A 57,671-nucleotide genomic window follows, 5' to 3' on the forward strand; every position below is an offset into this window, starting at 1 on the left:
GCCGGATATGGCCGCGCCGTCGCCAGAATCCTGGATTACCACGCTCTACCGGAAATCCTGGGGGTGATAGCAGGTAGCAGTATTGTCTGGGTTGCACCACGGGTTGTTCAGCGTACCGGCCTTGTCCACAAACAGATTAATTACTTACTAAAAATGAATTAGTTTTCATTAAAACCGTTTGCGTTGAATAAAACAGGCATTTTTTGCTTGATCAACAAACGAAGCTGAGTATAATCGCGGACAATTTGCCGGGAGGAAGTATGGTCCAGTGTGTACGACATTCTGTCTTACCGCGTCTGAAAGCAGACGCAGGCCTGCCGTTTTTCTTTCCGTTGCTAACCTATTCCCAGCCCCTCAAATGAGGGGCTTTTTTTTTGCCCAGGCGTCAGGAGATAAACATGGCTAACCCGCTATATCAAAAACACATCATTTCCATAAACGACCTCAGTCGAGACGACCTTAATCTGGTGCTGGCGACAGCGGCGAAATTAAAAGCGAACCCGCAGCCGGAACTGCTCAAACATAAAGTGATCGCCAGTTGCTTCTTTGAAGCGTCGACCCGGACCCGCCTGTCGTTTGAAACCTCCATGCACCGCCTGGGTGCCAGCGTGGTTGGCTTTTCCGACAGCGCCAACACCTCGCTGGGAAAAAAAGGCGAAACGCTGGCAGATACCATTTCCGTCATCAGCACCTACGTTGACGCTATCGTGATGCGCCACCCACAGGAAGGTGCAGCGCGGCTGGCGACCGAATTCTCGGGTAACGTGCCGGTACTGAACGCCGGCGACGGTTCTAACCAGCACCCGACCCAGACGCTGCTGGATCTGTTTACCATTCAGGAAACGCAGGGGCGTCTGGATAACCTGCATGTGGCGATGGTCGGCGACCTGAAATATGGCCGTACCGTTCATTCGCTGACGCAGGCGCTGGCGAAATTTAACGGCAACCGTTTCTACTTTATCGCCCCGGACGCGCTGGCGATGCCGCAGTACATTCTCGATATGCTTGACGAAAAAGGCATTGCCTGGAGCCTGCACGCGTCTATCGAAGAGGTGATGGCGGAGGTGGATATTCTTTATATGACCCGCGTACAGAAAGAGCGCCTGGATCCGTCGGAATACGCCAACGTGAAGGCCCAGTTTGTCCTGCGCGCCAGCGACCTGGCCGGGGCCCGGGAAAACATGAAAGTGCTCCATCCGCTGCCGCGCATTGATGAAATTGACACTGATGTCGATAAAACGCCTCATGCCTGGTATTTTCAGCAGGCTGGCAACGGCATTTTCGCCCGCCAGGCGTTACTGGCACTGGTTCTGACACGCGATTTGGCACTGTAAGGGGAGAAAACAAAATGACACACGACAATAAACTACAGGTTGAAGCCATCAAATGCGGCACCGTAATCGACCACATTCCCGCGCAGATCGGTTTTAAATTGCTGACCCTGTTTAAACTGACCGAAACTGACCAGCGCATCACCATCGGCCTTAACCTGCCTTCTGGCGAAATGGGCCGCAAGGATCTGATCAAAATCGAGAATACGTTCCTGACGGCCGAACAGGTGAACCAGCTTTCGCTGTACGCGCCGCAGGCCACGGTCAACCGTATCGACAATTACGAAGTGGTGGGTAAATCGCGCCCCAGCCTGCCGGATCGCATCGACAGCGTACTGGTTTGCCCGAACAGTAACTGCATTAGCCATGCAGAGCCGGTTTCTTCCAGTTTTGCAGTGAAAAAGCGCGTAGATGACATTGCGCTCAAATGCAAATACTGTGAAAAAGAGTTTTCTCATTATGTGGTGCTGGCCAATTAATAGGGGTTGGTTATAAATTCCTGGCTACCTATAATACCTGGGAAAATTCTTTTACCGCTGTACTTCAGGAGAAATCATGAGCAAAACTATCGCGACGGAAAATGCACCCGCAGCTATCGGTCCATATGTTCAGGGCGTAGATCTGGGCAGCATGATCATCACTTCCGGCCAGATCCCGGTTGACCCAAAAACCGGTAGCGTTCCGGAAGATGTGTCTGCACAGGCGCGTCAGTCGCTGGAAAACGTAAAGGCTATCGTCGAAGCAGCAGGCCTGAAAGTAGGCGATATCGTGAAAACGACCGTATTTGTGAAAGATCTGAACGATTTCGCAACCGTCAACGCCACCTACGAAGCGTTCTTCACCGAGCACAACGCGACTTTCCCGGCGCGCTCCTGTGTCGAAGTCGCACGTCTGCCGAAAGATGTGAAGATTGAGATTGAAGCGATCGCCATTCGTCGCTAATTTATCAGTGCGTTAAAGTGAAAAGCCAGTCGAGCTAAAAGACTGGCTTTTTTATTATCTGAATAAGTTTTTTTTATCACGCATAGTGCATTTTAATAACAATATCTCCATAACATAATCATATTAATTTAAATCAGCAAAATATGCATTTGCTCTCGGCAAAATATGCACAGGTTGAAATATCTTTAGTGATGAGCGTCACAAATCCTACAGTATAATAATGCAAAATATTACTCACTCAACGCAAGACGAGTATTTAAATAATTTCCCAAACAATCCACAATCGAGTAATCTTGTATGAAAAGTAACAATTTAAATATCAATAATATTTCCACCCCTGTCGTTTTTTACGTTGAACCTAATGGTACAGGTGAATCTTTTTCAACCACGCAAAATATCGAAAACCTGTCAGGAACAGGATTCGAAAATAAATTTTCTTCGGTCCTCCTACCGCCTCAGACAAAAGTTATCATGTATAGCGAAGCTAATTTCTCCGGTAAAACATTAACTATCGGGAATGGCTCATCCTCATCATTACTTATTGATTTTAGCGAAACAATAGGGGCATTCCCTAGTAATATCCATACTGATTTCTCTTGGGGTGGGATTAACATGAATGACCAGTGTTATTCATTTGAGCTTTTTGAAAATATTAATGAACTCTGCGGATGCTCATTTTATGAGTTCAAACTTCAATATGATGGTTATGGAAACGAACCTGTTGTCCTTTATGATCATCAGTTCGGTGATACCTATCTGACCTATTTCTACGCCGATGATCCTAATTTTGGTCCTGAACACAATGACAGAACATCCTCACTTCTGGTTTTAGGAAATGAATATGCTTATCTTTATGAGGATAACTATTACGCTGGCGGTGTTAAAGCATTTGAAGGCACTGGTATAATTGATATTGCCAGGATTTATAATATTGATGGTGATGTATCCTGGCTTGATAATAGAGCCAGCGCTATTAAAGTAGGCACCAAATAATTACCCAGCAATATCTTTAAAATAGAAAGGCGCGGAACAGTCCTGGTATAATGCTCCAGGGCTGTTTCCGTCCTGTCGCCAGTTTTATAAGTGAAACAGGCATATTAATCCTTACATAACTCGAGTTAATTCAAATATTACTGCCAGCAGTAACGACGGCTATAAAAAACTGTCATTAACTGTGTTATCGTCATGTATCCCACCAGCAACGAGAAGTAGCTCAGCGGCAACACCTGCAGTCACAAATAGCTAGCCAGGGGCGAGAACGACTGTGCAATTCTCACCACCATTACCATGACGGATAATATTTTTAAGCATAGGCAGTCCTTCCGCACCAACAAAGCGGGCGCAGAAAAATTATTCAGGCGCGGCAAAGCCGCACCTGACGGGTCACATAATTTAAACAGGGACGTTAATGCGCCACGGTCTTACACCACCGGTAAGACAGCGAAAGGCTTACCGGAAAGAGAGGGTTCTCCGTTTCGGGAGAGGGGTAGGATCGGGATCCATAAAACATCCGGTAAGTGAATGATTTAAGCCACAGATCATGATATTCATGGCATGGATGACAGTATAATAACTGCCGGCGATTAGGCCGCGAATAAAGCAGACTTTGCCCATTGCGGTTTCAATAAGTAAAGTTACTCTCTTAACATCATTTATGGCACACCACGGGAAAACAGGATGCAAAATCGTCTGACAATCAAAGACATCGCCCGCTTAAGCGGCGTGGGAAAATCTACCGTTTCCCGCGTACTGAACAACGAAAGCGGCGTGAGTGATCGGACTCGCGAGCGCGTTGAAGCGGTGATGAATCAGCACGGTTTTTCTCCTTCTCGTTCTGCGCGCGCCATGCGTGGACAAAGCGATAAAGTGGTCGCAATTATTGTGACCCGTCTCGACTCCCTGTCAGAGAACCTTGCCGTACAGACGATGCTGCCGGTGTTTTATGAGCAGGGCTACGATCCCATCATGATGGAAAGCCAGTTTTCCCCGGATAAAGTGGAAGAGCACCTGGGCATGTTGAAACGCCGTAATATTGACGGCGTGGTGCTGTTTGGTTTTACCGGTATTACCAATGCAATGATTACCCCGTGGCAGGCATCGCTGGTGTTGCTGGCGCGGGATGCCAATGGCTTTGCCTCTGTCTGTTATGACGATGACGGGGCAATCAAGATCCTGATGCAGCGCCTCTACGATCGGGGACACCGGCATATCAGTTTCCTCGGCATACCGCACAGCGATGTCACGACCGGGAAGCGCCGCCATGATGCTTATCTCGCCTTTTGCAAACAGCACAAGTTACATCCCGTTGCAGCCCTGCCAGGCCTGGCGATGAAGCAAGGCTATGAATATGCTCCCAGTGTGATTACACCGGAAACCAGCGCGCTGGTCTGCGCTACCGATACCCTTGCCCTCGGTGCCAGTAAGTATTTACAGGAACAGCGGATCGGCAATCTTCAACTCGCCAGTGTGGGCAACACGCCGCTGATGAAGTTCCTGCATCCCGAGATAGTCACCGTAGATCCCGGTTACGCCGAAGCCGGACGCCAGGCGGCTTCGCAGCTGATCGAGCAGATCAACGGACGTAGCGAACTACGCCAGATCGTCATTCCTTCCACGCTTTCCTGAGCTTTATCTGATCGCTTTCTGAACGATAATTTGTGATCTTCGCTGCGTTTCGGGAACGTTCCCGTTTTTAAATTTTCATTGCAGAGATACTCTGTCGCCATTCCAGTAACACCCTTTTTCACAGTCATCGCCATGAGGCTTCATGATGAGCAAAGTAAAACAAGCGGATATTGATCGGCTGATAGAGTTGGTAGGCGGGCGCGAGAATATCGCCACGGTGAGTCACTGTATTACGCGCCTGCGCTTTGTGCTGAATCAGCCAGCCAATGCCAGACCGAAAGAAATCGAAGAATTACCAATGGTTAAAGGCTGCTTCACCAACGCGGGTCAATTCCAGGTGGTGATTGGCACAGAGGTTGGTGATTATTATAACGCGCTGCTGGCGACCACCGGCCAGGCGCACGCCGATAAAGAGCAGGCGAAAAAAGCGGCTCGCCAGAACATGAAATGGCATGAGCAGCTCATCTCCCATTTCGCGGAGATCTTTTTCCCGCTCCTGCCCGCGCTGATCAGTGGAGGCTTGATCCTGGGCTTTCGCAATGTGATTGGCGACTTGCCAATGAGCAACGGCCAGACGCTGGCGCAAATGTATCCGGCATTGAAAACAATCTATGACTTCCTGTGGCTGATAGGTGAAGCCATCTTCTTCTATCTGCCGGTCGGCATCTGCTGGTCTGCGGTGAAGAAAATGGGCGGCACGCCGATCCTCGGTATCGTGCTTGGCGTCACGCTGGTCTCCCCACAATTAATGAACGCCTATCTGCTGGGGCAGCAGGTACCGGAAGTGTGGAACTTTGGTCTGTTCAGCATCGCCAAAGTGGGCTATCAGGCACAGGTGATCCCGGCGCTGCTGGCGGGTCTGGCATTGGGCTTTATTGAAACGCGCCTGAAACGCATTGTGCCGGATTACCTGTACCTCGTGGTGGTTCCGGTGTGTTCATTGATTCTCGCTGTCTTCCTCGCTCATGCGCTGATCGGACCGTTTGGCCGTATGATTGGCGACGGCGTGGCGTTTGCAGTTCGACATTTGATGACCGGGAGCTTCGCCCCTGTTGGCGCGGCGTTGTTCGGCTTCCTGTATGCGCCGCTGGTGATCACCGGCGTTCATCAGACCACACTCGCCATCGACATGCAGATGATCCAGAGCATGGGCGGGACACCGGTCTGGCCGCTGATTGCGCTTTCCAATATCGCCCAGGCGTCTGCGGTCGTGGGTATTATTATCTCCAGCCGTAAACATAACGAGCGTGAAATCTCCGTACCTGCTGCGATCTCTGCCTATCTGGGTGTCACTGAACCGGCCATGTACGGTATCAACCTGAAATACCGGTTCCCGATGCTCTGCGCGATGATTGGTTCCGGCCTTGCCGGTCTGCTTTGCGGCCTGTACGGCGTGATGGCGAACGGGATCGGCGTCGGCGGCTTACCGGGTATCCTCTCGATTCAACCGACTTACTGGCAGGTTTACGCCGTTGCAATGGTCATCGCCATTGTCATCCCGATTATTCTGACTTCGTTTGTTTATCAGCGTAAGTACCGCCAGGGCACATTACAGATTGTCTGACTTTCTTTGGGGCGCACTTGCGCCCCTCGCATAACCAGGAATTAACTATGAATCCCTTTCCCCACTGGTGGCAAAACGGCGTCATCTACCAGATCTATCCCAAGAGTTTTCAGGATACGACCGGCAGCGGCACCGGTGATTTACGCGGCATAACGCAACGCCTCGACTATTTGCAAAAGCTGGGAGTCGATGCCCTGTGGCTAACACCGTTCTATATCTCACCGCAGGTGGATAACGGCTACGATGTCGCTAATTACACCGCCATCGACCCCGCTTATGGGACGCTGGATGACTTCGACGAACTGGTCGCACAGGCAAAAGCCCGCGGTATTCGCATCATTCTTGATATGGTGTTTAACCACACCTCCACGCAGCACGCCTGGTTTCGCGAAGCGCTTGATAAAGAGAGTCCATACCGCGAATTTTACCTCTGGCGCGATGGCACGCCAGACACGCCGCCCAATAACTGGCGTTCCAAGTTTGGCGGCAATGCCTGGCAATGGCATGCGCAAAGCGAGCAGTATTATCTGCACCTTTTCGCGCCGGAACAGGCCGATCTGAACTGGGAAAATCCGGCCGTTCGCGCTGAACTGAAGAAAGTCTGTGAATTCTGGGCCGATCGTGGTGTGGACGGTCTGCGCCTGGACGTCGTCAACCTGATCTCCAAAGATCAGAACTTCCCCAACGACCTGGACGGAGACGGTCGCCGTTTCTACACCGATGGGCCGCGCGCGCATGAATTTCTGCACGAGATGAACCGGGACGTCTTCACGCCGCGCAAACTGATGACCGTCGGCGAGATGTCCTCCACCACGCTGGAACATTGCCAGCGTTACGCCGCACTGGACGGCAGCGAACTGTCGATGACGTTTAACTTTCACCATCTGAAGGTGGATTATCCTGGCGGTGAGAAATGGACGCTGGCGCAGCCTGATTTTGTCGCGCTGAAAACCCTGTTCCGCCACTGGCAGCAAGGAATGCACAATATCGCGTGGAATGCGTTGTTCTGGTGTAACCACGATCAGCCGCGCATCGTGTCACGCTTTGGTGACGAAGGGGAATATCGGGTGCCGGCAGCGAAAATGCTGGCGATGGTGCTGCACGGCATGCAGGGGACACCCTACATTTATCAGGGCGAAGAGATCGGGATGACCAATCCGCACTTCGCCCGGATTACCGATTATCGCGATGTGGAAAGCCATAATATGTTCGCGGCGTTGCGGGCTGAAGGGCGCGATGCTGATGAACTGTTGGCAATTCTCGCCAGTAAATCACGGGATAACAGTCGCACCCCCATGCAGTGGGACAGCGGTAAAAATGCCGGGTTCAGCGACGGAGAACCGTGGATAAACCTCTGCGATAACGCGGCTGACATCAACGTCGCTGCCGCGCTGGGCGATCATGATTCGGTGTTTTACACCTATCAACGTCTGATTGCGCTACGCAAATCCGAACCAGTGCTGACCTGGGGAGATTATCAGGATCTGCTGGCGGAGAGTCCGCATATCTGGTGTTATCGCCGGGAATGGCAGGGACAGACTCTGCTGGTGGTTGCCAACCTGAGCGGCGAATGCCAGGCGTGGCATCCGGAGCTGTGTCGCGGCAAGTGGCACTTGTTGATGCACAACTACAGTGAAGTCTCGCCACAGCCAACAGCAATGACGCTGCGCCCTTATGAAGCTATCTGGTGGTTGCAAAAATAGCACGTTGTACATTTTTCGCCCGGAGTCTGGATGATTTCCGGGCGAATTGATCTGCTCTATTTAGATTGCTGTTTTTGTTGAATAATTAATCAGAATTTTCTCTAAAAATTTACACACGCTAAAGTGCCCGCCATCTGTACGCTCTGGTTTTTACTTTGCGCTACATCAATAAAATCGTAAACACTTTTGATGCAAATCACTATATATAGAACTTAAAATGCAGGCCGACCCAATATGTTGTATTAATCAACTACAATTGCTACAACAACAACACCCCTGAAACGGTGTAATTGTGGATAACGTGGGTCTGGATTGCGGGAAGTCATTGGCAAGATAGACGAATAAATCAATGTTCGCTTCCCCAGCCTCTGTGGATAACCTGTTTTTACATATTATGGAGTGATCATGACACCGCATGTGATGAAACGAGATGGCTGTAAAGTGCCGTTTAAATCAGAGCGCATCAAAGAAGCCATTCTGCGTGCAGCTAAAGCAGCGGGAGTCGATGACGCAGATTACTGCGCCACCGTCGCAGAAGTCGTTAGCAGCCAGATGAATGAACGCAGTCAGGTCGATATTAATGAGATCCAGACTGCGGTTGAAAACCAGTTGATGTCGGGTCCTTATAAGCAGCTCGCGCGCGCCTATATCGAGTATCGCCATGACCGTGATATTCAGCGCGAGAAGCGTGGCCGCCTGAACCAGGAAATTCGTGGTCTGGTGGAACAAACCAACTCCGCACTGCTCAACGAAAACGCCAACAAAGACAGTAAAGTGATCCCAACCCAGCGCGATTTGCTGGCTGGTATCGTAGCGAAACACTACGCCCGCCAGCATCTGCTGCCGCGTGATGTGGTGCAGGCGCACGAGCGTGGCGATATTCACTACCACGATCTCGACTATTCCCCGTTCTTCCCGATGTTCAACTGTATGCTGATCGACCTGAAAGGCATGTTGACGCAAGGGTTTAAGATGGGTAACGCCGAGATTGAACCGCCGAAGTCGATCTCTACCGCCACCGCAGTTACCGCACAGATTATCGCGCAGGTCGCCAGCCATATTTACGGCGGCACCACTATTAACCGTATTGATGAAGTGCTGGCGCCGTTCGTTACCGCCAGCTTCAAAAAACACCGTAAAACCGCCGAAGAGTGGCAGATACCGGACGCCGATGGCTACGCGCTTTCCCGGACGGAGAAAGAGTGTTATGACGCCTTCCAGTCTCTGGAATATGAAGTCAACACGCTGCACACCGCTAATGGCCAGACACCGTTCGTCACCTTTGGTTTCGGTCTGGGAACCAGTTGGGAATCGCGCCTGATTCAGCAGTCTATTCTGCGCAACCGTATTGCCGGACTGGGCAAAAATCGCAAAACCGCCGTGTTCCCGAAACTGGTGTTTGCTATTCGCGACGGCCTGAACCATAAGTTTGGCGATCCGAATTACGACATCAAGCAACTGGCGCTGGAGTGCGCGAGCAAGCGCATGTATCCGGACATTCTGAACTACGATCAGGTCGTGAAAGTGACCGGCTCGTTCAAAACCCCGATGGGCTGCCGCAGCTTCCTCGGCGTGTGGGAAAATGAGAACGGCGAGCAGGTTCATGATGGCCGTAACAACCTCGGCGTAATCAGCCTTAACCTGCCGCGCATCGCGCTGGAAGCGGGTGGCGACGAAGCCACATTCTGGAAACTGCTGGACGATCGTCTGGTGCTGGCGCGTAAAGCACTGATGACCCGTATCGCCCGTCTGGAAGGGGTTAAAGCGCGCGTCGCGCCTATTCTGTACATGGAAGGCGCCTGCGGTGTGCGTCTGAAAGCAGATGATGATGTGTCGGAGATCTTCAAAAACGGTCGTGCGTCCATTTCTCTGGGCTATATCGGTATCCACGAAACCATCAACGCCCTGTTTGGCAATCAGCATCTTTATGACAGCGAGCAGCTTCGCGCGAAAGGCATCGCTATCGTTGAGCGTCTGCGTCAGGCCGTCGATCGGTGGAAAGAGGAAACCGGCTACGGCTTCAGTCTGTACAGCACGCCGAGTGAAAACCTGTGCGACCGCTTCTGCCGTCTGGATACCGCTGAGTTTGGCGTCGTGCCAGGCGTCACCGATAAGGGGTACTACACCAACAGCTTCCACCTCGACGTGGAGAAGAAGGTGAACCCGTACGACAAAATCGATTTCGAAGCGCCGTATCCGCCGCTGGCGAGCGGTGGCTTCATTTGCTATGGCGAATATCCGAACATTCAGCACAACCTGAAAGCGCTGGAAGATGTCTGGGACTACAGCTATCAGCACGTGCCGTATTACGGTACCAACACGCCAATCGATGAATGCTACGAGTGCGGCTTTACCGGTGAGTTCGAATGCACCAGCAAAGGCTTCACCTGTCCGAAATGCGGTAATCACGACGCGGCGCGCGTGTCCGTCACCCGCCGTGTTTGCGGCTATCTGGGCAGCCCGGATGCGCGTCCGTTTAACGCCGGGAAACAAGAAGAAGTGAAGCGTCGCGTTAAGCATTTAGGGAATGGGCAGATCGGCTAATCGTCTGTTTGCAAAAGTCGTAGGCCTGATAAGACGCAATCGCGTCACCATCAGGCACCACAATGTTGCCGGATGGCGGTGCAAGCACCTTATCCGGCCTACATTCTTTCTGGACATCCTCTATGCAATACCATCAGTATTACCCCGTCGACATCGTCAACGGCCCCGGTACACGCTGCACCCTGTTTGTCTCAGGGTGTGTGCATGAGTGCCCCGGCTGCTATAACAAAAGCACCTGGCGGCTGAATTCGGGGCAGCCGTTCACAAAAGAGATGGAAGACCGGATCATTAACGATCTCAACGACACGCGTATCCATCGTCAGGGCATTTCCCTTTCCGGTGGCGATCCACTCCATCCACAAAACGTTCCGGATATTTTGAAGCTGGTGCAACGCATTCGCGCTGAATGTGCGGGTAAAGATATCTGGGTGTGGACCGGCTATACCTTAGATGAACTCAACGCCGCGCAAATGCAGGTGGTGGATCTCATTAATGTATTAGTCGACGGTAAGTTTGTGCAGGATCTGAAAGACCCGGCGCTGATCTGGCGCGGCAGCAGCAACCAGGTTGTTCACCATTTGCGATAAGTACTATGGCGGGCTGCATCTGCTCTCCGCCCTTCAAATACGTATGACTCAAAAACGACTCACGCACTCCATCGCGACAGCTTTAAACTCAGCAAAATTCTGGCTGGCGCACAGTCGTGACATGGCGCGTTCACGCAGGAACGTCACAAAGATATCGTAGATGGCCATTGCCTCTTCATACTCGCTTTTACTGATGGCGAGTAAAAAGATCACATGTGCGGTTTCATCGCCCCAGGCGATACCCTGAGGAGCCAGTACCGTATAGACCACCGTTTTTTTCGCCAGCAGTCCGAGGGCATGCGGCAACGCGATGCTGTCGCCGAGCATGGTGCTGACAATCGCCTCACGCTCCACCACCGAGTCGAGGAATTCAGCGTCAACAAACCCTTCACTTTGCAACTGGTCGCATAGCGTTTTAAACAGCGTCTCACGTTCCATTTCCCCCTCAATGATGCGGAAATGGGCAGCATCGAAATATTTATTCAGCATCCACGGACGAGTTCTGTCCACCAGCACCAGTTTACCGATCTGCTCAAGCTGATAGTCGGTGGGAAATGGTGCAATCTGCACGACCGGTTTGTCTTTTTCACCAATCCGCGCGGTAGAAATGACGAAGTCTTCAGCAATGCTCTCCCGCTGCTCGTAATCGCGCAGGGTCAGCGTATTTACAATCTCAATCTGCGGGTATTTGCGCGCCAGAACGGCTTCAATCATCCGCACCATCGCATTTCCCGCATCACAAACCAGCAGGACTTTGGGCTGCCGCTGGTAGCCGATGTTGTAACTACGCTCAAGCCCAACGCCGATGTGCAACACCAGAAAACCGATCTCGTTTTCGCTGATGGCGTAAGGGGTATATTTGCCCCAACTGGAGACCGCCGCCAGCGTCATGTCCCATGCCATTGGATAATGCTGCTTAATGTTCTCCAGCAGCGGGTTTGGGATCATGATCTGATAGCGCACCCGGGTGATCATCGTTTTGATATGGGTAAGCAGATCGGCATGAAGCTGCTTATCATTCAGCAGGTTATAGTTGTACTGCATATTGATAAATCGCAGGATGTAATTGACCAGCGCTTCCTCGTCATCGGCATTGATTGCGCTGGGAGCGATCTCCTGTACCTGCCGCGCCGCGATATGGACTTTTAGCCAGTTCTCTTCCGACGCGGAAAGCGGATGATTGGCCAGGTGCTGGATCACTCCGGCAATTTCACGTGCCGCCAGGCACACGTTTTCTTCCACCTCTTCGTTGGCAAATTCCGACAACGGAAACCCTTCGCTGATACGGCGCACCGCAACCGCACAATAGAGGCGCAAGAATAGCTCCCCCTCGTCAGTCAGACGAATATGGAAGCGGTTGAAAATCTCTTCCAGAATCGGCTGAAGCTGCGACGGAACCCCGGCATACAGCGCTTCTTCAGTCACCAGCGGATTTGCAGGATCCTGTTGCACCAGCGTCCACAGCAGATCGGTCAGACAGGCGCGAATCGCCATTTCGCTGCCGAACAGTTTCATGCCATGTCGCGGACGCGTTTCCAGAGTCAGGTGATAGCGCTGCAACCATTCACGCACTTCCGCCATGTCGTTTTGCAACGTCGCCCGACTGACAAACCATTCATCAGCTAAATCTTCGAGTTTGAGCGAAAAGGCCGAGGTCAGAAAGCGCACCATCAGATAGTTCACGCGCTCCTGGCTGGTTCGCGGAATGCGTAGCGCGCTGGGCTGTAGTGATTGTAGTGTCTGGTAGCTTGCCGGGTCATCGATTCTGAGCTGATAACCGTTGCCCCGGCTGAGGATAAACTGCGCGCCGTGCTGAGTCAGCAAGGCGTTGAGCGCAGTGATATCGGCACGAACAGTACGCGTGGAGACCGACAACCGCTGCGCCAGTTCGTCCTGCGGCAGCGTCTCGTTTTGCAACATAGAAAACAGTTGCGCCAAACGTTGGTTGGGGAATCGCACGTTACTCTCCTCGTTTTATTAACCTACGCAGGCCCGGGTCAAAGCCAGCAACTGGCGCACATCGTCCGGACGCGTGTTCCCGCTTACCTTATCAATAATAGAACTATAAATGTGAGGAATGATTTTGCTGACGCCCGCATCGAGAGCGATGCGCAAGATCTCCGCGTAGTTTTCCAGACAGATCCCACCGGTCGGCTCCAGCCAGAAATCATGACGCGCGCAGGCTTCCGCGACCGCTTTAAATTCATCACGGCATTGCAGACCGCCCATCGGGAAGTATTTAACAGAGCTCCCGCCCATATCTTTCAACAGCGCGATGGCCGTTTCGACCGGTACAATGCCGTCCGGCGCTTTGCTGCTCAACGGTCCAGTGGAGATTTTGACTTTCCCTGGCGTACCGGTTGGCGATACCAGGCCGTTTACCACCGTGTCGCTCTGCCCAAGCAGCGCCCGACTGGTGGCGACGCCGGTAAACACCTGGTTGACGTGCTGCGGCTGTACCTGGCGAGAAATTTCACTGACCATCGCCGACTGGTTTGGATCGCCCGCACCCAGCCCCACGGAAAGCGCATTGTCGATAAGCTTTGCGTAGTCGCGCATATCCGCCACTGCGCTGTCGATGTCCGGGTAATTTTTGGAGAGTACGCCAACCAGCACATGACCTTCCGCCGCCTCGTAAATGTCACGAGCATTCTCTTTCGAACCGGCCAGCACATTCAGGCAGACGCGATCGCGGTAAAAGTTCGGAGTCAGTTTCATGCTTTTTTCTCCTGATTAATCACATCATTAATACGACGCGCCACAATGTCCAGTTGTGCGCGGTCCACGCTGCGCACATCCGCTTCAATAATTCCCTCGTTGGCTTTGTAACCACGGAAGTAAATCGCGTATTCGCCCTGTTTGAGCGCCTCGACCAGTTCACCTGTGGCAATGCCGGTCACAGCTTCATCAAATTTAATTTCGGTACGGGCGATATCACGTCCGGCGCTGTCCCACACCACGCGAGCGGTCACGCCGTTAAGCGCATTCAGCGCCTCAATGAACGGCGTCATTTTTTCCACCATCTCCGCACCGCTCTCTTTTTGTGCATGCAGATAGCGTTCAATGGCGCAGGTCAGACCGAGAATGCCCTCTTTACCCACTTTCATTGCCCGGCCAATGCCTGCTGTCTGGCGTTTCACCCATTCGACATACTGGGTTTTCCCGATAACCAGCCCGCTGGTCGGGCCTTCTATTGCTTTTGCCCCGCTGTAAATCACCAGATCCGCCCCCGCACGGTAATAGCATTGCAAATCTTCTTCCGCCGCCGCATCGACGATCAGCGGCAGATTGTGTTTACGCGCCACCACCATGGCTTGTTCAACGCTGAGCATGCTTTTTTGCACACAGTGGTGAGATTTGATGTAAAGGATTGCCGCCGTGCGCGGCGTAATGGCAGCAGTCAACTGTGCGGCAGAGCATTCATTGGCGTAACCGGCTTCTACCAGCTTGCCGCCACCCAGCGCCACCATCGTGCCAACCGGTGCGCCAAAGTTGACGTTGTGGCCTCTTGGCAACACGATTTCGTTATTTTCAATCGGCGTCACATGCAGGTTTTCCAGCAGCCAGTCGCTGTCTTTGACCAGTACCGCCGCCACCGACTGGGCGATACCGGCAGACGCACAGGAAACGACCGTCGCGCCTTCCACGTCCAGCAGTTTCGCGATGTATTCGCCGGTTTTATTCACCAGATCTTTCATCTCAAAGTACTGGTTCATGCCGGCCATCGCCGCTTCTACCACTTCCGGGCGCGGCGTAGAGACGCCCAGCGCAGTCATGCGGCCTGAAGTATTAATCACTTGTTTTAAATGGTATTTATCAAAAATCGAAGGCATATTCCGCGCTCCCTTGTTCGGTCATATAGCCCTTGCCTGCACGAATTGCGGCAAGCGGCACCAGCAGTTTTTCAGCCTGTAAGCTGTCATTTTCGGCATCCACCAGCACAGTCGGCTGGCGTTTCAGCGTAAAGAGGGTTAAGTCCGCGTCCAGACCTGGCTGGAGACGGCCTTTAGATTTCAGGCGCAAACTCTCAGCGGCATTGACCGTGACACAGTCGATCACCTGCGGCAGCGACATGCCGATAGCGAGGAATTTCGACATCACATTCGCCAGTGAATGCACCGGGCCGCTGATGCGGTTGCGGCAGTAAATGTCTGAACTGATGGTATGCGGCAGAATGCCCAAACTGATGGCGCGTTTCGCCACCGCAAAGCTCAGGCTGGCGGTGCCATGTCCCACATCCAGACGCACGCCGCGCTGGAGAGCGCGGATCACCGAAGCGCGTAGTTCGCCTTCAGGGGTCAGAATGCGATTGGGTTTTCCGTTATAGCAGTGGGTAATGATATCGCCTGCCGTCAGGCGCTCTGCGATTTCATCCAGATCCGGCGGGTTATTACCGATGTGAACCATCAGCGGTAAATCACCGTTTTCCTGCTGCATCGCTTTGGCGCGATCCAGGGGCGTAATGCCATTCTCCCCCACCACGCTGCTGCTCATCCGCGCCTTCAGGCCAACGATAAAATCCGGGTAACGTTTTACCGCCTGTTTCACCGCGTCGGCGTCAATATTCGCCATCTTCGCCAGTTCGTTTTGCGCAATCAGCCCGACGCGGGAGATATTCAGTAAGGCATAAACATCCGTCGCGGCATCGCGCGTGAGGGTATAAAAATCATCAATATCGTCGGCGCCGGTACTGCCCGCATCCACCACGGTCGTCACGCCCGTGGCAATCCCGACGCTGTCGGGTAGGTCATGATAAATCGGGGATTTGGGATAGCAGTGAACGTGGGAATCAATCCAGCCAGCGCTGACATAGCACTCACCCTGGAGATCAACGGTTTTTGCCGCCGGGTCGTTTATTTCGCCGAGGGCGGCGATTTTGCCGTCCTTCAGGGCGATATCACAGACCGTATCGTCAACCAGACGCGCACGGCGCAGGAGTAAATCAAACATGTCTCTCTCCTTCCTTTTGCCGGATGGCGACGTACCGCTGCCTCCGGCCTACAAAAACGCGCTTATCCGTAAGGCTGATAAGCGCTCAACATCAGGCAATCAGCTAATCGCAATCGGGAAGATAGAACCTAAAATCATCGCGCCAAGGATCGCGCCGCCGGTGATTGGTTTCTGCCAGATGTAAAACAGCAGGGCGCCAACCAGAGATCCCACGCCAATGGGAATAGATGCCGTCATCGCGCTGAGGATGATTAAGGGACCGAGGAAACGGCCCGAGGCATTACCAGCCCCCATCATCACATCCGCCCCGTAGGTGGAATCACTCTGATTAATGGTGAATTTACGCGCCAGGATGATGACGTAACCAATCGCCAGGCCAATCGCCAGACCCGTAGCCAGGGATGCGAGGAAGTTCTCGACCGGGAAGATAATGCCCGCGCCCAACAGCAGCGCCGGAACCCCCAGACCCACACCGGTCTGAATCGCGCCGCCGATATCCAGGATCCCCACCAGGGAACCTTCGATAATGCGGGCAAACAGGAAGCTGGCGCCAAACGCCGCGACCGCACCGTAGGAACCGGTATCAATCCCCGCCTTTAACATGGCGACGAAAGCCACTTCGTTGAACGCGCCAATCCCGTACAGGTAGTACATGTGTGTCCCGGCAAATACACCGGAAGAGAGCAGGCCAACGAAGATCGGGAACGACCAGTCGGCAAACCAAAAACCTTTATTCTGTTCCATTGTGGCCTCCGTTATTTGCCGCTAAGCGAGTTGTGGATCAGTTCGAGCCAGTTCGGCACGGTCATGTGGAAGGATTCGATCATCTTCATATCGAAGCCACGGAAGAAGCCGCTCAGGACGAACAACAGCACGATGGCCGCCATCATCACTTTGGTCACATGGTTCCAGCCGCTCTCTTCCACGCCTTTACCAATCAGGATGCCCAGTACCAGACCCGGTACGGCGTTACCCATGATCAACTGCGCTGCGCCGCCAAACACGGTCGCCCAGAAGCCAGATTTCTTACCCGCGTCAATGGCCGCCAGCCAGAAGATCACTGGCATCACCGTATTGACCAGCAGATTTGCCGCTGGGACCAGCACCTTAACGGCGGTCACCTGTAAGGCTTCCGGTACGGAAGAAGCGGTAAGATTCAGGAAGGTTACGACGATCATGCCGATGATGCCGCAGGCAATCGCCATTTTTTTCGGATCGTGCAGCGTTTCACCGACGTTGCGGTTTTTGATCATCAGCGCTGCTGCGCCCCAGTTAGGGATGATGCGGTGATCCACGTCCTGCGTGAACGATCCCGCCGCAACGGAAGAAGCCCAGGCGTTGAAGAAAAAGCCCAGACCGAAGGAGAAGTGAGAGGCCGGATCCCCTTCGCAGGAGTTCAGTTCCCCCAGAGTACGAAACGCGCCCATCCCCTGTGTGGTAGGCGCATGAAACATGCGTGCAGCCCCAGCACCCACACCTACGCCAACGAGGGCACCGATGATGAGCGATTTTATTAAAATTATCAGGAACATAGTTATGCCTTCTTAACAAGAATCAGCGTTGCGAGACAAAATCCACCTTGTCCAGATTGATGGCTGTCACGTTGACGGTCACATCCAGCTCCACGCTGTATGTGCGTCTTTCCCGGCGCAAAAAGAAAAATAAGAACGCCTCTTTACGCACCGCTTCACGCGCTTGAACAACCTGCACTTCCTGTGGCTCAATACGCAATAAGATATGCGGCGATGCCTTCATGACCGCGGCCTGAACATGGTTCAGGGCATCGGCAAAGGCGCGCGCTTTAGCTTCGCCTTTACCGGTGACTCTCACCGTTGTGGTGAATTGTTCTTTCATACTTACGCGCCGTATTTCTTCTGCCACGCCTGAACCAGACGCTCGCCAAGCTCTTCTTTATCCATAAAGCCGAACCCCAGTACATTGCAGCCTTCGTTGATCGCCGTTACGCCTTCATCCACAGAGCGCATGCCGTATTTCGCTTTATAGCCATGCTTGTTTTGTGCGGTGATCGCACCCGCGCCGCCGCTGCCGCAGAAGGAGATGCCGAAAGTGGCGTTTTCCGCTTTCATCACGTCCCCCAGTTTCATATCTGCGGCAACGCCCGGCACCACGACCGCACGGCCACCCGCTTTCTCAACGCCTGCCGCCACTTTCTGGCCTTTACCCAGACGATCGCCAATCACGACTGTAATTTGTTCCATGTTGTTGCTCCTTAAAGGTTGTCTTTCGCGACTTCAAAGTGGACGGACAGCAGCCAGGCTTCTTCCTCGGGAAGGTTGCCAAACGCTGCGACCACGTCGCGGGCAAGCGCCATTGAATCGGCTGAAATTTCATCAAACAAACTGGCTTCCACTTCCGGCAAAGGCTCGCCGGTCACTGACCGGTGCGCCATGGCGCGAACGTGAGACGTCAGCATTTGTTCCTGTACGGCGTTGGGAATGATGTTGTGCTCACGCAGCAAGGCATACACTTGCGCCAGCATGCGATCGGCCAGTTCACCAATCTGCGTCACCTGCTCCCCCATGTCGTTCATTACTGCTCCGTTATTCACTCGTCTTACCCCGTTAATGGCTCTGGGTTAAAACTAACGGTGAGGGTGAAAAGTTTGTAGCGAGTTGTTTTCCACTTCGAAGTGGAAAGGCGAGTGGCAACAGTGATCTGTTCCACAGAAAAGGCGGTTTTGATGATTTATCGCTGGGAAAGTGTGATACGCCTCGCACGATAAAAATGAAAAAGAGGCACGACTGAGAACAATTACATTGGTGTGATTAATGATGAAATGTGACGGGTATTACGTTTACTTATGGATTCATGATCAATGCCGAATGACAATACGATCGGTTTATCCGACCTGCAACACGCAACAGGCCGGATGTTAACGATTAACGATACTTCTTATGGTAGGCGTTACGGGTGGTTTTAAACTCTTCCGCCGCGGCCTGTGCTTCCTTCACCTTACCTTCGTTCGCCAGCTTCAACGCGCCGTCGATTTGGCCGACAAGTACGTCAAAACCGTGGCGGTAATCTTTCATTTCCGGGCTGTCCGGTGATTTACCTTCCAGCTTCGGCGGCGTCGCTTTTTGCGCGTCCAGCGCCGCAGCACGCATGGCTTCCAGCGCGTTTTTCATTTCGCTGGCATTATCGGTTTTTTGTACGAGTTTAAGATTGTCGTTGAGGATCTCCATGTCTTCATCCAGATCCCGCGCCATACTCACACCACTGAACAGCACAGACGACACCGCTAACATTGCAATAAGTTGCTTACGCATTGATTCACCTTTTATTGTTTAGGGTCGAACTCTCCACAACAAAAGTATTAAGCCCAATGATTTTTTGCAAATTTACTTGTGTAACACAAAAAAAATCCGGGTATCATCACCCGGATTTTATCATTGCTTTTTACTTACCAGATGTACTTAACACCCACCATACCACTGACCTGGCTGTAATCATCTTCACCGGTCTGATAGCCTACGTTGGCCCAGAAATGGAAGTTATTATTGATTTTACCTTCCACTCCACCTTTCACTTCGTAGTAGCTGGCTGGTGTATCGCTATACACTTTGTCCGCGTCCAGTTTCAGAGAATTAGCAGCAGTATCATGCCACCAGTTCATTTCAATGAACGGCTCCACAGCGGTGGTATCTTTCAGCGTGCGACCAAACATACGCATACCCAGGCGAGTGGTGTATCCGTCGGAATCCGCGTCATGAATCCAGGTACCGTTTTGCTCATGGAAATCATCGGTATTCATTGATGAGTAAATCACCTGAGCCTGAGGTTCGAGGAACAATGACTTATCGGCGTTATCGATAACCTGGAACGCATACCCGGTTTCGAGGGAGACCTGCCATAAATCACTGTCATATTTTTCCGTAGCAAGCTGCTCGCCTTGGGTTTCGTTATCAAACCAGGAGTACTGAAGTGAAGAATCGATATACAGGCCTTTCATGCTTTTTGCATCAGCATACCAGGTACCGTATAGACCCACGTTGTAACCTTTCGCTTTACCGGTAGAGTTACGGGTGCCTGCCTTCGAATCGGCTGAATGAGAATCGGTTTTGGCATAGCCATAGCCAAACATGAAACCAACATGACCACGATCTGAACCCGAAGAGGACCAGGTGGTAATGTCATTACCTAACTGGAACATGCTGGTATCCGTACTCTGGTCAATGCTTCCGGCGGCGCGCCCTTCCGTACGAGAACCGGAAACACGCATCCATGTTGATGGCATAACGTCATCTGATGCCAGGCTCTGGGTAAGATTTTGCTCGCCCATGCGATCGTGCATGGTGCTCATGAACATGTCTTTGGCCGCAGTCTGGTTGCCGAGATAAGATCCCGCTTCAGGACGTACAGGCGGAGCATCTGGTGCTGGTGTTGGTGTTGGTGTTGGTGTTGGTGCAGGCGCTGGAGTCGGGTCCGGCGTTGGATCCGGGTCCGGCGTGGGTTCAGGATCTGGAGCCGGGGTTTCCGACGGTTTGGAGGTCAAATACCAGTTACCATCAGTCGGCGCACTGGTGCTGCCTTTCACTAAGTAATAATCGTATGCCCCTGCGATAATACGCCCATTCTGAGTGAAGGTACCATCTGAAGCCCCGCCGACATCAATAACTTCAATACCTTCAACTGTCTGACCGCCATTACCACCCACATTATTAACGGTTACAGCCGTGGTGCCAGGCTTCGTATCACCTGTGATAATCAGTTTGCTACCGGTAGAAGTGGTATCGTCATTAAGCGCCATGTTCATCACGAGATTGCCATTATTACCGGTATAATTACCGTTAATCGTGAAGTTGGACATTGCGCCGCCTTCAAAGCCTTTTGCTGCACTGGCAAGAACAAGCGTACCGCTGTTAGTAACGTCCCCTTTAACAGAACCATAGCCACCAAATGTCCCACTCTGTTCAATGGTCACATTGCTGGTTAATTTACTGTTATCATCACCGAGGAATAAATTACCCGCTTTAACGGTAGTCCCGCCGGTAAATTCGTTACTTGCCCCTTTAACAATCCAGGTGCTGCCTTCATCTTTGGTCAGATTTTCAATATTTTTATAGGTTGACATATCCGGGAGCGTGCCAGTTCCGGAGGCGCCAGCCAATACTAAACTGTCTTTTCCTGCGCCCAAATCAACAGCACCTTGAATGACAGACGTTGACTCAAGTATCAACTGATCGTCTTCCCCGCCAGTTTTAATAGCGGTCACCCCAGTGGTGCTTATCGTGCCGGAGTTTCGAATTGAAGTAGAGTAATAATCCGAAGAGTCAATCGCTATTGCATTATCGCCTTTTACAGAAATACTACCTTTATTGTTAATTTCAGCCACTGCATCAGCATTAGCAGTAAGGTAAATGCCTCTGCTGCCATTTTCACCTGTTGTAATAATACCTGACTCATTGTTATTTATATTCACCTTGCCTGTATTATTACGTATATATATGCCTTCTGTCTGTTCTGAATAGATTGTGCCATTATTATTAATTGTCGCAGTAACATGTAACAGCGAGCTATTTCCACTATCAAATAAAATGGTGTGAGCCGTTGCAGATTTTCCACTATTCGAAATAGTACCATTATTGGTTAACTGCCAGGTGGTTTCAGACAGATTCCGGAAAAGTACCGCCGGATTAGTACTATCATTAACATCAATTTTACCGCCAGAATTAACCAGCAGTTGTTCATCTTTACCATTAAATCTAATGTAATTGGTGTCAACGCTGTCGACAGTTACAGTACTTCCATCACCTGAGACTGTGCAAGACATACTTGTCGGTTCTGAAATAACGCCGCCCTGATCGGTACAATCAGCAAATGCATTGAAGGAAAGTAGCCCAGCCAAAATACAGGGGTACTTTAAATAGAGCGCGTATGACAACTGATTAAACTTATTATTCCTTACCATCGTAATTATCCTTTACTATTTTTCTTTTTTGTTAAAGACACGCTAAATGCGTACAATTGATTCGCGCCATGAATTAATTGTACACATTTAATCAGCATTTCATTACTACATGTAAAAGTGTGTAATAACCTTATTTTCAATGTCTACAACATTTGTGACAATATCTGCACAGTCCAAAAAAGGATCGGAATATTGGAATCTGAAAGAATATTAGGAAAATTCAGGATAATTACATTAACAACAAAGAAGAGATTACCGCACAAATACAGAACCAGTTTTTAACAAAAGAATCAACACCAACCATTAATTACAACAAAATTAAATACCACTTCAAGTAAAAACAGTCACTTAATTGGATTGTGACAATAAATCATAGCTTACATGCGGCTATATTCAAGACGAATATGGCCTACTTTTACATTTTTAAAAAAGCGCGATTTCTCGCGCTTTTTAGGATTATTGCCCGGCGATTTTCATCTCCGGTAACAGAACTGAACCACACTGTATATTACTCCGCGTTTCAATATCGTTACCTACCGTAACAATATTGCGCCACATCTCTTTTAAATTTCCGGCAATGGTAATTTCGCTCACCGGATATTGAATTTCCCCGTTTTCGACCCAGAAACCCGCCGCGCCACGGGAGTAATCCCCGGTAATACCGCTCACCCCCTGCCCCATCAGTTCAGTGACCACCAGTCCGGTGCCCATCTCTTTGAGCATCTGCTCAAAGTTCAGCCCCTGCCCGGCAATGCGCCAGTTATGGATGCCACCCGCATGACCGGTGCTTTTCAGCCCCAGCTTGCGCGCGGAATAGTTGGTCAACAGCCACTGGGTCAGTACGCCATCTTTCACAATATCCCGACGTTCCGTGCGCACCCCTTCGCTGTCGAATGGCGATGAGGCCAGCCCTTTCAGCAGGTGCGGATGCTCTTCAATGGTCAGCCATTCAGGCAGAATTTGTTTACCCAGCGAATCCAGCAGGAAGGTGGATTTGCGGTACACCGAACCGCCCGCAATTGCGCCAACCAGATGACCAAACAGCCCGGTCGCCACTTCATTGGCAAAAATCACCGGCGCTTTCATCGTTGAGAGTTTACGCGGCGACAGGCGGGATAACGTGCGGCGAGCACAGTCCGCGCCGACCCATTCCGGCGTTTGCAGGTCACCCATCGCGCGGCCAATGGTATAGGCATAATCGCGCTCCATGTCGCCGTTCTCTTCCGCAATCACACAACTGGAAAGCGAATGGCGAGTCGAGCAATAGCCCTGCAACATGCCATGACTGTTGCCGAACACTTTAATACCGTAATGGCTGTTAAAACTGCCGCCTTCAGTATTGGTAATACGCCTGTCGGCCTGCAAAGAGGCCTGCTCCGCACGCGCCGCCAGTTCGATGGCGTCGTCCGGCGAAATCTCCGACGGATGGAACAGATCCAAATCCGGCGCATCAAACGCCAGCAGTTCTTTGTCTGCCACACCGGCACAAGGATCCGAGGAGGTATAGCGCGCAATATCCAGCGCCGCCTGAACGGTTCGGGCAATCGCCTGTGGGCTTAAATCGGTTGATGAGGCGCTGCCTTTGCGGTTCTGGTGATAAACGGTAATCCCCAGCGCGCCATCGCTATTGAATTCGACATTCTCCACTTCACCATAACGGGTGCTTACACTGATGCCGGTCGTCTTGCTTACGGCGACTTCCGCCCCGTCCGATTTGCCTGAGGCTAACTCCAGCGCTGTCGAGACTGCTTCTTCCAGAATCTTACGCTGCGCTTCAACTTGTGAGATTACTTTCATCGCAAATGCCATAATGTAGAGAGAGTTTCTCTGAAGTCTAACAGAGAACCGTTTTTCAGTGCGCATCTTAACTGGTAACATTAGCCTCTTTTTTTAAGGAGCCTGACATGACAAAGCAGCCCGAAGACTGGCTCGACGACGTTCCCGGTGATGACATCGAAGACGAAGACGATGAAATTATCTGGGTCAGCAAAAGTGAAATTAAACGCGACGCCGAGGAGCTGAAACGCCTGGGCGCGGAAATTGTGGATCTGGGAAAAAACGCGCTGGATAAAATCCCGCTTGATGCGGATCTGCGTGCCGCCATTGAGCTGGCGCAGCGTATCAAAATGGAAGGACGCCGCCGCCAGCTACAACTGATTGGTAAAATGCTGCGTCAACGCGACGTGGAGCCCATCCGCCAGGCGCTGGACAAGCTGAAAAACCGCCATAACCAACAGGTGGTGCTGTTTCACAAGCTTGAGTATCTGCGCGACAGACTGATCGTCGAAGGGGATGACGCGATTGAAGAGGTGCTGAACCTGTGGCCGCACGCCGATCGCCAGCAGCTTCGTTCGCTGATCCGTAACGCTAAAAAAGAGAAGGAAGGGAATAAGCCGCCGAAATCCGCGCGTCAGATCTTCCAGTATCTGCGTGAACTGGCAGAAAACGAGGCGTAACTTCTCGCGTCGGGAACGCCGGATGACGACGCATAGCGTCTTATCCGGCCTACAGAATTAGATGAACCATCGACAAAGTGCCGGATGACGACGCAAAGCGTCTTATCCGGCCTACAGAATTAGATGAACCATCGACAAAGTGCCGGATGACGACGCATAACGTCTTATCCGGCCTACAAGATCATAACCGTAGGCCCGGTAAGCGTCAGCGCCACCGGGCTTTTTTCTTACTCTTCTGCTTTCGCTGCGGCTTTTTTCGCCAGACCGTCCAGTAGTTTTTGGTGAATGCCGCCAAACCCGCCGTTACTCATCACCAGAATGTGATCGCCAGGCTGCGCCGTTTTCACCACCATATCGGCCAGCGCGTCGACATCACCACTCCAGTGTGCTGGCTGGATGCAGGCTTCCGCCACTTCTGCCACCTGCCACGGAATATGCGGCGGCTGCAGCAGATACACTTCATCCGCACGGCCTAATGACGGCGCCAGATCGTCTTTGCACAGCCCCATTTTCATGGTGTTAGAGCGCGGCTCCAGCACGGCGATGATGCGTGCCGTACCGCCTACCTTGCCGCGAAGCGCCGCAAGCGTTGCCAGAATCGCTGTCGGGTGATGGGCAAAATCGTCATACACCGTGACGCCGTTGGCTTCACCGCGCAGTTCAAGACGACGACGGGCGTTGATGAACGTCCCCAGCGCATTAGCCGCATCTTCCGGCTGAACGCCAACATGACGGGCCGCGGCAATCGCCATCAAACCGTTATGCATGTTGTGCTCACCGACCAGTGACCATTTCACTTCGCCCACTTTTTCGCCGTCCAGCCACACTTCCCATTCAGACGCGTCAACGTTCAGTTTTTTCGCCTGCCAGTGACCCTGTTCCCCCACCAGCTCCTGTTCACTCCAGCATCCCATCGCCATGGTCTGCTTCAGGTTGATGTCATGTTCCGGCCAAATGATGCGTCCCTGACCCGGTACGATACGAACCAGATGGTGGAACTGTTTCTGGATAGCTTTCAGATCGTCAAAGATATCGGCGTGGTCAAACTCAAGGTTATTGAGGATCAGCGTACGCGGGCAGTAATGCACAAACTTGGAACGCTTATCGAAGAAGGCGCAGTCATACTCATCCGCTTCAATCACGAAGAAGTTGCTTTCCCCCAGACGGGCAGAGACGTCGAAGTTGCCCGGCACGCCACCAATCACAAACCCCGGCTTGTAACCACAGACGTCCAGAATCCAGGTCGCCATACCTGCGGTGGTGGTTTTACCGTGCGTTCCCGCCACGGCCAATACCCAGCGATCGCGCAGCACGAAATCATGCAGCCACTGCGGGCCAGAAATGAACGGAATGTTCTTCTCCAGTACCGCCTCAACGCATGGATTTCCACGGGTCATGGCGTTACCGATGATCACCAAGTCCGGCTGAGGATCAAGCTGGCTGGGGTCATAACCCTGAATCAGAGAGATGCCCTGGTTCTCAAGTAAGGTGCTCATCGGCGGATACACATTGGCGTCCGAACCCGTTACCTCATGACCGAGCGAGCGCGCCAGCATTGCCAGGCCGCCCATGAACGTGCCACAAATTCCCAATATATGAATGCGCATACGTCACTATCCTAAATTAACCCAGGGGGCATTTTACGCATATGTCAGGCAAGTGAGAAACGCATTTCAGGATAATCCGTAGTTTGCTGGCGCGATTCACCTGAGCGCGGCCCCTGAAATATTTGTTAAGATTGTTACGGTCGCTTTACTCCATATTAATTGCAGGGAAAGTGTTATGAAAACGTTAGGTGAATTTATTGTCGAAAAGCAGCACGAGTTTTCTCATGCTACGGGTGAGCTCACTGCTTTGTTGTCGGCAATAAAGCTGGGCGCCAAGATCATCCACCGCGATATCAATAAGGCCGGTCTGGTCGATATCCTGGGTGCCAGCGGTGCTGAAAACGTACAGGGCGAGGTTCAGCAGAAGCTCGACCTGTTTGCGAACGAAAAACTGAAAGCTGCACTCAGAGCGCGCGATATTGTTGCGGGCATTGCCTCTGAAGAAGAAGATGAAATTGTCGTTTTCGAAGGCTGTGAACACGCGAAATACGTGGTGCTGATGGATCCACTGGATGGCTCGTCCAACATCGATGTTAACGTCTCTGTCGGGACCATTTTCTCTATCTACCGCCGCGTGACGCCCGTCGGCACGCCGGTAACCGAAGAAGATTTCCTACAACCAGGCAATAAACAGGTTGCTGCGGGTTATGTGGTTTACGGTTCGTCCACCATGCTGGTGTACACCACCGGTTGTGGCGTTCACGCCTTCACCTACGATCCGTCGCTGGGTGTGTTTTGCCTGTGCCAGGAACGTATGCGCTTCCCGGAGAAAGGCAATACCTACTCCATCAACGAAGGCAACTACATCAAATTCCCGAACGGGGTGAAGAAGTACATCAAGTTCTGTCAGGAAGAAGATAAATCCACCCAGCGCCCGTATACCTCACGCTATATTGGTTCCCTGGTTGCCGATTTCCATCGTAACCTGCTGAAAGGTGGGATTTACCTCTACCCAAGCACTGCCAGCCACCCGGACGGCAAACTGCGTCTGCTGTACGAGTGCAACCCAATGGCGTTCCTCGCCGAGCAAGCGGGCGGTAAGGCGAGCGACGGGAAAGAGCGCATTCTGGATATTATTCCGGAAAGCCTGCACCAGCGTCGCTCGTTCTTCGTCGGCAACAACCATATGGTTGAAGATGTCGAACGTTTTATCCGGGAATTCCCGGACGCGTAAAATCGTTGCCGGATGGCGCTAACGCTTATCCGGCCTGCGAATCGGTGCTGTAATACCTCTGCCGGATGGCGCTGACGCTTATCCGGCCTACGAATCGGTGCTGTAATACCTCTGCCGGATGGCGCTGGCGCTTATCCGGCCTACGAATCGGTGCTGTATACCTTTGACCTGTTCAGGCCGTCTGCAATTTAAACGCGGCCATCGCTTCAATAAGCGCATGAGACTGTTCTTCCAGGGAACGGGTCGCTGCGGATGACTGCTGCACTAACGCCGCGTTCTGCTGCGCCGTCTCATCCATCTGGCTTACCGCGATATTCACCTGTTCGATACCCCGACTCTGCTCCTGCGACGCGCTGGCAATTTCCCGCATCAGCTTTGTCATGCGCATCACTTCGCTGGCAATCTCATCCATCGTTTCACCGGCCTGCATCGCCAAATCGCTACCCTCGCCCACCTGCGCCTGTGAGTCGCCGATAAGCGTACGGATCTCTTTTGCCGCTTCCGCGCTACGGCTGGCCAGATTGCGCACTTCACCCGCGACGACGGCGAAACCACGCCCCTGCTCGCCCGCGCGCGCCGCTTCGACGGACGCATTCAGCGCCAGAATATTGGTCTGGAACGCAATCCCGTCAATGACACCGAGAATATCGCCGATACGGTTAGCACTACCGGAAATATCGCGCATTTTTTCAATCACATAACAGACCATTTCACTACCGCGATCGGCAGTATCCGAGACCGACTTCGCCAGTTGATGGGCCTGATCGGCGTTTTCCGCATTCTGTTTAACCGTCGCGGTCAGTTCCTCCATACTGGCGGCGGTTTGCTCCAGCGAAGTCGCGGTCGATTCGGTGCGTGTCGCCAGATGGATGTTGCCAGCCGTCAGCTCCCGGCTACCGGTGTCAATCTGCGCGCTAGCGTCTCGCACGCGTCTGACCGATTCACTCAACGCTGCGCGCATTCCTTCGAGCGCGGCCTGTAGACGATTAAACTCACTGCTGGCATAACGACTTTCCGCTGCCGACAAATCCCCCGTCGCCAGGCGTTCGAGTTGCTCAACGACCTTATCAAGGGGCTTCAAAAGTTTGTTACGCAGCATCAACCAGACCACGGCCAGCAGGGCAATCGCGGTCAGCGTCGAAGCGGTCATCACCCCATAATAGCTCCAGGAAGTGATAATACGGGTGGAGGCGTAAATTCCCATCCCGCCCGTAAACAGCAGCAAGAGGGTAGTCAGCGACAATAAAACCAGCAGTGTATTTCGTAGGGAGAGAGATGTTGGCATTGTTATTTTCCGGTTGAAGGATATACAGAAACTATCGACAACAACCGGAAAAAGTTTACGCCTATATCGCTGAATTCAGCGAAGGTTCCGGCGCGGAAAGCTCGCGCTTTTTACTCAGGAAGAAAAGACCAAAAAGTAACATCAAGCAGACGATACCCGAGATGGCGAAAAACACGCTCTGGTAGCCTGCTAGGTCAAAGAGAATCCCTATTGGGGTTGAAAGCAACACTATCCCTAATGAACTGGCAATTTGAAAACCAATCAGAAAGATTGTCGATGACAGTCGCTTATCGAAGTTCGCTACGCTGTATTTGAATACGGCGATAACGCAAAGTGGAACTTCAATAGCATGCAGGAGCTTCACCAGCGAAATAATCCAGGGATTGACGAACAATGCGCACGAGAGGATACGGAGCGCCATAATCACCACGCCGATAAGTAATGCATTTTTTGGCCCTACCCGATTCACAAAAAAGGGAATAGTCGCCATGCACAGCGCTTCAAGTACGACCTGGAACGAGTTCAGATATCCATATACGCGCGTTCCAACATCGTGTGATTCGAACAGACCCGCATAAAACACCGGAAAGAGCTGTTGATCATAAATGTTATAGAAGGACCACGTCCCCACAATAAACACCACGAAGATCCAGAAGTTACGATCTTTGAAGACCGCAATAAAATCCTCTTTTTTTACACCTCCGGCTTCCGCCGTTACGCACTGTTGCTCCCCATCACTAAAACGCATGTTGATCATCATAAACATGACGCCAAAGAGTGAGACCAGCCAAAAGTTGATATGGGGATTAATGCTGAAAAAGATGCCAGCGAAAAATGCACCAATGGCATAACCAAATGATCCCCAGGCACGGGCTGTTCCATATTCAAAATGATAACTTCGCGCCATTTTTTCGGTGAAACTGTCAAGCAGTCCGCAGCCCGCCAGATACCCGAGGCCAAAAAAGAGCGATCCCAGAACCAGCCCCACAGAAAAATGGCTTTGCAGGAGAGGTTCGTAAACGTAAATCATGAACGGTCCGGTCAGGATGAGGATAAAACTCATGCACCAGATAAGGGGTTTCTTCAATCCAAGCTTATCCTGAATAATGCCGTAGGCCACCATAAACAGCATGCTGGTAAACTGGTTGACTGAATAAAGTGTCCCTAATTCAGTCCCTGTTAAACCCAGATGCCCTTTCAGCCAAATGGCATATAACGACCACCACAGTGACCAGGAAATAAAAAAGAGAAATGAGTAACTGGATGCAAAACGATAGTACGCATTTCTGAATGGAATCTTCAGTACCATAATTACCTGCCTGTCGTTAACAAAAATCACGTCCTGTTCAGAGGCAAAACCGGCCTCGCTGATCACTTATACCGTTCCAGTTCTTGTCGGCGCGGCAGTGCTGTCATCGCCCCTTTCGCCGTTACCGCCAGCGCTCCGCAGCGTTGAGCGAGTTCAATAATGTGCAGTAATTCGCCCTTATGCTCCGGGAAGCCCTCAGCAGCGAGACCTGTCAGTAATCCTGCGACAAACGCATCGCCCGCACCGGTGCTGTCTACACATTTCACGGGCATCCCGGCAATGTGGTGAACCTCTCCCCGGTAACAAACCACCACTCCCTCAGCCCCTTTCGTCACCAGCAGCAGGGTAATTTCATGCTCGGTTGCCAGGGCGCGGATATCCCGATCGCGCAGCGCGTTGCCACTGATAAACAACCATTCGTCTTCTGAGAGCTTGACCACGTCAGCCAGTTGAAGTGCCTGCAACAAACACAAGCGCAGCAACTGTTTGTCTTGCCAGAGATCGTCACGGATATTGGGATCGAAGCTGACAAATCCCCCTGCTCGTCGAAGTGCTGACATCGCAATAAAAGCGCTGGTGCGGGACGGTTCGGCAGACAGAGCGATTGAGCACAGATGTAGCCATTCGCCGTGTCGCCATGTGGGTAAATCAGTAGCTTCCAGAAAAAGATCGGCGCTGGGACGAACCATGAATGTAAATGAACGCTCTCCTTGCTCATTAAGAGAGACAAGCACTGTAGATGTCCGGTGCCATGCATCCTGCTTCAACAGTGAAGTATCAACCCCTTCCGCATGCAGCGTTCTTCTCAACAGAGCCCCAAAAGGATCATCCCCTACCCGACCGATGAATCCGCTTGATCCTCCTAATCTGGCAATTCCCACCGCAACGTTTGCCGGTGCGCCGCCGGGACAAGGCAATAACCGTCCATCTGATTCAGGCAAGAGATCTACCACTGCATCACCTAAAACCCATACTTTGGCTGACATTTTTCTCCCTCAACTTCATCTGGCTTACGCACATTGATAAACCGCTTTTTCCCAAAACCGTCATGAATTTGCCCCAACATGCATAATCGATCACAAAACGACATAGTTAACGTTAACATTTGCGGATATCATCACAATTAACAAAATAAGGGTCTTTATTTTTGTAAAAGTTAACGTTAACAATTCGATAATTATTGCTGAACCAGGAAGAGGCAAGATGACGCAATCCCGTTTACAGATGGCGCAAAAAGCGCTGGAAAACCTTCACGCCCGCCGTGGAAACACCTTTTATCCTCATTTCCACCTTGCCCCGCCGGCAGGATGGATGAACGATCCCAACGGTCTGATCTGGTTTAATAACCGCTATCACGCGTTTTATCAGCATCATCCGTTCAATGAACACTGGGGGCCGATGCACTGGGGACATGCCACCAGTGAAGATATGATCCACTGGCGTCATGAGCCAATTGCGCTGGCACCTGGCGATAAGGACGACAAAGATGGCTGTTTTTCGGGCAGTGCCGTCGATGATAACGGAGTGTTATCGCTCATCTACACCGGTCATACCTGGCTTGCAGGAGAAGGCAATGATGATGCCATTCGCGAAGTGCAATGTCTGGCAACCAGTCGGGATGGGATCCATTTTGAAAAACAGGGCGTAGTGCTGACCCCACCGGAAGGGATTATGCATTTTCGCGATCCTAAAGTCTGGCGAGAAGCAAATAGCTGGTGGATGGTGGTAGGTGCAAAAGATCCAGGCAACACCGGGCAGATCTTGCTTTATCGCGGCGCATCATTGCGTGAATGGACCTTCGATCGCGTACTGGCGCATGCCAACGCAGGTGAAAGCTATATGTGGGAGTGTCCGGACTTTTTCAGTTGTGGTGAACACCATTACCTGATGTTTTCACCACAAGGAATGAAGGCAGAAGGATACCGTAACCGGAATCGCTTTCAGAGCGGAGTTATACCTGGAGTCTGGTCTCCCGGGCGGATCTTTGCGCAGTCTGGCTCTTTTACCGAACTCGATCACGGGCATGATTTTTATGCGCCGCAAAGCTTTTGCGCTAAAGATGGCAGGCGCATCATCATCGGCTGGATGGATATGTGGGAATCATCCATGCCATCCAAACGTGAAGGTTGGGCAGGTTGTATGACGCTGGCGCGAGAGCTCTCTGAGAGCAACGGCAAACTCATCCAGCGTCCGGTGGGGGAAGCCGAGTCGTTACGCCAGCAGTATCAGCCCGTTCCTGCCAGCACAATCGACAGCAAATGCATTTTGCTGGAAAACGCTCAAGCGATCGAAATTCAATTACGCTGGGATTGTCAGAAAAGTGATGCAGAGCATTACGGGTTACAGCTCGGCACAGGGATGCGTTTGTATATCGATAATCAGTCCGGACGCCTCATTTTGTGGCGATATTACCCGCAAGAAAACATAGATGGTTATCGCAGTATTCCCCTTTCGCAAGATGAACCTCTTGATCTGAGGATCTTCATCGATATGTCATCGATTGAGGTATTCATTAATGATGGGGAAGCGGTCATGAGCAGCAGAATCTACCCACAGCCAGAGGATCGAGAACTCTCTGTCTATGCCGCTCATGGGGAAGCCACATTGCTGCAGGGCAGCCTCTGGCAACTGGGGTAATTGACGGTCAGGCAGAGCAACGGATCAGCAGCGGGCAAGGGATCCGTTTCTCACCACCGCCGGAACGTCCTTCAATCACATGTAATGCAGCTTCCCGCCCGATAATGTCGTGTGGAAGTTGCATTGTGGTCAGCGGAGGTAAAAACAGATGCCCGACGCCCACCAGGTTATCAAACCCCATTACGGCAACATCCTGCGGAATGCGGATCCCTTTCGCCAGCAATACCTGATAAGCCACGAAAGCCGCGCGATCATTGCCGCAAATCAACACATCAACGTTTACGTCACCGCGACCGAGCTGTGCATCCAGCAAATCCGCAAGATCGGTGTAATGCTCATCGCCCATGGCCATATGGCATTGCGTGACCTGCGCCAGATCCAGGCCTGCATCTCGCCAGGCCTGTTCAAACCCCTGGCGGCGATAACCGGTCGCCAACGCCCCTTCGGGTAACCAGAAACACAATGGCTGACGATATCCCGCACCAATCAAATACCGGGTCGCCTCATACTGCGCGTTGTAGTCATCAGGTATATAGCTGGGTAACGCAGGATCGTCCGCCACGCAGTTCGCCAGAACGATATTTTCACCGTACAGAACGTCAGGTAGCGTGATATGCCGCAGCCCCATCGTGGTATAGATAATGCCATCCGGCCGGTGAGCAAGCAGTTGCCGCGCCGCACGTGCGGCATCATCATCAGAAAAAATGTTGATTAAAAAACTGTTCCAGCCGAACTCGCTGGCAGTTTGTTCAATGGCCAGCAGGATATCGACTGAGAAAGGCGTCGTGGCCGTATCCTGCGCCAGTACGGCAAGGGTCGAGGGCTTACGTCCCTGTGCACGCATCTTTCGGGCAGAAAGATCGGGGACATAATTCAGGGTCTGGATGGCCTGTAACACGCGGTCACGCGTTGCAGGGCGTACTGATTCTGCATTATTCATCACCCGGGAGACCGTCATCATCGACACTCCCGCCAGGCGCGCAACATCCTTTAATGAAGCCATATCCAACCCACCAGCCATAAAACAGGCACTGTAGCAAAAACCGCCTGTTCTGTCCTGGACTGCATCGGCAAACGGCTATCGATTCCTGAGCCCTGAATTGGCGATACGCATGACGGGCGAGCTTTGCCGGTTCTCCCAAAGCACCGTCAGACCACGCTGCAACGCAATGAAAATAAACAATAAAATACCGATGGCAATTTTCGTCCACCATGAGCTGAGCGTGCCGTCAAAATTAATGTAGGTCTGGATCAGCCCCTGAATCGCCACGCCGAACAGCGTTCCAAGCACCGTGCCGACGCCGCCACTCAACAGCGTGCCGCCAATCACCACCGAGGCGATCGCATCCAGCTCCACGCCCACCCCCGCCAGCGCATAACCGGCCTGGGTGTAGACAGAAAAAACAATCCCGGCGAGCGTCGCCAGTCCGGTCGACAGCATGTAGATGCGAATTGTCGTGCTACGGGTGGAAATTCCCATCAGGTTTGCCGAGGTCGCATTCCCGCCAATGGCGTACACCTGGTTGCCGAAGCGGGTACGATGCGCGAGAAAAATGCCGATCACCACCACCGCAAGCATTAACAAGCCCATCGCGCTCAGACGCCCCCCGCCGGGGATTTTCCACGCCAGGCTGGAGAGCGTGTCGTAGATGGGATGATTGATGGGAATTGACTCTTCTGACACCAGGTAACTGACGCCGCGCAGGAAAAACATCCCCGCGAGAGTGATGATAAACGCCGGGATCTTCAGCGCATCAATCAACAGTCCCATGAACGCGCCAAACGCACAGCCCATCGCCAGCACCAGCGGAAACGCCAGCAGTGGCGAGAGCCCCCAGTAACCGATGGCCTTCGCCAGAAAGACACCGGTAAAGGCGATCACCGAACCGACGGAGAGATCGATGCCGCCGGAGAGGATCACAAACGTCATCCCCACCGCGATAATCCCCAGAAAAGCGTTATCGGTGAGGATGTTGCAGATAACTCGCGTAGAGGCAAAGCCGGGAAACTGGGTCAGACAGTAGAGATAGCCCAGTACGAATACCCCGAGGGTGATCATCAACGGTAAGTTACGTTTTATCACGGCCGTGCACTCCTTTAATCAGACTGATAAAGCGCTGTGACTGCACAATCAGTACGCACAGCACCACGATGGCTTTCACCACCTGGTTCATCTCTGGCGGAAATCCGGACAGCAGGATCCCGGTGTTCATCCCCTGAATGATCAGCGCCCCCACCACCGACAACAGCAGATTAAAACGCCCGCCCATGAGGGAACCGCCGCCAATCACCACCGCCAGAATAGCGTCCAGCTCCAGCCACAAACCGGCATTGTTGGCATCGGCCCCACGAATATCCGCCGCGACGATAATCCCGGCGATTGCCGCGCACAGACCGCTCAACACATAGGTGAGCATGACGATAGTCCGCGTATTCACCCCGGCATTTTTCGCCGCCCGAATGTTGATCCCCACCGCTTCGATAAACATGCCGAGCGCGGTCCTGCGGGTTAACAGCCAGAACAGCACCAGCGTTAACAGCGCAATAATGACCGGTGTCGGGAACAGCAGCAGCGAGCCGCTGCCGAACCAGGAGAGCGTGGGTGAGTTAAAGGTGACGATCTGCCCGGAGGTGATCAGTTGCGCCACACCGCGCCCCGCCACCATCAGGATCAGCGTGGCGACAAACGGCTGGATTTTGAGGATCGCCACCAGAACACCGTTCCACAGGCCAGCCAGCACACCGGTGCCTAACGCCGCCAGCAGCACCACTGGCAGGCTGTGTCCGGCGACGGTCATCGCCGCCGTTGTGGCGCCGGCAATCGCCATCACCGCGCCCACGGAGAGATCGATACCGCCGGTCGCAATCACCAGCGTCATGCCAATCGCCAGCAGCGCGACGGGCGCGGCGCGGTTGAGAATGTCGATCGGGCTGCCGAACAGACGTCCGTCCTGCAACACTATCTGATAAAAGTGAGGAGCCACCAGGCTGTCCACCAGCAACACCAGCAGCAGCGCGATAAGCTGCGGCATGCCCGTCGGCCAGCGAAAGCGTTGTTTTGGCGGCGTGGTTTGCGGGAGAGATTGGGGCATCACAAGAGTCTCCTTACGCCGCGATGGCGTTCATGATCGCCGGAACGGACAATTCTGCCAGCGGGATCTCCGCGACCTGTTTGCGGTCACGCATGATAATTACTCGATCCGCGTACCCGACCAGTTCTTCCAGTTCCGAAGAGATGACCAGCAGCGCCAGCCCGTCAGCGCACAGGGTTTCGATCAGGCGGATAATCTCAGCATGAGCTCCGACGTCGATCCCGCGTGTCGGCTCATCGAGGATCAGGAACTGTGGTTTGGTCAGCAGCCAGCGCGACAGCAAGACTTTTTGCTGGTTACCGCCGGAGAGAAACTCAATCGGCTGTTCGGCGCTGGGCGTGCGGATCCCAAGCTGACGGATAAAGCGCCCGGCGATGTCGTTCTGTTCTTTGCGCGGGATGGGCCGCAACCAGCCGCGCTGGGCCTGTAGCGCCAGAATGATATTTTCGCGCACGGAAGCGGCGGCGATAATGCCGTCCGTTTTACGATCCTCTGGACAGAATCCGATGCCCAGACACGACGCCTGATGAGGCGAGCGCAGCGTCTGCGGCTTACCTTTGATCAGCACACTGCCGCTATCCGCCGGTTTGATGCCAAAGATCACCTCTGCCGTCTCCGTTCGCCCGGAGCCCAACAGTCCCGCCAGACCGACGATCTCACCGGGGCGCACTTCGAGATCGAACGGGGCGATCGTTCCTTTCCTGCCGACGTTTTTGAATGCGGCAACCGGTTTGTCGCTCAGCAAGGTTCGCCCCGCACGCTGTAGCGCGTTGGTGTCCAGCTCGCGTCCCAACATCATTTTTACCAGTTCGATCTGCGGCAACTCGCGCGTGTCACGACAGCCGACAAAGCTGCCGTTACGCAACACGGTGATCCGATCGCTGACCTGATAAACCTGATCGAGGAAGTGCGTCACGAAGATCAGGCTGACGCCGCGATCGCGCAGTTGCCGCATCAGGCCAAACAGCATCTCAACCTCTTGCGTGTCGAGACTGGCGGTCGGTTCGTCGAGGATCAAGACCTTAGCGGAAAGATCGATCGCCCGGCAGATTGCCACGATCTGTTGCATTGCCACCGAAAAGCGGTTTAGCGGCTCGCGTACGTCGAGAGAAAAACCGTAGGAGGCCATCAGCGCGGTGGCGCGTTTTTCCATCTCTTTACGCCGTAACAGACCAAATCGACGCGGTTCACGACCGATAAACAGGTTATCTGCCACCGACATATTCGGCAGCAGGTTCACTTCCTGGTATACCGTCCCGATCCCCAGTTGTTGAGCATGAGCGGTATTTTTCGGGGAGATAGCAGTGCCTTCCAGCCAGATAGTTCCGCGATCGGCGTGATAGACGCCGGTCAACGCTTTGATAAGAGTGGATTTTCCGGCGCCATTTTCGCCAAGAAGCGCCATAATTTCGCCGCGACGCAGGCTGAAATCGACGTTATCCAGCGCTTTGACGCCGGGAAAAAATTTACTTAATCCCTCTGTACGGAGGATTTCCTGGTGTTGTTCAGTGGTCATGATCTTCCTCTGCAACAAAGCGTGGCCCCCCTACGCCTGATGACGCTGCGCTTATCAGGCCTACGGCGTTGGTTTGTAGGCCGGATAAGACGCTGTGCGTCGTCATCCGGCACCCCAGCGCCTGATGACGCTGCGCTTATCAGGCCTACGGAGAGCCTGGACTTAGTAGCCCATGTTTTTCTTCTTCTCTAACTCTTCTTTCGCGGTATCCGGCAGATAGAGCGTCGATTTGGTGATGGTCACTTTCTCAGGCATCGTGCCATCTTTCTTGAACTTCTCGAGCGCGTCGAAGGCCGGGCCCGCCATGTTCGGCGTCAGTTCCACGCTGGCATTCGCTTCTCCGTCGATCATCGCTTTGTAGATATCCGGCACGCCGTCGATAGAACCGGTCAGAATATCTTTGCCCGGTTTCAACCCGGCCTCTTTTATGGCCTGGATTGCCCCGATCACCATGTCGTCATTATGGGCGTAAACCATGCAGATGTTCTTGCCGTTGTTCTCGGCTTTAATAAAGCTCTCCATGACCTCTTTCCCTTTACTGCGGGTAAAGTCACCGGACTGGGAACGAATGATTTTGATGTTTGGCGCGTTGGCGATGGCTTCTGCAAACCCTTTCTTACGGTCAATCGCCACGCTGGCGCCGACGGTCCCCTGTAGCTCGACAACATTACACGGCTTACCGTTGACTTCTTTGATCAGCCAGTCGCCGATCAATTTACCTTCAAGCACGTTGTCGGCAGTGACGGTGGTCATATAGAGAGATTTGTCTTTTACATCAATAGAACGGTCGAGCAAGAAGACCGGAATGTCGGCATCTTTCGCTTCTTTCAGTACCGGCTCCCATCCTGTCGCCACGACGGGCGCAATAAAGATGGCATCGACGCCCTGAGCCACAAACGAACGTACCGCTTTAATCTGGTTTTCCTGCTTTTGCTGACCGTCGGCTATTTTCAGCGTGATGCCGCGCTTCCCGGCCTCGCTTTTCGCCACGTTGGTCTCTGCGGCGCGCCAGCCAGACTCAGAGCCGACTTGCGAAAATCCTACGGTTAATGGGGCGGCCATAGCCATAGACGACATGGCTGCCGAAACTGCTGTAACGATAAGTAAGCGCTTCCACATAACTGTGTCCTCGTAGGGTTGGTTATTGTTGGTTAAGAAACCGTCGCGAAAAAACTATAGACAATCGAGCATGTAACGGATTGAGTTACATCACACTTCAAAAAAGTAAATAGAACGTTAATCACAAGTTTGTAATCGCTTCCATTAACCTATGAAAAATGCGGCTGTTGTTATGGATTATTCTGTCATGCGAGTGCTCTGAAAAGGCCAGCAGGAGGTGATTGAAAACGAAATCAGGCGAAGACATTCGGCGCGAGATCGCTATAATACTGCCCACTTGTTTACGACACAGTTAAAGGAAACAGACATGAGCTTACTCAACGTCCCGGCCGGTAAAGATCTGCCGGAAGATATCTACGTGGTTATCGAGATCCCGGCGAACGCCGATCCGATCAAATACGAAGTCGACAAAGAGAGCGGCGCACTGTTCGTTGACCGCTTCATGTCCACCGCGATGTTCTATCCGTGCAACTACGGTTACATCAACCACACTCTGTCTCTGGACGGTGACCCGGTTGACGTGCTGGTCCCGACTCCGTACCCGCTGCAGCCGGGCTCCGTTATCCGTTGCCGTCCGGTTGGCGTTCTGAAAATGACCGACGAATCCGGCGAAGATGCGAAACTGGTTGCGGTACCACACACCAAACTGAGCAAAGAGTACGATCACATTAAAGATGTGAACGACCTGCCAGAACTGCTGAAAGCGCAGATCACTCACTTCTTCGAGCACTACAAAGATCTCGAAAAAGGCAAATGGGTGAAAGTGGACGGTTGGGACAACGCAGAAGCAGCGAAAGCTGAAATCGTTGCCTCTTTCGAGCGCGCTGCGAAGAAATAATTCTTCCGGCTAAGACTAAGCCCCGCCTGTGTCGGGGCTTTTTTATGTCCCGAAAAAGAGCCTCAGACACAAATAACAACGCCACCCGAAGGTGGCGTTGTGAGAGTAATAACAAACAATGCAATGCCTGATGACGCTACGCTTATCAGGCCTACAAAGAGCCCGGAAGCGATTAATATTGCGTCTGATGTAGATCGCGCCATCCGGCAACACGCGTTAAGGTGGGTCTACTCAATACTGATCCCTGTCTAACCAGTTACCGCTTTCAATCAGCGTTAACCCTTCAACCGGACGTTGGTACACGTACATCCATGCACTTCCATACGGCGTCTGGATCAAGTGGCGTGCGTATTCACCGCCGCGGGTGCGTAAAGCATCCAGCTCAGCCAACGTGGCATTATCAATACGATAAACCTCACCGTGTACTGTTCCGTTCCCCGGAACCGCGCCTGGATAGTGGCCCAGACTATACAACTGGTAGTTATCGATACTGTAATCGCCCAGCAACAGGGCGTTGGTCATCCAGTGGCTGTTGCCTTGTTTGGTACGTAAACTGCCATAGACAAATATTCGCATTGCTAAAACTCAAACTGATAGAGCAAATCCAGTGCCTGATCTACGCCAGACACGGCTTCCAGATATAGCTTAGGCATCAGGCGATAACGTAACGTGAGTGTCGCCAATGAGTCAAATATACCCACACCATATTTCACCTGCAGACCTGGCAGGACATATCCGCTGACCACCACCTGGGAGGAGTCTCCCACCCCCTGGGTATCGAGCGCCAAATTGCTTACGCCAAATGTCTCCCCGATTTTACCCACAACCTGACCACTTTGTGCAACCCCCAGACCAATAAGCATTGACGTCATCGCCGCGCTATCGCTCTGCTCACTGTCCAGCCCCTGTCCACGTAACAGGTAGGAAAGCGCCATCTGTTGCGACATCGCCGGGTCAGAGAAGATCTCGGCTTTAGGCTCATCTGCCGATCCCGTGACGCGAACACCTGCGATAACATCGTCCTCTGTGGCCTCCGGGTTACGAATGGCTTCGATATTCAGTAAGGGTTGATCCGGCGGCCCCGAGAACAGCAGTTCGCCTTTACGGACGATCAAATCCTGTCCATAAGCGTGGAAACGCCCTTCCGGAATATTGATCTGCCCGTTCAGGCCCAGCCCCTGTTTATCCTGCACGACGTTCAGGTCGCCCGTCAGCCGCGCTTTGAGACCAAACGCATCCATTCGCACGTTGTTACCCACATGCACGATCAGATTACTGTTGATGGGGATCCCGGCGCTCTGCGGCTTCTCTGGCTGCAAATCGTTATTGAGCATGACTTCATCGCTGGAAACGCCGACCGCGCTCTCCGGCAAATCATGCACCACAATACGCGCCCACGGCACGTCCACCCGTCCGTCCAGGGAGAACAGGCTCGGCGTGGCTTCAAATACCACATCCGGAGAAACATCCAGCCGTACCATCGGTGGCACGGTGATACGTACCCGGCTTCCTTTCGCCGCCACGCGCGCGCGCCAGTTGTCTATCTGGCTCCAGTCCGCGTCGCCGCTCAGGTTGATCTGCCCCTGCTGCGTGCGGATCTCCCCGGCAAGCGTTGAGCGCGTGCCGTTGAAATTCATCGCCAGTTGGCTGGGTTGCATATCAAAGGGCATAAAGTTACCGTCGATATCCAGCCCGCTCAGTTGCAGTTGACCGAACATCTGAGGACTTTGTACATCCCCACCCAGACGCAGGTTGGCGTTCAGCATCCCCGCCGCTTTTTCACCACGCGCGAAGACAGGGTTAACCATCGCCAGGTTCATGTTGCGGATATTCACGTTGCCGCCCAGGTTACGACGCCCCTGCGGATCGGTGACCTGCACCTGCCCGTCGAGCTGCCCGTTGTTGGTCAGGCGGATCTGCCAGCCCAGCTCCGCACGGTTATTATGCAAATCGGCCGTGACGTTCAGGGTGTCAAACGCCAGCGGCAACGGCGCGTCATTCACCGTCTGCGTCACTTTCACATTACGCCCGGAAAGCATGACGTTCCCCTGCGGCAACCCTTCTTTGGTGGTGTCCCAGGAGACATCCGCTTTACCGGTGAACACACCGCTGGCCTGCGTCGCCTCCGGCATAAACGGTTTCAGCATCGCCAGATCAAAACGGTTGAGATTCACCACCGCCCGCCCTTCGGCACCGGCATCAATGGTTTGCGGTACGCACAGTTCAGCATTGGGGTTGATCCAGCAGTGTGGCCCAATGCTGATTTTCTGCTCCTGATTGCGGTAGTCCAGCGCGACAGGACGATTCAGGGTTAACGGCCCCACCGGCGTCTGAAAGCGCGTATTACTCAGCGTACCTTTCCAGCGCGCTTCCTGGCGATCAAAACTGCCTGCCAGATCGAGCTGCCCGGAGACCGGTTCGCCCTGAATACGCAGTTGCAGTTCATGCTGCTTCTCGCTGCCTTTGGCGTTGAGGGTCACGAGGTTGATATTCACCTCTGGCTGAGCAATATGTTCAACCCGAACGTTGAGAGTACCGGCAATCTGGTCAGTCGATTTAATGTCGCCTTCCACGCGTACCTGCGCAACGGACAGCTCCTGCCAGCGCAGGCCACGGGCGGTAATGTCCGCCAGCAGTTGCGGCGCATCGACCGTACCGCGAACTTTCACTCCCCCTTTTGCCGTGCCGCCCAGCCCCGGCAGCGCGTTATCCAGCCCCGGCGCGTCGATGGTCGCGTCCAGGTTGAGATCGTTAACGCCCAGTTCCCCTTTCACATCGGCGCTGTTGGCGCCCAGTTCCAGATGCAGTCCCGGAATGGTCCACTGCATGTAGCTGTTGCCTTTCAGGGTTCCGTTGACGTTGACTTTGTTCTGCTTGACGTTGCCGGTGAGCTTCAGCTCAGGCACGTCCATCTGCCAGGTGCCGCCATACAGACTGCCCCGGGTTTTGATCAGGCCGTTAAGCTTCGACGGCCAGTCCGGTATCTCTTTTGCGGTGTTGATGCCGTCCAGCGTCAGCTCACCCCGCCAGCTAATCGCCTGCTGCCAGTCCACCAGCGCTTTCAGCTCGGTTTTCCCTTCCAGCGCCGCCACGCTAAGCTTATCGAGAGTAATCTGCTGCTCGTTGCCTTTCGCATCGAGCGTGATGGTCGCAGGCGGAATACCCTGTCCCTTCACCGCCGTTCGCATCGAGAGCGTATAGTCCGTCATCTTCCCGGTGAGCTTGAGTTTGATATCGTCGGCCTGGAACTGTTTGTCACCGGTAAACGGCCAGTAAATCTGCTTACTGACCACCTCAACGTTGAGCGGCAGTCCTGCTTCGGCAAGGCGCGTCTGGGCTCGCAAATCCATATCCACCGGCCCGGAGAGATTGACACCGACTTCCAGTTGTTCACGTAGCGCACCGCCCACTTTCAGCTTCACCTTCTCGCCTTTCAGCGGATCGATGTTCAGCGTGCTGTTCAGAGTGATGTCTACCGGCCAGTTATGGGTTAACTGCGCGGTACCGGTGGCGTTCACCGTGCCCTGGCTGGAATCCACATCCAGCGCGTCCAGCTTCATGTTGCCGTCAATGCTGCTCACTTTCAGCAACAGATAATGCACCGTCAGGTCGGTGTCGCCGGTAATGCGTAGTTGCGCGCCTTTGAACGCTTCAATATTGAGATTGAGAGGGAGATGCACATCCGTCATCTCCGGCAGTACCGGTTTTGAGAACAGATCTTTTAAGGTTTCACCCAGCGGTTTCTCATCTGGCTGAGGGTTCTGGATTTTTGGCTCAACGACTTCTTCCTGCGCCACTTCCGCTACTTTGGGCAGCGCAATCAGCAAGCCCTGGAGCGACGTCGGTTTCAGCGTCAGGTTCTTCTCCTGCCAGTGCAGGCCGGAGGTAAAGTCCATCACCGACACCGTAGTGTCATCGATTTTAATATTGACGTTATTGAGCGCCACCCGGGAAAGCGTTACCGGATACGGCGTGGAGAGATTTAGCGGCCCGCTCTCTTCTTCTTCGACCGGCGCAGACGGCGGCATTTTTTTACTGTCGATAGCAACGTGAATGTCTTTGAGCGACAGATCGTTCACGCACAGACTGCTGTTCCACAGGCAATCCAGCCCTACGGCCAGATGCACGTCTCCCGCGTTAACTGCCACGCCAGGCTGCTCGTAGCGAATGTTTTTCAGGGACAGATCGCGCCAGCCGCCGGTCACCTGGCCTATTTCCAGCCCCGGCACCCAGCGATTCGCCGCGTTGAAAATCAGATGCAGACCCGTTGTCGTGCCGACCAGAAACGCCACCGTTCCCAACAGCAGCAGGATAAAAATCAGTACGCCGAGGCTTATCTTCTTCCACAAACTCATAATTCAGGCCCCAGACCGATGTAAAACTGTAAACCGTGTTCGTCTTTGTCGCCGACCGGGACGGCAAAATCGAGTTTGATTGGCCCGACCGGAGACTGCCAGCGGACGCCTACACCAGCACCGGTTTTAAAGTCGCTTTTGCGGATATCGCTCACCGCTTCACCGCTATCGACGAACATTGCGCCCCACCACTTGCCGGTCACGTTATACTGGTACTCCAGCGATCCGGTCACCAGCTTCGAGGCCCCTTTCAGATCGCCATTGCTGTACTTGGGTGAGATCGATTTATATTTGTAGCCGCGAATACTGCGATCGCCCCCGGCGAAGAAACGCAGATCTGGCGGGACTTTGTCGAAATCGCCGGTTTCAATCCAGCCGAGATTGCCACGCGTCACAAAACGATGGCGATCGTAAAGGGTACGGATCCAAACGTTTTGCGCCTGAAAAACGGAGAAATCGACGTCAGAACCCCAGGCCGTATTGGAGTAATCGATGGAGTAGCGCTGGGAATCGCCCCAGACAGGCATCAGACCGCCGCGCGACCGCGTCCGGCTGATCATCACTCCCGGATACAGCAGCATCGTGGTGTCGGTGACTTCCCCCTGGGTAAAGTGGTCAAGACTCCAGCGCAAGTTGATGGCGCGCTGCCAGCCGCTGGAAAGATCCCAGTAGCGAGAAACCGCAAGGGTCGTGGAGTCCTGTTCCGTATCGTTGAGATCGGTACGCTTATAGCCGCCCTGCACCAGGTAGTACTGTTCAAGCGGATTTTTCAGCAACGGCATTTTGTAGCTGAAATCCAGTTGTTGCTCAGGCGCGGAGATACTGGCGCTGGTCGTCAGACTGTGGCCCAAGGAGTTCATCCACGGCTTTTTCCAGGTCGCTTTCACGCGTGGGCCGACGTCGGTGGAATAACCCACCCCGGTCTCAATGGTATTTTCGGTACGTGGCGAGACAACTCCTTTAAGCGGCAACACTTTGGTTTTTCGCGCTTTATCAAACTCTGGCGCCACTACAACCGAGTTAAACCAACCGGTAGCGGAAAGGCGACGGTTCAGTTCACCGAGCTCTTTGGATTCGTATTCCTCACCCTCTTTGAACGGCACCAGGTTTTGCAGATATTCCTCGCGGATCTGCGATCCTTCGAACGTCACATGACCGAAGCGATAGCGTTCGCCGCTGTTGTAATCAATATCCCAGAACGCCTGATGGCGATCGAGCGCAATGCCAAGCTGACTTTTATTGAATTCGCTGTCGAAATACCCTTTACGTAGCGCCACGCTGGTTAATGACTTTTTGAAGTTGTCATAGTCGCCGTGGTTAAGCACCGTGCCGATGGCCGGACGGGTTTTCAGCAGGGCCAGATAATCTTTATCGGTGCGCGCGCCGCCGCGCAAAATAACTTCCGTTCCCCCAATGCGTACCGGTTCGCCAGGGGTTACTTTAGCAATCAGAACCTGACGCCCCTTTGCAGGAGGCGGACGAAGATCGAAATCAATCGTCGGCTGATAGTAGCCAAGCGCTTTTAACCCTTCGCGAATAGCATCATCCACGCGCGCTCGAAAGCGGCGGTCCGGCGTCACTTCATCACTCTGGATGGTTGAGAGCTGTGCACGAACGTTTTTCTCCAGTTCTCCTGATAGCCCTTCGACCTGTAAACGGACGTTCGCGGCAAAGGCAGAACTGCTTAAACACAGCAGGCTCACCCAACATAACTGACGGATATGTGGCACTTTTTCTCCTGAATATCCCTTATTTCCACCCCTGGAAAAAAATGTTCACACCGATCCACGGCTTAACAAAAACCCAACAACTGGGATTGAAAAACAGACGTCACCCCAAATATTTCTTATGTTTACTGTAGACGTATTCGTAACGGTTATTGTGTGCAAATACGCGTCTTGTTACAACCTTAACCCCAATTACTGATTTTCGGGAGAACGGCACCATGAGTTTATTTGACAAAAAGCACCTGATTTCCCCGTCGGATGCATTACCTGGACGCAATACCCCGATGCCCGTGGCGACACTGCATGCCGTCAATAATCACTCTATGACCAACGTTCCGGAAGGGATGGAAATCGCGATATTCGCGATGGGCTGTTTCTGGGGTGTAGAACGACTGTTCTGGCAACTGCCAGGCGTGTACAGCACCGCAGCGGGTTACACCGGCGGGTACACGCCAAACCCGACCTACCGGGAGGTCTGTTCCGGCGAAACCGGTCATGCCGAAGCCGTACGCGTGGTGTACGACCCGTCGGTTATCCGCTATGAACAACTGTTGCAGGTGTTCTGGGAAAACCACGATCCGGCGCAAGGAATGCGTCAGGGCAATGACCACGGCACGCAGTATCGTTCGGCCATTTATCCGCTGACACCCGAACAGGACAGCGCCGCACGCGCCAGTTTTGAGCGCTTCCAGGCGGCGATGAAGGCGGCGGGTGACGATCGCCACATCACCACCGAAATCAGCAACGCCACGCCGTTTTACTATGCAGAGGACGACCACCAGCAGTACCTGCACAAAAATCCGTATGGCTACTGCGGTATCGGAGGAATTGGCGTCTGTTTGCCGCCGGATGCCTGATATCACGGCGTGCAACGCCATCATCGCTCAAAATTAACCCTCTGGCGGCTTTACAGTACCTTACGCTATACTAGCCGCTGAATTTACCGGCTCATTTTCACGAGCCGGTTGTCATTACGCTTTACCACATGGATTTATCAACTTCCCTTCCGAGGATCTGGCCTGAACGGTCGGATAAGATATGTTAAACAGTATTTTTATTATTCTTTGCCTGATCGCTGTGAGTGCGTTCTTCTCGATATCCGAGATCTCGCTTGCCGCCTCACGTAAAATTAAACTCAAACTGCTGGCCGATGAAGGCAGTCTCAATGCGCAACGCGTATTGAAAATGCAGGAAAACCCTGGGATGTTTTTTACGGTCGTGCAAATTGGTCTGAACGCGGTCGCTATTCTCGGCGGTATCGTCGGTGACGCGGCATTTTCCCCAGCGTTTTACTCGTTGTTCTCTAACTATATGTCACCCGAACTCTCTGAACAGTTGAGCTTTATTCTCTCTTTCTCACTGGTCACCGGCATGTTCATCCTCTTCGCGGATTTAACCCCGAAACGCATCGGTATGATTGCGCCAGAAGCTGTGGCTTTGCGTATCATCAACCCGATGCGCTTCTGTCTGTTTGTCTTCACGCCGCTGGTGTGGTTCTTTAATGGGTTAGCGAACGTTATTTTCCGCATCTTCAAACTGCCTATGGTGCGCAAAGACGACATCACCTCCGATGATATCTATGCCGTAGTGGAAGCCGGTGCGCTCGCAGGCGTGCTGCGTAAGCAGGAGCATGAACTGATTGAGAACGTATTCGAACTGGAATCACGCACCGTCCCGTCATCCATGACCTCCCGTGAAAACGTGATTTGGTTCGATCTACATGAAGATGAGCAGAGCCTGAAAAATAAAGTGTCGGAACATCCGCACTCCAAGTTCCTCGTCTGTAATGAGGATATTGACCACATCATTGGTTATGTCGACTCAAAAGACTTACTGAACCGCGTTCTGGCGAATCAGAGCATGGCGCTGAACAGCGGTGTGCAGATCCGTAACACGCTGATCGTTCCCGATACGCTGACGCTTTCAGAAGCGCTGGAAAGCTTCAAAACCGCAGGTGAAGACTTTGCGGTGATCATGAATGAATACGCGCTGGTGGTGGGTATCATCACGCTGAATGATGTGATGACCACACTGATGGGCGATCTGGTCGGTCAGGGTCTGGAAGAGCAGATTGTCGCCCGCGACGAAAACTCATGGCTGATTGATGGCGGCACGCCAATTGATGACGTTATGCGCGTACTGGATATCGATGAGTTCCCGCAGTCGGGTAACTACGAGACGATCGGTGGCTTCATGATGTTCATGCTGCGTAAAATCCCGAAACGCACTGACTCCGTGAAGTTCTCGGGCTACAAATTCGAAGTGGTGGATATCGACAACTACCGCATCGATCAGCTGCTGGTGACCCGTCTGGACAGCAAGCCAAACGTGTTAGTACCGAAGTTGCCGGACGCCAAAGAAGAGACCAAAGCGTCCTGACGCATAAACATCAACGGCTCCCAATGGGAGCCGTTTTTAAACTACTGCATAGCACTTTGGTTAAGCCATCTCAGTTTGCAGACGCAGAACCTGACGGTTGACTTCGGACATCACAGACAGATGCTGTTTATCCTTCACTTTTGGGATAAGAATCTTACCCTTATCAAACTCAAAAGCGCCAACGTCCTTGATATATAACCGTCCACGGAACAGGATTTTCACGTACTTCGCCACTTGCAGTGGGTTGTACCGTTGGAAAATTTTCATTGTTATCTCCTGCTTAAGTCTTACGCCCTTGTGGTACCACAATCGGTCCAACCGTTCTTAGGCGCAAATTTTAATGCCTTTTGACTATAGACTATCTGTACGATGTTTCCAGCGTGTATAAGTTTATTTACCTTTTCATTACAGTTAATCAGAATTCTCTCTGATTCACGGTGGTGTATTCAGTATAAGCCGTCGTTTTCCGCAGGATTTGTGCGCGCGTCCGCAAACTGGCATCACTCTTGCGGGAAAAATCATCATTCGCACATATGATTAAAAGCAGACCCAAGTGGTCGGATCACCTGCAAACAATAAGAAGGAAACACCATGAGCTTACGTAAGATTCTGGCGCTGGCGTGCCTGTTAGCGCCAATGATGGCTTCCGCCCATCAGTTTGAGAAGGGCCAGCGCGTCCCGCCTGTTGGGATTGCCGATCGCGGCGAACTGATTCTTGAGAATGATAAATTCAGTTATAAAAACTGGAACAGCGCGCAATTGCCCGGGAAGGTTCGAATCCTCCAGCACATTGCCGGCCGCACCTCCGCCAAAGAGAAAAATGCCACACTGATTGAAGCGATCAAAGCAGCGAAACTCCCCCATGATGTTTACCAGACCACGACGATCGTCAATACCGATGACGCGATCCCCGGTTCGGGTATGTTTGTTCGCAGCAGCCTGGAGAGCAATAAAAAGCTCTATCCGTGGTCACAGTTCATCGTCGACAGCAATGGCGTGGCCCGTAAAACATGGCAGCTTGATGAGGAGAGCTCGGCGATCGTGGTACTTGATAAAGATGGCCGTATCCAGTGGGCAAAAGACGGGGCGCTAACCCAGGAAGAGGTGCAGCAGGTCATTGCCCTGCTGCATAAACTACTCAATAAATAGAGACCCTAAAGCCGGGGTTAAGGAACGATTCACGCGGGGTGTAATCCAGCGTCTTACCCTGCCAGTCGTGAACGTGCGCCCCGGCAGCTGCGGCAACCGCGTGACCTGCGGCGGTATCCCAGACGTTGGTAGGGCCAAAGCGCGGATATAATTGCGCCTGCCCTTCTGCCACCAGACAGAACTTCAACGACGAGCCAATTGACGTCGTCTGGTGCTCCCCTAACTGCTGTAAATACTCTTTCAGTTCATTGTCCGTATGGGAACGGCTGATCACCACCAGCGGCGGGCGCGCGTCGCGTACCTGAATTTGCTTACGCACATTGCACTCTTCTTTCCAGGCCTTGCCGTCCGCAGCGCTGTACATCACCTTCATGACCGGCGCGTACACCACGCCCAGTACCGGTTTACCGTTGTCGATAAGCGCAATATTGACGGTGAACTCACCGTTGCGTTTGATGAACTCTTTCGTGCCATCCAGCGGATCGACCAGCCAGTAACGCTGCCAGTGCTGGCGTACATCCCAGCCAGGCGGATCTTCTTCCGAGAGCACCGGAATGTCCGGCGTCAGTTGCGTTAAGCCTTCAAGGATGACGGCATGCGCGGCGATGTCAGCGGCGGTGACCGGAGAATCATCCTGCTTACAGGCAATCTCCATCGGTTTGACTCCATCATAGACCTGCATAATGGCATCGCCCGCGTTCCGTGCAAGCTGGCATACATGTTCTAACATTCTCCACCTCGTTTATGGCAGTGGCGTTAACTCATTGTTTTACTTATACCCTATCAAAGGCGATTCCGCCAACTGTGATAGTGTCTGCGGTTTTGCTGGCTAAACTGATGCATGATTCACAGTTCTGTAATCAAGAACATTTATATACATTTTCTTTTGTGGCTTAGCTCTTAAAAGGATGCCCTATGATGATTAAGTTTAGTGCAACGCTCCTGGCCACGCTGATCGCAGCCAGCGTGAATGCCGCGACCGTCGATCTCCGGATAATGGAAACCACTGATTTGCATAGCAACATGATGGATTTCGATTATTACAAAGACAGCACAACCGAAAAATTCGGACTGGTACGTACCGCCAGCCTGATTAACGCGGCCCGTCATGAAGTCAAAAACAGTGTGCTGGTCGATAACGGCGATCTGATTCAGGGCAGCCCGCTGGGCGACTATATGGCGGCAAAAGGGCTGGAGAAAGGCGATGTTCATCCGGTCTATAAGGCGCTGAACACACTGGATTATGCCGTTGGTAACCTGGGCAATCATGAATTCAACTACGGCCTGGATTATCTGCAAAAAGCCCTGGCTGGCGCGAAATTCCCGTACGTTAACGCTAATATCATCGACGTTAAGACGCAGAAGCCGCTGTTTACGCCTTATCTGATTAAAGAGACCCGTGTCGTCGATAAAGACGGTAAGCCGCAAACGCTTAACATCGGCTATATCGGTTTTGTTCCGCCACAGATCATGACCTGGGATAAAGCGAACCTGAGCGGCAAAGTGACGGTAAACGACATCACCGAAACGGCGCGTAAATACGTCCCGGAAATGCGCCTGAAAGGGGCGGATGTCGTGGTCGTGATTGCCCACTCAGGACTTTCCGCTGACCCGTACCAGAGCATGGCGGAAAACTCCGTTTACTACCTCAGCGACGTGCCCGGCGTGGACGCGATTATGTTTGGTCATGCCCATGCGGTCTTCCCCGGTAAAGATTTTGCCAGTATCAAAGGCGCAGATATCGCCAACGGCACGCTGAACGGCATTCCTGCGGTGATGCCGGGCATGTGGGGCGATCATCTGGGCGTGGTGGATCTGGTGCTTAATAACGACAGCGGTAAATGGCAGGTCACGCAGGCGAAAGCCGAAGCGCGACCGATTTACGACGCCGCCGCGAAGAAATCGCTCGCTGCCGAAGACAGCAAACTGGTGGATATTCTGAAAGCTGACCACGATGCGACCCGCGAATTCGTCAGCAAACCGATCGGCAAATCCGCCGATAACATGTACAGCTATCTGGCGCTGGTGCAGGACGATCCGACCGTTCAGGTCGTTAACAACGCGCAGAAAGCGTATGTCGAACACTTTATTCAGGGCGATCCGGACCTCGCAAAACTGCCGGTACTTTCCGCTGCCGCCCCGTTTAAAGTGGGGGGACGCAAGAACGATCCGGCCAGTTTTGTGGAAGTTGAAAAGGGTCAGTTGACCTTCCGTAATGCCGCCGACCTCTATCTGTATCCGAACACGCTGGTCGTGGTCAAAGCCAGCGGTAAAGAGGTGAAAGAGTGGCTGGAGTGCTCCGCCGGACAGTTTAATCAGATTGATATCCACAGCAGCAAACCGCAGTCGCTGATCAACTGGGACGGTTTTCGAACGTATAACTTTGATGTCATTGACGGCGTGGACTACCAGATTGATGTCTCACAGCCCGCGCGCTATGACGGTGAGTGCCAGATGATAAACCCGAAAGCGGAACGGATTAAGCATCTGACTTTCAACGGCAAACCTGTTGATCCGAATGCCATGTTCCTGGTCGCCACCAACAACTATCGCGCCTACGGCGGCAAGTTTGCCGGCACTGGCGACAGCCACATTGCCTTTGCCTCACCGGATGAGAACCGTTCTGTGTTGGCAGCGTGGATTAGCGCTGAATCTCAACGCGCCGGTGAAATTCATCCGGCAGCCGACAACAACTGGCGTCTGGCACCGATTCACAGCGACAAAAAACTGGATATCCGCTTCGAAACGTCGCCGGGTGATAAAGCCGCCGCGTTTATCAAAGAGAAAGGCCAGTATCCGATGAAAAAAGTCGCCACCGATGATATCGGCTTCGCGATTTATCAGATGGATTTAAGCAAGTAACGTTTATGCCGGATGGCAACACGCCATCCGGTCACGTTTTACGCCACCCGCGCTTCCCGTTGCGATAAAACCTGCGGCAAATTCAGCTCAATCCAGTCCGCCAGCGCAGCGACTTTGTCGCTTATCTCCTCACCCAGTGGGGTCAGACTGTACTCTACGTGTGGCGGCACAACCGGATAAGAGACCCGGTTGATAAATCCATCCAGCTCCAGCGCCTGTAACGACTGCGCCAGCATTTTTTCACTCACACCGCCCATTTTACGGCGCAAATCGCTGAAACGGTGGGTACCGTCACGCAATGCCACAAGGATCAATACTCCCCAGCGACTGGTCACATGCTTTAACACCTCACGCGACGGGCACTGCTCAGCAAATAAATTGCCGTCTCGCAACTGTTGAGAAAGCGTCGGTGTTGTCATTTCATACTTACCTTTTTGTACGTACTTACTAAAAGTAAGTTTAAGTGTTAGCGTGATAAAACACAAGCGACAGAGTAAGGAGTCATCCATGATTGCAATTACCGGTGCCACCGGCCAGTTAGGCCAGCACATTATTGAAAACCTGCTAAAAACCGTATCTGCCCGTGAGATTGTGGCGATAGTACGCAACCCGGCGAAGGCCACCGCATTAAGCCAACAGGGGATCACCGTTCGTCAGGCGGACTATAGCGACGAAGCCGCATTCACCCGGGCATTGCAGGGTATCGATAAGCTGCTGCTAATTTCCTCCAGCGAAGTGGGACAGCGTGCTGTTCAGCACCGCAATGTCATTAATGCCGCCAGGATCGCAAAGGTGAAATTTATCGCTTACACCAGTCTGCTGCATGCAGACCGTTCTCCACTCGGTCTGGCGGACGAGCATGTGGCGACGGAAAAGATGCTGGCAGACGCCGGTATTGCCCACGCGCTGCTGCGTAACGGCTGGTATACCGAAAACTATCTGGCCAGCGCCCCTGCTGCGCTGGAGCATGGCGTGTTTATCGGCGCCGCTGGCGAGGGCCGAATTGCCTCTGCAACCCGTGCGGATTATGCCGCTGCTGCTGCACAGGTCATCAGTACAGAAGGCCATGCCGGTCACGTGTATGAACTGGCGGGTGATGAAAGCAGGACGTTGAGTCAACTGGCTGCTGAACTGAGCAAACAGAGTGGTAAACAGGTCGTCTATCAGAACCTCAGCGAAGCTGATTTCGCTGCAGCGCTGAAAAGTGCCGGTCTGCCTGCGGGTCTGGCAGATATGCTGGCAGACTCCGATACCGGAGCGTCAAAAGGCGGTCTGTTCGATGACAGCCATACGCTGAGCAAACTGATTGGCCGCCCGACAACCTCGCTGGCAGAGAGCGTCAAAGCCGCCTGTAAGTGTTAAAAATTGGTTAATTGTGGTGGCATCCCCGCGCATCCTCTCAGATAATGAGAGGATGATGTGTGGGGAGAAATCACGTGCAAGGTGTACCTGAACAGTTTAGTGATGAGAAAGACAGCGCCCGCTTTCGCCATCTGGCGCAGGTTCCGGGCGTTGAGCTGTACCACGCGCATATTTCACGCTACGCCTTTGAACCACACACCCACGAAGCGTTCGGCGTTGGCGCAATCGAAGCCGGAGCCGAACGCTTTCGCTATCGGGGTACGCAGCACGTGGCCCCGGCCCATTCAGTCGTCACCATGAATCCGGATGAGCTCCATACCGGCGAAGCAGAAACCGCCGACGGCTGGCGTTACCGGATGATCTATCTGGAACCCGATCTGCTGGAAGAGGTCACCGGGATCCGCCACTGGTGGTTTCATGACGTTACACGTCACGATCCGCAGCGCTCCCGCCAGATCTGTACGCTGATCCACGGCCTATGGCATACCGACGATCCGCTGGCGCAAAAAGGGCTGCTGTTAGATCTGATCGAGACCTTTCAACCGCTGGCACGCCATGCGCCGGTACGTCAGGAAGGGGCGCATCGCTTTGAACGCGTACGCGACTACCTGCATGACAACTATATGCGCCCGGTGACGCTCGACGAACTGGCGCGCGTCGCCGCGCTGAGCCCCTGGCACTTTCAGCGTCAGTTCAAAGCCCATTTCCATGTCACCCCCCATCAGATGTTGATGGCGATTCGGCTGTGGCGCGCGAAAGCCTTCCTGACTCTCGGAATGCCCGCGGCGGATGTTGCCGCCGCGACAGGTCTCACCGATCAATCCCATCTCACTCGCGCATTTACACACCGCTATGGCATTACCCCGGTGCGTTACCAAAAACAGGTTTACCCACGATAATGCGCAATCTCATACAATACGCGCGCATTTTCCCTGCCTACACTCTTCGCACTGTTCAATGATGTGGATGTAAAAAATGATTAGCGGTGTGCTGTACGCTCTGCTGGCAGGGCTGATGTGGGGATTGATATTTGTCGGGCCGTTGATCGTACCGGAATATCCCGCGGCATTACAGTCAATGGCGCGCTATCTGGCTCTTGGTCTTATCGCCCTGCCGCTGGCCTGGCTCGGACGCGTTCGTTTGCGACAGCTTGCGGCGAAAGACTGGGTGACGGCGCTGACGCTAACCATGATGGGCAACCTGATTTACTACGTCTGCCTTGCCAGCGCGATTCAGCGTACCGGTGCGCCGGTTTCCACGATGATCATCGGTACACTGCCAGTTGTGATCCCGGTATTTGCCAATCTGCTGTATAGCCATCGCGACGGAAAACTCTCCTGGCGGCGACTGGCGCCCGCGCTGGTGTTGATAGGTATTGGCTTGCTGTGCGTCAACATCGCCGAACTCAATCAGGGCGTGCCTGATTTTAACGGCTGGCGTTATGGGTCAGGCATCGCACTGGCTGTGGTTTCCGTGGTGTGCTGGGCCTGGTATGCACTGCGCAATGCCCGTTGGTTGCGGGAAAACCCGGATAAACATCCGATGATGTGGGCAACGGCGCAAGCGCTGGTCACACTACCGGTGTCCCTGGCAGGCTATCTCGTCGCCTGTCTCTGGTTACATGGACAAACACCCGATTTCGCTTTGCCGTTCGGCCCCCGTCCTGGGGTATTTGTGGGGCTGATGATCGCCATTGCGGTGCTGTGCTCATGGGTGGGCGCGTTGTGCTGGAACATTGCCAGCCAGCGTTTACCGACGGTCATTCTTGGCCCGTTAATTGTTTTCGAAACGCTGGCGGGCTTACTGTATACCTTTATTTTACGTCAGGAACTTCCTCCGGCGCTGAGCGTAAGCGGCATCGCGCTGCTGGCGATCGGCGTCGTCGTGGCGGTCAAAGCGAAACCAGAAAAACCGCGCGTGATTCCGCTTTCTGAGCCGGGCAGTTAATCCGTCCCCCCCCCAAAAGGGTTATGGTGCTGGCTTAAAGTTGCATTTAAAATGCAATTTATATCATTAAGAATGAGGTAACGGCTATGGCTTATCGCGATCAACCATTAGGTGAACTGGCGCTCTCTATACCACGCGCTTCGGCTCTGTTTCGCAAGTACGATATGGATTACTGCTGCGGCGGTAAGCAGACGCTGGCGCGTGCTGCCGCCCGTAAAGAACTGGATATTGACGCCATTGAAGCGCAACTCGCCCAACTGGCGAAACAGCCGGTAGAGAAAGACTGGCGCGCCGCACCGCTGGCCGACATCATCGATCACATCATCGTGCGTTATCACGACAGACACCGCGAGCAACTGCCGGAACTTATTCTACAGGCCAGCAAAGTGGAACGCGTTCATGCCGACAAGCCCAACGTACCGAAAGGGCTGGCGAAATATCTGACCATGCTGCATCAGGAGCTTTCAAGCCACATGATGAAAGAGGAACAGATCCTGTTCCCGATGCTCAAACAGGGGTTGGGCAGTCAGGCAATGGGGCCGATTAGCATTATGGAAAGTGAGCATGATGAGGCGGGCGAACTGCTGGAAGTGATCAAGCACACGACCCATAACGTCACCATTCCACCAGAAGCCTGTACCACCTGGAAAGCGATGTACAACGGCATTAATGAACTGATCGATGACCTGATGGAACACATCAGTCTGGAAAATAATGTGCTGTTCCCGCGGGCGTTAGCGGGGGAGTAAACAAAGCGCCCGGTGGCGCTAGCGCTTACCGGGCCTACGGGAACCAGACTTTTTGTGGCCGGATAAACGCTAGCGCCATCCGGCAATCGAATTAACGAACGCCTGCCATCCGCTTCTTACCAATCATCAGCCACCCCAGACCCAGCGCGATAAACCACAGCGGCGTCACAATCAGCGCCTGACGGGTGTCGTCTTCCAGGGTCAGCAGCACCAGGACGAACACGAAAAACGCCATGCACACCCAGCACATCACTTTACCCAGCGGCATTTTGTAGATCGATTTCTCATGCAGATGCGGGCGCTGTTTGCGGTACACCAGATATGAGCACAGGATGATGGTCCAGACGAACATAAACAGGATCGCTGACACCGTGGTGATCATGGTGAAAGCGCCAATTACGCTGGGATTGACGTACAGCATCACCACCCCGCCCAACAAGCAGATACAGGAGAAGGTCAGCCCCTTCGCCGGAACCGCGCGTTTAGACAGTTTGGCGAATGCTTTAGGCGCCACGCCCTCCTGCGCCAGCCCAAACAGCATGCGGCTGGTGGAGAATACGCCGCTGTTTGCTGAGGAAGCCGCAGACGTCAGAACCACGAAGTTAATCACGCTGGCCGCAGCAGGCAGGCCGACCAGGACAAAGAGTTCAACGAACGGGCTCTTTTCCGGCACCACTGAACTCCACGGCGTCACCGACATAATGACGATCAGCGCGAAGACGTAGAACATGATGATACGAATCGGAATCGAGTTAATCGCGCGTGGCAGCGATTTCTCTGGATCTTTGGTTTCCGCCGCCGTTGTCCCGACCAGTTCAATCCCCACAAAGGCGAACACTGCAATCTGGAAACCGGCAAAGAAGCCGCTAATACCTTTCGGGAACCAGCCGCCGTCATTCCACAGGTGAGTAAATGACGCTTCTACGCCGGTTGGCGACTGAAAGTGCATGGCAATCATTACCAGCCCGACAATGATCAGCGACACGATGGCGACGATTTTGATCATCGCGAACCAGAACTCCATCTCACCAAACATTTTCACGGTGGCGAGGTTAAGGCTCAACAGGAGAATGACCACCGCCAGCGAGGCAACCCAGTCGGAAAGACCGGGGAACCAGAACTGCGCATAGGCGGTAATGGCGACGACATCCGCCATTCCGGTAACGACCCAGCAGAACCAGTAGGTCCAGCCGGTAAAATACCCGGCCCAGGGTCCCAACAGATCCGAAGCAAAGTCACTAAAAGATTTGTATTCCAGATTCGAGAGCAGCAATTCACCCATTGCCCGCATCACGAAAAAGAGCATGAAACCGATGATCATATACACAAAAATGATCGACGGTCCGGCGAGGCTGATTGTTTTACCCGAGCCCATAAACAGGCCGGTACCAATCGCGCCACCAATGGCGATAAGCTGAATATGCCGGTTTGTAAGATTGCGCCGTAGCGACTGTTCAGTCGATGCCTCTTCGTCGGCAGCGACTTTAACCTGATCTACCATGTTTTATTCTTCCTGTACCTGTCTGTGTTGTGCAGGCTCTGCGGCCTTTAATGCGTCTGTTGTGTATCTCTATGATACGACGATCCTCTCTTCGGGACTCATCGATATTAGGTAAGAATCGGCGGGATGAATACTAAGATTTAAATATAATGTTAATTTTATGTTTAAAGTGAGTGTCATATCACTCTGGTAACGCGAATTAGCTCACAAAAATACACGCAACGGATGCATTTGCAAGATAAAATGCCGACATTTGGCAAGGAAGTGGTTTTATTGCGTATTTTCTGTTCCCCCCGGAGTTGAGGGGAACAGAAGTCACTGCTTACAGGATTTCCAGCAGCTCGACATCAAACACCAGGGTGCTGAACGGCGGGATAGCAGCGCCAGCGCCACGTTCACCGTAAGCCAGTTCCTGCGGGATCGTCAGTTCCC

At 53.0% G+C, this 57,671-nt stretch carries 51 protein-coding genes and 1 pseudogene (2 of these 52 cut by a window edge); 23 read left to right on the plus strand and 29 right to left on the minus strand.

Annotation, left to right across the window (positions count from 1 at the left end; genetic code table 11):
* From WB371_RS13345 to nrdG, 11 genes and pseudogenes are all read left to right on the plus strand, one after another.
* Positions 1-162, plus strand: partial view of an arginine repressor gene (locus tag WB371_RS13345; RefSeq protein WP_336220556.1) — the end only. 318 nt of this gene lie to the left of the window's left edge; the window shows 162 of its 480 coding nt (coding positions 319-480); its start codon lies beyond the left edge, outside the window; it ends in the stop codon at positions 160-162.
* Positions 163-260: 98 nt separating this feature from the next.
* Positions 261-396: pseudogene (gene pyrL, locus WB371_RS13350) on the plus strand (pyr operon leader peptide).
* 2 nt (positions 397-398) lie between these two features.
* Positions 399-1,334 carry an aspartate carbamoyltransferase gene (gene pyrB, locus WB371_RS13355; protein WP_336220557.1) on the plus strand — a complete coding sequence of 312 codons (936 nt, stop codon included), beginning with the start codon at positions 399-401 and terminating at the stop codon, positions 1,332-1,334.
* 14 nt (positions 1,335-1,348) lie between these two features.
* Complete coding sequence (gene pyrI, locus WB371_RS13360) at positions 1,349-1,810, plus strand: aspartate carbamoyltransferase regulatory subunit (RefSeq protein ID WP_042321682.1); 462 nt, start codon at positions 1,349-1,351, stop codon at positions 1,808-1,810.
* A gap of 76 nt (positions 1,811-1,886) precedes the next feature.
* Positions 1,887-2,273 (plus strand): 2-iminobutanoate/2-iminopropanoate deaminase, encoded by a 387-nt coding sequence (gene ridA, locus WB371_RS13365; protein WP_046094237.1) that lies wholly within the window; start codon positions 1,887-1,889, stop codon positions 2,271-2,273.
* A 297-nt stretch (positions 2,274-2,570) separates the two neighbouring features.
* Positions 2,571-3,266 carry a hypothetical protein gene (locus tag WB371_RS13370; protein WP_336220558.1) on the plus strand — a complete coding sequence of 232 codons (696 nt, stop codon included), beginning with the start codon at positions 2,571-2,573 and terminating at the stop codon, positions 3,264-3,266.
* 684 nt (positions 3,267-3,950) lie between these two features.
* The gene (gene treR, locus WB371_RS13380; protein ID WP_336220559.1) at positions 3,951-4,898 is read left to right on the plus strand and encodes a trehalose operon repressor TreR; all 948 of its coding nucleotides are present in this window, start codon (positions 3,951-3,953) and stop codon (positions 4,896-4,898) included.
* A gap of 145 nt (positions 4,899-5,043) precedes the next feature.
* The gene (gene treB / locus WB371_RS13385) at positions 5,044-6,462 is read left to right on the plus strand and encodes a PTS trehalose transporter subunit IIBC (RefSeq protein ID WP_336220737.1); all 1,419 of its coding nucleotides are present in this window, start codon (positions 5,044-5,046) and stop codon (positions 6,460-6,462) included.
* Between the two features lie 47 nt (positions 6,463-6,509).
* Positions 6,510-8,165: an alpha,alpha-phosphotrehalase gene (treC, locus tag WB371_RS13390; RefSeq protein ID WP_336220560.1), complete on the plus strand. Its 1,656-nt coding sequence runs from the start codon at positions 6,510-6,512 to the stop codon at positions 8,163-8,165.
* Between the two features lie 405 nt (positions 8,166-8,570).
* Positions 8,571-10,709 (plus strand): anaerobic ribonucleoside-triphosphate reductase, encoded by a 2,139-nt coding sequence (nrdD, locus tag WB371_RS13395; protein ID WP_336220561.1) that lies wholly within the window; start codon positions 8,571-8,573, stop codon positions 10,707-10,709.
* A gap of 122 nt (positions 10,710-10,831) precedes the next feature.
* Positions 10,832-11,296 (plus strand): anaerobic ribonucleoside-triphosphate reductase-activating protein, encoded by a 465-nt coding sequence (nrdG, locus tag WB371_RS13400; protein WP_336220562.1) that lies wholly within the window; start codon positions 10,832-10,834, stop codon positions 11,294-11,296.
* 48 nt (positions 11,297-11,344) lie between these two features.
* On the opposite strand, the gene WB371_RS13405 is transcribed toward nrdG, so the two are convergent.
* The 12 genes from WB371_RS13405 to pmbA all read right to left on the minus strand — a co-directional run bounded on the left by WB371_RS13405 (position 11,345) and on the right by pmbA (position 23,984).
* Positions 11,345-13,255, minus strand: coding sequence for a BglG family transcription antiterminator (locus tag WB371_RS13405; RefSeq protein WP_336220563.1), 1,911 nt, complete (start codon positions 13,253-13,255; stop codon positions 11,345-11,347).
* Positions 13,256-13,273: 18 nt separating this feature from the next.
* Positions 13,274-14,014: a 2-dehydro-3-deoxy-phosphogluconate aldolase gene (dagF, locus tag WB371_RS13410; protein WP_336220564.1), complete on the minus strand. Its 741-nt coding sequence runs from the start codon at positions 14,012-14,014 to the stop codon at positions 13,274-13,276.
* Positions 14,011-15,129: a DgaE family pyridoxal phosphate-dependent ammonia lyase gene (locus tag WB371_RS13415; protein ID WP_336220565.1), complete on the minus strand. Its 1,119-nt coding sequence runs from the start codon at positions 15,127-15,129 to the stop codon at positions 14,011-14,013. Before WB371_RS13415 ends, dagF begins: the two co-directional genes overlap by 4 nt.
* Positions 15,113-16,246 carry an amidohydrolase/deacetylase family metallohydrolase gene (locus WB371_RS13420; protein ID WP_336220566.1) on the minus strand — a complete coding sequence of 378 codons (1,134 nt, stop codon included), beginning with the start codon at positions 16,244-16,246 and terminating at the stop codon, positions 15,113-15,115. Before WB371_RS13420 ends, WB371_RS13415 begins: the two co-directional genes overlap by 17 nt.
* Before the next feature lie 99 nt (positions 16,247-16,345).
* Positions 16,346-16,990 carry a DUF4310 family protein gene (locus WB371_RS13425; RefSeq protein ID WP_336220567.1) on the minus strand — a complete coding sequence of 215 codons (645 nt, stop codon included), beginning with the start codon at positions 16,988-16,990 and terminating at the stop codon, positions 16,346-16,348.
* An 11-nt stretch (positions 16,991-17,001) separates the two neighbouring features.
* Entirely contained in the window at positions 17,002-17,778 is a 777-nt protein-coding gene (locus WB371_RS13430; protein WP_042321636.1) for a DUF4311 domain-containing protein, read from the minus strand.
* 22 nt (positions 17,779-17,800) lie between these two features.
* Positions 17,801-18,100, minus strand: a complete 300-nt coding sequence (locus WB371_RS13435; protein WP_336220568.1) for a DUF4312 family protein — start codon at positions 18,098-18,100, stop codon at positions 17,801-17,803.
* A gap of 2 nt (positions 18,101-18,102) precedes the next feature.
* Positions 18,103-18,465: an SFCGS family glycine-rich protein gene (locus WB371_RS13440; protein WP_000435389.1), complete on the minus strand. Its 363-nt coding sequence runs from the start codon at positions 18,463-18,465 to the stop codon at positions 18,103-18,105.
* 11 nt (positions 18,466-18,476) lie between these two features.
* Positions 18,477-18,815, minus strand: a complete 339-nt coding sequence (locus tag WB371_RS13445) for a glycine dehydrogenase (RefSeq protein ID WP_336220569.1) — start codon at positions 18,813-18,815, stop codon at positions 18,477-18,479.
* Between the two features lie 331 nt (positions 18,816-19,146).
* A complete protein-coding gene (cybC, locus tag WB371_RS13450) occupies positions 19,147-19,533 on the minus strand; it encodes a cytochrome b562 (protein ID WP_336220570.1) in 387 nt (128 codons plus the stop codon).
* Between the two features lie 134 nt (positions 19,534-19,667).
* Positions 19,668-22,175, minus strand: coding sequence for an autotransporter outer membrane beta-barrel domain-containing protein (locus tag WB371_RS13455; protein WP_336220571.1), 2,508 nt, complete (start codon positions 22,173-22,175; stop codon positions 19,668-19,670).
* A gap of 456 nt (positions 22,176-22,631) precedes the next feature.
* Positions 22,632-23,984 carry a metalloprotease PmbA gene (pmbA, locus tag WB371_RS13460; protein ID WP_336220572.1) on the minus strand — a complete coding sequence of 451 codons (1,353 nt, stop codon included), beginning with the start codon at positions 23,982-23,984 and terminating at the stop codon, positions 22,632-22,634.
* 95 nt (positions 23,985-24,079) lie between these two features.
* On the opposite strand from pmbA, the gene yjgA reads away from it, so the two are divergent.
* On the plus strand, positions 24,080-24,631 hold the full coding sequence (gene yjgA, locus WB371_RS13465; protein WP_336220573.1) for a ribosome biogenesis factor YjgA: 552 nt from the start codon (positions 24,080-24,082) through the stop codon (positions 24,629-24,631).
* 227 nt (positions 24,632-24,858) lie between these two features.
* Here yjgA and mpl read toward each other — a convergent pair whose 3' ends face one another.
* Positions 24,859-26,238 carry a UDP-N-acetylmuramate:L-alanyl-gamma-D-glutamyl-meso-diaminopimelate ligase gene (gene mpl / locus WB371_RS13470; protein WP_336220574.1) on the minus strand — a complete coding sequence of 460 codons (1,380 nt, stop codon included), beginning with the start codon at positions 26,236-26,238 and terminating at the stop codon, positions 24,859-24,861.
* A gap of 175 nt (positions 26,239-26,413) precedes the next feature.
* On the opposite strand from mpl, the gene fbp reads away from it, so the two are divergent.
* Positions 26,414-27,412 carry a class 1 fructose-bisphosphatase gene (gene fbp / locus WB371_RS13475; protein WP_336220575.1) on the plus strand — a complete coding sequence of 333 codons (999 nt, stop codon included), beginning with the start codon at positions 26,414-26,416 and terminating at the stop codon, positions 27,410-27,412.
* Positions 27,413-27,584: 172 nt separating this feature from the next.
* On the opposite strand, the gene WB371_RS13480 is transcribed toward fbp, so the two are convergent.
* The 3 genes from WB371_RS13480 to WB371_RS13490 form a co-directional block, all read right to left on the minus strand.
* Entirely contained in the window at positions 27,585-28,697 is a 1,113-nt protein-coding gene (locus tag WB371_RS13480; RefSeq protein WP_336220576.1) for a methyl-accepting chemotaxis protein, read from the minus strand.
* 61 nt (positions 28,698-28,758) lie between these two features.
* The gene (locus WB371_RS13485; protein WP_336220738.1) at positions 28,759-30,006 is read right to left on the minus strand and encodes an oligosaccharide MFS transporter; all 1,248 of its coding nucleotides are present in this window, start codon (positions 30,004-30,006) and stop codon (positions 28,759-28,761) included.
* 62 nt (positions 30,007-30,068) lie between these two features.
* Positions 30,069-30,992 (minus strand): aminoimidazole riboside kinase, encoded by a 924-nt coding sequence (locus tag WB371_RS13490; protein WP_336220577.1) that lies wholly within the window; start codon positions 30,990-30,992, stop codon positions 30,069-30,071.
* A 217-nt stretch (positions 30,993-31,209) separates the two neighbouring features.
* Here WB371_RS13490 and cscA point away from each other — a divergent pair, with 217 nt between their 5' ends.
* Positions 31,210-32,643 (plus strand): sucrose-6-phosphate hydrolase, encoded by a 1,434-nt coding sequence (cscA, locus tag WB371_RS13495; RefSeq protein WP_336220578.1) that lies wholly within the window; start codon positions 31,210-31,212, stop codon positions 32,641-32,643.
* 7 nt (positions 32,644-32,650) lie between these two features.
* On the opposite strand, the gene WB371_RS13500 is transcribed toward cscA, so the two are convergent.
* The 5 genes from WB371_RS13500 to ytfQ all read right to left on the minus strand — a co-directional run bounded on the left by WB371_RS13500 (position 32,651) and on the right by ytfQ (position 38,370).
* Positions 32,651-33,646: a LacI family DNA-binding transcriptional regulator gene (locus WB371_RS13500; RefSeq protein WP_336220579.1), complete on the minus strand. Its 996-nt coding sequence runs from the start codon at positions 33,644-33,646 to the stop codon at positions 32,651-32,653.
* Positions 33,647-33,721: 75 nt separating this feature from the next.
* Positions 33,722-34,726 carry a galactofuranose ABC transporter, permease protein YjfF gene (gene yjfF / locus WB371_RS13505; protein ID WP_336220580.1) on the minus strand — a complete coding sequence of 335 codons (1,005 nt, stop codon included), beginning with the start codon at positions 34,724-34,726 and terminating at the stop codon, positions 33,722-33,724.
* Positions 34,713-35,735, minus strand: a complete 1,023-nt coding sequence (ytfT, locus tag WB371_RS13510) for a galactofuranose ABC transporter, ATP-binding protein YtfT (protein WP_336220581.1) — start codon at positions 35,733-35,735, stop codon at positions 34,713-34,715. Before ytfT ends, yjfF begins: the two co-directional genes overlap by 14 nt.
* Positions 35,736-35,748: 13 nt before the next feature.
* Positions 35,749-37,251, minus strand: coding sequence for a galactofuranose ABC transporter, ATP-binding protein YtfR (gene ytfR / locus WB371_RS13515; protein WP_336220582.1), 1,503 nt, complete (start codon positions 37,249-37,251; stop codon positions 35,749-35,751).
* Between the two features lie 162 nt (positions 37,252-37,413).
* Entirely contained in the window at positions 37,414-38,370 is a 957-nt protein-coding gene (gene ytfQ / locus WB371_RS13520; RefSeq protein WP_336220583.1) for a galactofuranose ABC transporter substrate-binding protein YtfQ, read from the minus strand.
* A 307-nt stretch (positions 38,371-38,677) separates the two neighbouring features.
* Here ytfQ and ppa point away from each other — a divergent pair, with 307 nt between their 5' ends.
* Positions 38,678-39,208 (plus strand): inorganic diphosphatase, encoded by a 531-nt coding sequence (ppa, locus tag WB371_RS13525; protein ID WP_020456272.1) that lies wholly within the window; start codon positions 38,678-38,680, stop codon positions 39,206-39,208.
* A gap of 231 nt (positions 39,209-39,439) precedes the next feature.
* Here ppa and WB371_RS13530 read toward each other — a convergent pair whose 3' ends face one another.
* Genes WB371_RS13530 through tamA form a run of 3 tightly spaced genes read right to left on the minus strand, consistent with a single transcriptional unit; the run spans position 39,440 to position 45,293 of the window.
* Entirely contained in the window at positions 39,440-39,784 is a 345-nt protein-coding gene (locus WB371_RS13530; RefSeq protein WP_336220584.1) for a gamma-glutamylcyclotransferase, read from the minus strand.
* Between the two features lie 2 nt (positions 39,785-39,786).
* A complete protein-coding gene (tamB, locus tag WB371_RS13535) occupies positions 39,787-43,563 on the minus strand; it encodes an autotransporter assembly complex protein TamB (protein ID WP_336220585.1) in 3,777 nt (1,258 codons plus the stop codon).
* Complete coding sequence (gene tamA / locus WB371_RS13540; RefSeq protein WP_336220586.1) at positions 43,560-45,293, minus strand: autotransporter assembly complex protein TamA; 1,734 nt, start codon at positions 45,291-45,293, stop codon at positions 43,560-43,562. Before tamA ends, tamB begins: the two co-directional genes overlap by 4 nt.
* A 215-nt stretch (positions 45,294-45,508) precedes the next feature.
* Between tamA and msrA the strand changes: the two genes are divergently transcribed.
* Complete coding sequence (gene msrA / locus WB371_RS13545) at positions 45,509-46,147, plus strand: peptide-methionine (S)-S-oxide reductase MsrA (protein WP_336220587.1); 639 nt, start codon at positions 45,509-45,511, stop codon at positions 46,145-46,147.
* A 181-nt stretch (positions 46,148-46,328) separates the two neighbouring features.
* Positions 46,329-47,669 (plus strand): hemolysin family protein, encoded by a 1,341-nt coding sequence (locus tag WB371_RS13550; protein ID WP_336220588.1) that lies wholly within the window; start codon positions 46,329-46,331, stop codon positions 47,667-47,669.
* Between the two features lie 60 nt (positions 47,670-47,729).
* Here the strand turns inward: WB371_RS13550 and WB371_RS13555 are convergent, their stop codons facing one another.
* Entirely contained in the window at positions 47,730-47,936 is a 207-nt protein-coding gene (locus tag WB371_RS13555) for a DUF1107 domain-containing protein (protein ID WP_004857160.1), read from the minus strand.
* Positions 47,937-48,260: 324 nt separating this feature from the next.
* Between WB371_RS13555 and WB371_RS13560 the strand changes: the two genes are divergently transcribed.
* Positions 48,261-48,818, plus strand: coding sequence for a YtfJ family protein (locus WB371_RS13560; RefSeq protein WP_336220589.1), 558 nt, complete (start codon positions 48,261-48,263; stop codon positions 48,816-48,818).
* On the opposite strand, the gene cysQ is transcribed toward WB371_RS13560, so the two are convergent.
* Positions 48,808-49,548 (minus strand): 3'(2'),5'-bisphosphate nucleotidase CysQ, encoded by a 741-nt coding sequence (gene cysQ, locus WB371_RS13565; RefSeq protein ID WP_336220590.1) that lies wholly within the window; start codon positions 49,546-49,548, stop codon positions 48,808-48,810. The genes WB371_RS13560 and cysQ overlap by 11 nt on opposite strands.
* A 188-nt stretch (positions 49,549-49,736) precedes the next feature.
* Between cysQ and cpdB the strand changes: the two genes are divergently transcribed.
* Positions 49,737-51,680: a 2',3'-cyclic-nucleotide 2'-phosphodiesterase gene (gene cpdB / locus WB371_RS13570; RefSeq protein ID WP_336220739.1), complete on the plus strand. Its 1,944-nt coding sequence runs from the start codon at positions 49,737-49,739 to the stop codon at positions 51,678-51,680.
* Positions 51,681-51,718: 38 nt separating this feature from the next.
* On the opposite strand, the gene WB371_RS13575 is transcribed toward cpdB, so the two are convergent.
* Positions 51,719-52,099 carry a helix-turn-helix domain-containing protein gene (locus WB371_RS13575; protein ID WP_336220591.1) on the minus strand — a complete coding sequence of 127 codons (381 nt, stop codon included), beginning with the start codon at positions 52,097-52,099 and terminating at the stop codon, positions 51,719-51,721.
* Between the two features lie 88 nt (positions 52,100-52,187).
* Here WB371_RS13575 and WB371_RS13580 point away from each other — a divergent pair, with 88 nt between their 5' ends.
* The 4 genes from WB371_RS13580 to ytfE all read left to right on the plus strand — a co-directional run bounded on the left by WB371_RS13580 (position 52,188) and on the right by ytfE (position 55,738).
* Positions 52,188-53,042 carry an SDR family oxidoreductase gene (locus WB371_RS13580; RefSeq protein ID WP_336220592.1) on the plus strand — a complete coding sequence of 285 codons (855 nt, stop codon included), beginning with the start codon at positions 52,188-52,190 and terminating at the stop codon, positions 53,040-53,042.
* Positions 53,043-53,116: 74 nt separating this feature from the next.
* A complete protein-coding gene (locus WB371_RS13585; protein ID WP_336220593.1) occupies positions 53,117-53,941 on the plus strand; it encodes an AraC family transcriptional regulator in 825 nt (274 codons plus the stop codon).
* A gap of 76 nt (positions 53,942-54,017) precedes the next feature.
* Positions 54,018-54,989, plus strand: a complete 972-nt coding sequence (locus WB371_RS13590; protein ID WP_336220594.1) for a DMT family transporter — start codon at positions 54,018-54,020, stop codon at positions 54,987-54,989.
* A gap of 86 nt (positions 54,990-55,075) precedes the next feature.
* Positions 55,076-55,738, plus strand: coding sequence for an iron-sulfur cluster repair protein YtfE (ytfE, locus tag WB371_RS13595; protein WP_336220595.1), 663 nt, complete (start codon positions 55,076-55,078; stop codon positions 55,736-55,738).
* 91 nt (positions 55,739-55,829) lie between these two features.
* On the opposite strand, the gene cycA is transcribed toward ytfE, so the two are convergent.
* Both cycA and fklB read right to left on the minus strand, forming a co-directional pair.
* Positions 55,830-57,239 carry a D-serine/D-alanine/glycine transporter gene (cycA, locus tag WB371_RS13600; RefSeq protein WP_336220596.1) on the minus strand — a complete coding sequence of 470 codons (1,410 nt, stop codon included), beginning with the start codon at positions 57,237-57,239 and terminating at the stop codon, positions 55,830-55,832.
* 322 nt (positions 57,240-57,561) lie between these two features.
* Positions 57,562-57,671: the 3' portion of an FKBP-type peptidyl-prolyl cis-trans isomerase gene (gene fklB / locus WB371_RS13605; RefSeq protein WP_336220597.1), read on the minus strand. Its footprint extends 511 nt past the window's final position; 110 of the gene's 621 nt are visible here — the last part of the coding sequence; its start codon lies beyond the right edge, outside the window — the gene reads right to left on this strand; it ends in the stop codon at positions 57,562-57,564.

The sequence above is a fragment of the Citrobacter amalonaticus genome (genome assembly GCF_037053465.1).
Lineage (GTDB): Bacteria > Pseudomonadota > Gammaproteobacteria > Enterobacterales > Enterobacteriaceae > Citrobacter_A > Citrobacter_A amalonaticus_H.

Bases quoted from the DNA above. Each gene is read 5' to 3' on its own strand.
- pyrB (WP_336220557.1), top strand. From the start codon at position 399: ATGGCTAACCCGCTATATCAAAAACACATCATTTCCATAAACGACCTC.
- pyrI (WP_042321682.1), top strand. From the start codon at position 1,349: ATGACACACGACAATAAACTACAGGTTGAAGCCATCAAATGCGGCACC.
- ridA (WP_046094237.1), top strand. From the start codon at position 1,887: ATGAGCAAAACTATCGCGACGGAAAATGCACCCGCAGCTATCGGTCCA.
- WB371_RS13370 (WP_336220558.1), top strand. From the start codon at position 2,571: ATGAAAAGTAACAATTTAAATATCAATAATATTTCCACCCCTGTCGTT.
- treR (WP_336220559.1), top strand. From the start codon at position 3,951: ATGCAAAATCGTCTGACAATCAAAGACATCGCCCGCTTAAGCGGCGTG.
- treB (WP_336220737.1), top strand. From the start codon at position 5,044: ATGAGCAAAGTAAAACAAGCGGATATTGATCGGCTGATAGAGTTGGTA.
- treC (WP_336220560.1), top strand. From the start codon at position 6,510: ATGAATCCCTTTCCCCACTGGTGGCAAAACGGCGTCATCTACCAGATC.
- nrdD (WP_336220561.1), top strand. From the start codon at position 8,571: ATGACACCGCATGTGATGAAACGAGATGGCTGTAAAGTGCCGTTTAAA.
- nrdG (WP_336220562.1), top strand. From the start codon at position 10,832: ATGCAATACCATCAGTATTACCCCGTCGACATCGTCAACGGCCCCGGT.
- dagF (WP_336220564.1), bottom strand. From the start codon at position 14,014: ATGAAACTGACTCCGAACTTTTACCGCGATCGCGTCTGCCTGAATGTG.
- WB371_RS13415 (WP_336220565.1), bottom strand. From the start codon at position 15,129: ATGCCTTCGATTTTTGATAAATACCATTTAAAACAAGTGATTAATACT.
- WB371_RS13420 (WP_336220566.1), bottom strand. From the start codon at position 16,246: ATGTTTGATTTACTCCTGCGCCGTGCGCGTCTGGTTGACGATACGGTC.
- WB371_RS13425 (WP_336220567.1), bottom strand. From the start codon at position 16,990: ATGGAACAGAATAAAGGTTTTTGGTTTGCCGACTGGTCGTTCCCGATC.
- WB371_RS13430 (WP_042321636.1), bottom strand. From the start codon at position 17,778: ATGTTCCTGATAATTTTAATAAAATCGCTCATCATCGGTGCCCTCGTT.
- WB371_RS13435 (WP_336220568.1), bottom strand. From the start codon at position 18,100: ATGAAAGAACAATTCACCACAACGGTGAGAGTCACCGGTAAAGGCGAA.
- WB371_RS13440 (WP_000435389.1), bottom strand. From the start codon at position 18,465: ATGGAACAAATTACAGTCGTGATTGGCGATCGTCTGGGTAAAGGCCAG.
- cybC (WP_336220570.1), bottom strand. From the start codon at position 19,533: ATGCGTAAGCAACTTATTGCAATGTTAGCGGTGTCGTCTGTGCTGTTC.
- WB371_RS13455 (WP_336220571.1), bottom strand. From the start codon at position 22,175: ATGGTAAGGAATAATAAGTTTAATCAGTTGTCATACGCGCTCTATTTA.
- pmbA (WP_336220572.1), bottom strand. From the start codon at position 23,984: ATGGCATTTGCGATGAAAGTAATCTCACAAGTTGAAGCGCAGCGTAAG.
- yjgA (WP_336220573.1), top strand. From the start codon at position 24,080: ATGACAAAGCAGCCCGAAGACTGGCTCGACGACGTTCCCGGTGATGAC.
- mpl (WP_336220574.1), bottom strand. From the start codon at position 26,238: ATGCGCATTCATATATTGGGAATTTGTGGCACGTTCATGGGCGGCCTG.
- fbp (WP_336220575.1), top strand. From the start codon at position 26,414: ATGAAAACGTTAGGTGAATTTATTGTCGAAAAGCAGCACGAGTTTTCT.
- WB371_RS13480 (WP_336220576.1), bottom strand. From the start codon at position 28,697: ATGCCAACATCTCTCTCCCTACGAAATACACTGCTGGTTTTATTGTCG.
- WB371_RS13485 (WP_336220738.1), bottom strand. From the start codon at position 30,006: ATGGTACTGAAGATTCCATTCAGAAATGCGTACTATCGTTTTGCATCC.
- WB371_RS13490 (WP_336220577.1), bottom strand. From the start codon at position 30,992: ATGTCAGCCAAAGTATGGGTTTTAGGTGATGCAGTGGTAGATCTCTTG.
- cscA (WP_336220578.1), top strand. From the start codon at position 31,210: ATGACGCAATCCCGTTTACAGATGGCGCAAAAAGCGCTGGAAAACCTT.
- WB371_RS13500 (WP_336220579.1), bottom strand. From the start codon at position 33,646: ATGGCTTCATTAAAGGATGTTGCGCGCCTGGCGGGAGTGTCGATGATG.
- ytfT (WP_336220581.1), bottom strand. From the start codon at position 35,735: ATGCCCCAATCTCTCCCGCAAACCACGCCGCCAAAACAACGCTTTCGC.
- ytfR (WP_336220582.1), bottom strand. From the start codon at position 37,251: ATGACCACTGAACAACACCAGGAAATCCTCCGTACAGAGGGATTAAGT.
- ytfQ (WP_336220583.1), bottom strand. From the start codon at position 38,370: ATGTGGAAGCGCTTACTTATCGTTACAGCAGTTTCGGCAGCCATGTCG.
- ppa (WP_020456272.1), top strand. From the start codon at position 38,678: ATGAGCTTACTCAACGTCCCGGCCGGTAAAGATCTGCCGGAAGATATC.
- WB371_RS13530 (WP_336220584.1), bottom strand. From the start codon at position 39,784: ATGCGAATATTTGTCTATGGCAGTTTACGTACCAAACAAGGCAACAGC.
- tamB (WP_336220585.1), bottom strand. From the start codon at position 43,563: ATGAGTTTGTGGAAGAAGATAAGCCTCGGCGTACTGATTTTTATCCTG.
- msrA (WP_336220587.1), top strand. From the start codon at position 45,509: ATGAGTTTATTTGACAAAAAGCACCTGATTTCCCCGTCGGATGCATTA.
- WB371_RS13550 (WP_336220588.1), top strand. From the start codon at position 46,329: ATGTTAAACAGTATTTTTATTATTCTTTGCCTGATCGCTGTGAGTGCG.
- WB371_RS13555 (WP_004857160.1), bottom strand. From the start codon at position 47,936: ATGAAAATTTTCCAACGGTACAACCCACTGCAAGTGGCGAAGTACGTG.
- WB371_RS13560 (WP_336220589.1), top strand. From the start codon at position 48,261: ATGAGCTTACGTAAGATTCTGGCGCTGGCGTGCCTGTTAGCGCCAATG.
- cysQ (WP_336220590.1), bottom strand. From the start codon at position 49,548: ATGTTAGAACATGTATGCCAGCTTGCACGGAACGCGGGCGATGCCATT.
- cpdB (WP_336220739.1), top strand. From the start codon at position 49,737: ATGATTAAGTTTAGTGCAACGCTCCTGGCCACGCTGATCGCAGCCAGC.
- WB371_RS13575 (WP_336220591.1), bottom strand. From the start codon at position 52,099: ATGACAACACCGACGCTTTCTCAACAGTTGCGAGACGGCAATTTATTT.
- WB371_RS13580 (WP_336220592.1), top strand. From the start codon at position 52,188: ATGATTGCAATTACCGGTGCCACCGGCCAGTTAGGCCAGCACATTATT.
- WB371_RS13590 (WP_336220594.1), top strand. From the start codon at position 54,018: ATGATTAGCGGTGTGCTGTACGCTCTGCTGGCAGGGCTGATGTGGGGA.
- ytfE (WP_336220595.1), top strand. From the start codon at position 55,076: ATGGCTTATCGCGATCAACCATTAGGTGAACTGGCGCTCTCTATACCA.
- cycA (WP_336220596.1), bottom strand. From the start codon at position 57,239: ATGGTAGATCAGGTTAAAGTCGCTGCCGACGAAGAGGCATCGACTGAA.